The organism is Caballeronia sp. LZ029 (assembly GCF_031451275.1).
GTDB lineage: Bacteria > Pseudomonadota > Gammaproteobacteria > Burkholderiales > Burkholderiaceae > Caballeronia > Caballeronia jiangsuensis.
Window position 1 is genome coordinate 1,245,895 of sequence record NZ_JARUXO010000003.1, and the last position, 56,718, is coordinate 1,302,612.

At 60.1% G+C, this 56,718-nt stretch carries 54 protein-coding genes and 2 pseudogenes (1 of these 56 only partly in view); 30 read left to right on the forward strand and 26 right to left on the reverse strand.

Annotated elements, in window-relative coordinates:
* Positions 1 to 421: pseudogene (locus QCE73_RS24950) on the forward strand (hypothetical protein); the annotation flags it as partial.
* Between the two features lie 149 nt (positions 422 to 570).
* On the opposite strand, the gene QCE73_RS24955 reads toward QCE73_RS24950, so the two are convergent.
* The 3 genes from QCE73_RS24955 to QCE73_RS24965 form a co-directional block, all read right to left on the reverse strand.
* Positions 571 to 879, reverse strand: a complete 309-nt coding sequence (locus QCE73_RS24955) for a hypothetical protein (RefSeq protein WP_309884007.1) — start codon at positions 877 to 879, stop codon at positions 571 to 573.
* 174 nt (positions 880 to 1,053) lie between these two features.
* On the reverse strand, positions 1,054 to 2,262 hold the full coding sequence (locus QCE73_RS24960; RefSeq protein ID WP_309884008.1) for a hypothetical protein: 1,209 nt from the start codon (positions 2,260 to 2,262) through the stop codon (positions 1,054 to 1,056).
* Between the two features lie 106 nt (positions 2,263 to 2,368).
* The gene (locus tag QCE73_RS24965; RefSeq protein ID WP_309884009.1) at positions 2,369 to 2,809 is read right to left on the reverse strand and encodes an SET domain-containing protein-lysine N-methyltransferase; all 441 of its coding nucleotides are present in this window, start codon (positions 2,807 to 2,809) and stop codon (positions 2,369 to 2,371) included.
* Between the two features lie 126 nt (positions 2,810 to 2,935).
* Here QCE73_RS24965 and QCE73_RS24970 point away from each other — a divergent pair, with 126 nt between their 5' ends.
* Positions 2,936 to 3,112 (forward strand): hypothetical protein, encoded by a 177-nt coding sequence (locus QCE73_RS24970; RefSeq protein ID WP_232477954.1) that lies wholly within the window; start codon positions 2,936 to 2,938, stop codon positions 3,110 to 3,112.
* A 28-nt stretch (positions 3,113 to 3,140) separates the two neighbouring features.
* Here the strand turns inward: QCE73_RS24970 and QCE73_RS24975 are convergent, their stop codons facing one another.
* From QCE73_RS24975 to QCE73_RS24985, 3 genes are all read right to left on the reverse strand, one after another.
* Positions 3,141 to 3,419, reverse strand: a complete 279-nt coding sequence (locus tag QCE73_RS24975) for an HU family DNA-binding protein (protein ID WP_238217554.1) — start codon at positions 3,417 to 3,419, stop codon at positions 3,141 to 3,143.
* 72 nt (positions 3,420 to 3,491) lie between these two features.
* Positions 3,492 to 3,767, reverse strand: a complete 276-nt coding sequence (locus tag QCE73_RS24980) for a hypothetical protein (RefSeq protein ID WP_309884010.1) — start codon at positions 3,765 to 3,767, stop codon at positions 3,492 to 3,494.
* A gap of 86 nt (positions 3,768 to 3,853) precedes the next feature.
* Positions 3,854 to 4,870 (reverse strand): DNA-binding protein, encoded by a 1,017-nt coding sequence (locus QCE73_RS24985; RefSeq protein WP_238217558.1) that lies wholly within the window; start codon positions 4,868 to 4,870, stop codon positions 3,854 to 3,856.
* A gap of 131 nt (positions 4,871 to 5,001) precedes the next feature.
* On the opposite strand from QCE73_RS24985, the gene QCE73_RS24990 reads away from it, so the two are divergent.
* From QCE73_RS24990 to QCE73_RS25000, 3 genes are all read left to right on the forward strand, one after another.
* Positions 5,002 to 6,231 carry a tyrosine-type recombinase/integrase gene (locus QCE73_RS24990; protein ID WP_309884011.1) on the forward strand — a complete coding sequence of 410 codons (1,230 nt, stop codon included), beginning with the start codon at positions 5,002 to 5,004 and terminating at the stop codon, positions 6,229 to 6,231.
* 106 nt (positions 6,232 to 6,337) lie between these two features.
* Positions 6,338 to 6,607 (forward strand): DUF1488 family protein, encoded by a 270-nt coding sequence (locus QCE73_RS24995; protein WP_309884012.1) that lies wholly within the window; start codon positions 6,338 to 6,340, stop codon positions 6,605 to 6,607.
* Positions 6,608 to 6,917: 310 nt separating this feature from the next.
* Positions 6,918 to 7,160, forward strand: a complete 243-nt coding sequence (locus QCE73_RS25000; RefSeq protein ID WP_309884013.1) for a hypothetical protein — start codon at positions 6,918 to 6,920, stop codon at positions 7,158 to 7,160.
* Positions 7,161 to 7,387: 227 nt separating this feature from the next.
* Here QCE73_RS25000 and QCE73_RS25005 read toward each other — a convergent pair whose 3' ends face one another.
* Positions 7,388 to 9,067, reverse strand: coding sequence for a hypothetical protein (locus QCE73_RS25005; protein WP_309884014.1), 1,680 nt, complete (start codon positions 9,065 to 9,067; stop codon positions 7,388 to 7,390).
* Between the two features lie 741 nt (positions 9,068 to 9,808).
* On the opposite strand from QCE73_RS25005, the gene QCE73_RS25010 reads away from it, so the two are divergent.
* Positions 9,809 to 10,132 carry a DUF262 domain-containing protein gene (locus QCE73_RS25010; RefSeq protein WP_309884015.1) on the forward strand — a complete coding sequence of 108 codons (324 nt, stop codon included), beginning with the start codon at positions 9,809 to 9,811 and terminating at the stop codon, positions 10,130 to 10,132.
* 190 nt (positions 10,133 to 10,322) lie between these two features.
* Here the strand turns inward: QCE73_RS25010 and QCE73_RS25015 are convergent, their stop codons facing one another.
* On the reverse strand, positions 10,323 to 10,622 hold the full coding sequence (locus tag QCE73_RS25015) for a hypothetical protein (RefSeq protein WP_309884016.1): 300 nt from the start codon (positions 10,620 to 10,622) through the stop codon (positions 10,323 to 10,325).
* A 528-nt stretch (positions 10,623 to 11,150) separates the two neighbouring features.
* On the opposite strand from QCE73_RS25015, the gene QCE73_RS25020 reads away from it, so the two are divergent.
* Positions 11,151 to 11,504, forward strand: coding sequence for a hypothetical protein (locus tag QCE73_RS25020; RefSeq protein WP_309884017.1), 354 nt, complete (start codon positions 11,151 to 11,153; stop codon positions 11,502 to 11,504).
* A gap of 299 nt (positions 11,505 to 11,803) precedes the next feature.
* Here the strand turns inward: QCE73_RS25020 and QCE73_RS25025 are convergent, their stop codons facing one another.
* From QCE73_RS25025 to QCE73_RS25055, 7 genes are all read right to left on the reverse strand, one after another.
* Positions 11,804 to 13,066, reverse strand: a complete 1,263-nt coding sequence (locus tag QCE73_RS25025; protein ID WP_404989813.1) for a dienelactone hydrolase family protein — start codon at positions 13,064 to 13,066, stop codon at positions 11,804 to 11,806.
* 153 nt (positions 13,067 to 13,219) lie between these two features.
* Entirely contained in the window at positions 13,220 to 14,413 is a 1,194-nt protein-coding gene (locus QCE73_RS25030) for an FUSC family protein (protein WP_309884201.1), read from the reverse strand.
* A gap of 96 nt (positions 14,414 to 14,509) precedes the next feature.
* Positions 14,510 to 16,747 (reverse strand): phosphate acetyltransferase, encoded by a 2,238-nt coding sequence (gene pta, locus QCE73_RS25035; protein WP_309884019.1) that lies wholly within the window; start codon positions 16,745 to 16,747, stop codon positions 14,510 to 14,512.
* A 19-nt stretch (positions 16,748 to 16,766) separates the two neighbouring features.
* Positions 16,767 to 17,573 (reverse strand): pyruvate formate-lyase-activating protein, encoded by an 807-nt coding sequence (pflA, locus tag QCE73_RS25040; protein ID WP_309884020.1) that lies wholly within the window; start codon positions 17,571 to 17,573, stop codon positions 16,767 to 16,769.
* Positions 17,574 to 17,642: 69 nt separating this feature from the next.
* Complete coding sequence (gene pflB / locus QCE73_RS25045; protein WP_404989801.1) at positions 17,643 to 19,898, reverse strand: formate C-acetyltransferase; 2,256 nt, start codon at positions 19,896 to 19,898, stop codon at positions 17,643 to 17,645.
* 116 nt (positions 19,899 to 20,014) lie between these two features.
* Positions 20,015 to 21,271, reverse strand: a complete 1,257-nt coding sequence (locus QCE73_RS25050) for an acetate kinase (RefSeq protein ID WP_309884022.1) — start codon at positions 21,269 to 21,271, stop codon at positions 20,015 to 20,017.
* A 123-nt stretch (positions 21,272 to 21,394) separates the two neighbouring features.
* Positions 21,395 to 22,648 (reverse strand): OFA family MFS transporter, encoded by a 1,254-nt coding sequence (locus tag QCE73_RS25055; protein ID WP_309884023.1) that lies wholly within the window; start codon positions 22,646 to 22,648, stop codon positions 21,395 to 21,397.
* A gap of 506 nt (positions 22,649 to 23,154) precedes the next feature.
* On the opposite strand from QCE73_RS25055, the gene QCE73_RS25060 reads away from it, so the two are divergent.
* The 4 genes from QCE73_RS25060 (at position 23,155) to QCE73_RS25075 (ending at position 26,253) form a co-directional block, all read left to right on the forward strand.
* Entirely contained in the window at positions 23,155 to 23,445 is a 291-nt protein-coding gene (locus tag QCE73_RS25060) for a transporter suffix domain-containing protein (protein WP_309884024.1), read from the forward strand.
* Between the two features lie 183 nt (positions 23,446 to 23,628).
* Positions 23,629 to 24,909: a glycosyltransferase gene (locus tag QCE73_RS25065; RefSeq protein ID WP_309884025.1), complete on the forward strand. Its 1,281-nt coding sequence runs from the start codon at positions 23,629 to 23,631 to the stop codon at positions 24,907 to 24,909.
* A 29-nt stretch (positions 24,910 to 24,938) separates the two neighbouring features.
* Complete coding sequence (locus QCE73_RS25070) at positions 24,939 to 25,904, forward strand: hypothetical protein (protein WP_309884027.1); 966 nt, start codon at positions 24,939 to 24,941, stop codon at positions 25,902 to 25,904.
* Between the two features lie 61 nt (positions 25,905 to 25,965).
* Positions 25,966 to 26,253, forward strand: a complete 288-nt coding sequence (locus tag QCE73_RS25075; RefSeq protein ID WP_309884028.1) for a hypothetical protein — start codon at positions 25,966 to 25,968, stop codon at positions 26,251 to 26,253.
* 1,590 nt (positions 26,254 to 27,843) lie between these two features.
* On the opposite strand, the gene QCE73_RS25080 is transcribed toward QCE73_RS25075, so the two are convergent.
* Positions 27,844 to 28,833, reverse strand: coding sequence for a phosphate acetyltransferase (locus QCE73_RS25080; protein ID WP_309884029.1), 990 nt, complete (start codon positions 28,831 to 28,833; stop codon positions 27,844 to 27,846).
* 251 nt (positions 28,834 to 29,084) lie between these two features.
* Between QCE73_RS25080 and QCE73_RS25085 the strand changes: the two are divergent.
* Together QCE73_RS25085 and QCE73_RS25090 are read left to right on the forward strand one after the other, a co-directional pair.
* A pseudogene (locus QCE73_RS25085) lies at positions 29,085 to 29,234 on the forward strand (IS110 family transposase); the annotation flags it as partial.
* 281 nt (positions 29,235 to 29,515) lie between these two features.
* Positions 29,516 to 29,899 carry a hypothetical protein gene (locus QCE73_RS25090; RefSeq protein WP_309884030.1) on the forward strand — a complete coding sequence of 128 codons (384 nt, stop codon included), beginning with the start codon at positions 29,516 to 29,518 and terminating at the stop codon, positions 29,897 to 29,899.
* 375 nt (positions 29,900 to 30,274) lie between these two features.
* Here QCE73_RS25090 and QCE73_RS25095 read toward each other — a convergent pair whose 3' ends face one another.
* Entirely contained in the window at positions 30,275 to 30,772 is a 498-nt protein-coding gene (locus tag QCE73_RS25095) for a hypothetical protein (protein ID WP_309884031.1), read from the reverse strand.
* Positions 30,773 to 31,209: 437 nt separating this feature from the next.
* Here QCE73_RS25095 and QCE73_RS25100 point away from each other — a divergent pair, with 437 nt between their 5' ends.
* From QCE73_RS25100 to QCE73_RS25110, 3 genes are all read left to right on the forward strand, one after another.
* The gene (locus QCE73_RS25100) at positions 31,210 to 32,313 is read left to right on the forward strand and encodes an NAD(P)/FAD-dependent oxidoreductase (protein WP_404989814.1); all 1,104 of its coding nucleotides are present in this window, start codon (positions 31,210 to 31,212) and stop codon (positions 32,311 to 32,313) included.
* Positions 32,314 to 32,515: 202 nt separating this feature from the next.
* Positions 32,516 to 32,824 carry an SDR family NAD(P)-dependent oxidoreductase gene (locus tag QCE73_RS25105; RefSeq protein ID WP_309884032.1) on the forward strand — a complete coding sequence of 103 codons (309 nt, stop codon included), beginning with the start codon at positions 32,516 to 32,518 and terminating at the stop codon, positions 32,822 to 32,824.
* Positions 32,825 to 32,852: 28 nt separating this feature from the next.
* Complete coding sequence (locus QCE73_RS25110) at positions 32,853 to 33,224, forward strand: hypothetical protein (protein ID WP_309884033.1); 372 nt, start codon at positions 32,853 to 32,855, stop codon at positions 33,222 to 33,224.
* Between the two features lie 42 nt (positions 33,225 to 33,266).
* On the opposite strand, the gene QCE73_RS25115 is transcribed toward QCE73_RS25110, so the two are convergent.
* From QCE73_RS25115 to QCE73_RS25130, 4 genes are all read right to left on the reverse strand, one after another.
* Positions 33,267 to 34,079, reverse strand: coding sequence for an HNH endonuclease signature motif containing protein (locus QCE73_RS25115; RefSeq protein WP_309884034.1), 813 nt, complete (start codon positions 34,077 to 34,079; stop codon positions 33,267 to 33,269).
* A gap of 54 nt (positions 34,080 to 34,133) precedes the next feature.
* Positions 34,134 to 34,328, reverse strand: a complete 195-nt coding sequence (locus QCE73_RS25120) for a DUF3563 family protein (RefSeq protein WP_309884035.1) — start codon at positions 34,326 to 34,328, stop codon at positions 34,134 to 34,136.
* A gap of 343 nt (positions 34,329 to 34,671) precedes the next feature.
* Entirely contained in the window at positions 34,672 to 35,358 is a 687-nt protein-coding gene (locus QCE73_RS25125; RefSeq protein ID WP_309884036.1) for a DUF3313 domain-containing protein, read from the reverse strand.
* Positions 35,359 to 35,959: 601 nt separating this feature from the next.
* On the reverse strand, positions 35,960 to 36,493 hold the full coding sequence (locus tag QCE73_RS25130) for a hypothetical protein (RefSeq protein ID WP_309884037.1): 534 nt from the start codon (positions 36,491 to 36,493) through the stop codon (positions 35,960 to 35,962).
* A gap of 138 nt (positions 36,494 to 36,631) precedes the next feature.
* Between QCE73_RS25130 and QCE73_RS25135 the strand changes: the two genes are divergently transcribed.
* From QCE73_RS25135 to QCE73_RS25160, 6 genes are all read left to right on the forward strand, one after another.
* On the forward strand, positions 36,632 to 38,200 hold the full coding sequence (locus QCE73_RS25135) for an EAL domain-containing protein (RefSeq protein WP_309884038.1): 1,569 nt from the start codon (positions 36,632 to 36,634) through the stop codon (positions 38,198 to 38,200).
* Positions 38,201 to 38,848: 648 nt separating this feature from the next.
* A complete protein-coding gene (locus tag QCE73_RS25140) occupies positions 38,849 to 39,229 on the forward strand; it encodes a hypothetical protein (protein WP_309884039.1) in 381 nt (126 codons plus the stop codon).
* Positions 39,226 to 41,724 (forward strand): Hsp70 family protein, encoded by a 2,499-nt coding sequence (locus QCE73_RS25145; protein ID WP_309884040.1) that lies wholly within the window; start codon positions 39,226 to 39,228, stop codon positions 41,722 to 41,724. The genes QCE73_RS25140 and QCE73_RS25145 overlap by 4 nt, the downstream gene beginning before the upstream one ends.
* Before the next feature lie 2 nt (positions 41,725 to 41,726).
* Positions 41,727 to 43,145: an ATP-binding protein gene (locus QCE73_RS25150; protein WP_309884041.1), complete on the forward strand. Its 1,419-nt coding sequence runs from the start codon at positions 41,727 to 41,729 to the stop codon at positions 43,143 to 43,145.
* A 43-nt stretch (positions 43,146 to 43,188) separates the two neighbouring features.
* The gene (locus QCE73_RS25155; RefSeq protein WP_309884042.1) at positions 43,189 to 44,868 is read left to right on the forward strand and encodes a hypothetical protein; all 1,680 of its coding nucleotides are present in this window, start codon (positions 43,189 to 43,191) and stop codon (positions 44,866 to 44,868) included.
* A gap of 6 nt (positions 44,869 to 44,874) precedes the next feature.
* Complete coding sequence (locus QCE73_RS25160) at positions 44,875 to 46,290, forward strand: hypothetical protein (RefSeq protein WP_309884043.1); 1,416 nt, start codon at positions 44,875 to 44,877, stop codon at positions 46,288 to 46,290.
* Between the two features lie 406 nt (positions 46,291 to 46,696).
* On the opposite strand, the gene QCE73_RS25165 is transcribed toward QCE73_RS25160, so the two are convergent.
* Genes QCE73_RS25165 through QCE73_RS25175 form a run of 3 tightly spaced genes read right to left on the reverse strand, consistent with a single transcriptional unit; the run spans position 46,697 to position 49,708 of the window.
* Positions 46,697 to 48,010 (reverse strand): MFS transporter, encoded by a 1,314-nt coding sequence (locus QCE73_RS25165; RefSeq protein ID WP_309884044.1) that lies wholly within the window; start codon positions 48,008 to 48,010, stop codon positions 46,697 to 46,699.
* A gap of 59 nt (positions 48,011 to 48,069) precedes the next feature.
* Positions 48,070 to 48,849, reverse strand: coding sequence for a sugar phosphate isomerase/epimerase family protein (locus tag QCE73_RS25170; RefSeq protein WP_309884045.1), 780 nt, complete (start codon positions 48,847 to 48,849; stop codon positions 48,070 to 48,072).
* A gap of 25 nt (positions 48,850 to 48,874) precedes the next feature.
* Entirely contained in the window at positions 48,875 to 49,708 is an 834-nt protein-coding gene (locus QCE73_RS25175; RefSeq protein WP_035508970.1) for a shikimate dehydrogenase, read from the reverse strand.
* An 89-nt stretch (positions 49,709 to 49,797) separates the two neighbouring features.
* On the opposite strand from QCE73_RS25175, the gene QCE73_RS25180 reads away from it, so the two are divergent.
* Positions 49,798 to 50,715, forward strand: coding sequence for a LysR family transcriptional regulator (locus QCE73_RS25180; RefSeq protein ID WP_035508972.1), 918 nt, complete (start codon positions 49,798 to 49,800; stop codon positions 50,713 to 50,715).
* Between the two features lie 15 nt (positions 50,716 to 50,730).
* On the opposite strand, the gene QCE73_RS25185 is transcribed toward QCE73_RS25180, so the two are convergent.
* The gene (locus tag QCE73_RS25185) at positions 50,731 to 51,636 is read right to left on the reverse strand and encodes a LysR family transcriptional regulator (RefSeq protein ID WP_035508976.1); all 906 of its coding nucleotides are present in this window, start codon (positions 51,634 to 51,636) and stop codon (positions 50,731 to 50,733) included.
* 97 nt (positions 51,637 to 51,733) lie between these two features.
* Here QCE73_RS25185 and QCE73_RS25190 point away from each other — a divergent pair, with 97 nt between their 5' ends.
* Genes QCE73_RS25190 through QCE73_RS25220 form a run of 7 tightly spaced genes read left to right on the forward strand, consistent with a single transcriptional unit; the run spans position 51,734 to position 56,196 of the window.
* Positions 51,734 to 52,684: a ketopantoate reductase family protein gene (locus QCE73_RS25190; protein ID WP_035508978.1), complete on the forward strand. Its 951-nt coding sequence runs from the start codon at positions 51,734 to 51,736 to the stop codon at positions 52,682 to 52,684.
* Complete coding sequence (locus QCE73_RS25195) at positions 52,681 to 53,073, forward strand: VOC family protein (RefSeq protein WP_035508980.1); 393 nt, start codon at positions 52,681 to 52,683, stop codon at positions 53,071 to 53,073. Before QCE73_RS25190 ends, QCE73_RS25195 begins: the two co-directional genes overlap by 4 nt.
* 2 nt (positions 53,074 to 53,075) lie before the next feature.
* Positions 53,076 to 53,534 (forward strand): MaoC family dehydratase, encoded by a 459-nt coding sequence (locus QCE73_RS25200; protein ID WP_035508983.1) that lies wholly within the window; start codon positions 53,076 to 53,078, stop codon positions 53,532 to 53,534.
* Positions 53,534 to 54,745, forward strand: a complete 1,212-nt coding sequence (locus tag QCE73_RS25205; protein ID WP_035508986.1) for a CaiB/BaiF CoA-transferase family protein — start codon at positions 53,534 to 53,536, stop codon at positions 54,743 to 54,745. Before QCE73_RS25200 ends, QCE73_RS25205 begins: the two co-directional genes overlap by 1 nt.
* Positions 54,746 to 54,752: 7 nt before the next feature.
* Complete coding sequence (gene aroE, locus QCE73_RS25210; RefSeq protein ID WP_035509045.1) at positions 54,753 to 55,586, forward strand: shikimate dehydrogenase; 834 nt, start codon at positions 54,753 to 54,755, stop codon at positions 55,584 to 55,586.
* Between the two features lie 19 nt (positions 55,587 to 55,605).
* The gene (gene aroQ / locus QCE73_RS25215) at positions 55,606 to 56,049 is read left to right on the forward strand and encodes a type II 3-dehydroquinate dehydratase (protein WP_035508988.1); all 444 of its coding nucleotides are present in this window, start codon (positions 55,606 to 55,608) and stop codon (positions 56,047 to 56,049) included.
* Between the two features lie 12 nt (positions 56,050 to 56,061).
* Positions 56,062 to 56,196, forward strand: a complete 135-nt coding sequence (locus QCE73_RS25220; protein WP_309884046.1) for a hypothetical protein — start codon at positions 56,062 to 56,064, stop codon at positions 56,194 to 56,196.
* Positions 56,197 to 56,460: 264 nt separating this feature from the next.
* Here the strand turns inward: QCE73_RS25220 and QCE73_RS25225 are convergent, their stop codons facing one another.
* On the reverse strand, positions 56,461 to 56,718 hold the final stretch of the coding sequence (locus QCE73_RS25225; protein WP_309884047.1) for a reverse transcriptase domain-containing protein. 819 nt of this gene lie beyond the right edge of the window; only the last 258 of its 1,077 coding nucleotides appear in the window; its start codon lies off the right edge, out of view; its stop codon occupies positions 56,461 to 56,463.

Here is a 56,718-nt window from a genome sequence, read left to right on the forward strand (position 1 = left end):
GGACACACCGGTCGCAGCCACTCCGACGAGCGAAAACGATCGAGCTGTACCTAGCATCACGAGCGATCCGCACACCGAGCCATTGCCAACTGATGCGGCAGGCGACGGCGACCACGTTGCGAGCCCTCACCACGAGAACCTCAGCAGTGCAGTCGCAACGCGCCGCGACGGTCCCGTGCAACGCATCGAAAGCAACACGCCAGCAGCTTTTTCTGCACCGGTGCTGTCGCAGCCTGCGGTGGCAATATCACCGCCTACAGACACGGCACCCTCCTCCACTTTAGGGACCACCTTGGACGGCCTGGACGGGATTGCACCTATCGCAGAGGCGCTCCTGAAGACGCTCGCCGGCAAGGCCCGCACCGGTCGCCTGGATGAATTGAAGGCATTGGAGTTATTGCGCCAGGCCGTTCTGCTTTAGCGGCGACGTCACGGCCTGTGAGCACAGGGCTCCAGAGCGATCGAATTCGCGCTGCGCGCGGGGCTTCGTGCCTTCGTGCGCGAATGCCAACTTGCTTGGGTCGACGCATGAAGATCGCGTCTGTCACAGACCGCTTTCTGGCCGACTTTCTACGCCACGCGGCGTTCGTCGTTCGTGCCGACGTCCACCTGTCCTTGTGAGATGTTCTCGACGTCAAGCTCAAGCGCGGACAGTCGGGCAAGTTGGACAGGAAGCAACATGTAGCCAATGCGAAGCTCATGCAGGCGCACTTTCCAATACCAAACGCTTATCGGCAACGGAACGGATGTTGCACGTGCTGCGGTCACCACTTTTTGTATGTGAGCGAGTTCACGATCCGCTTCCTGTGAGGTCCGCTTCGGCACGCCGGGTGAAGCGGCGGGGACCTGATGATTTCGGCTTGCTACGATTGACTTCATACGCTGTGCATCTCCTGATCCGTTGAGACCAGCGTATCGAGGCTCACGAAAAGTCAAGGAAGCATGCGGGGGCGTGTCGGACCGTGTCGCTGGAGGGTAGGTCCTTGCCGGGCTCACGCAAAGGCGCAAGCGGCGCCGACGCGCTACGTCAGCAGCAACCTATTCTCTTCTTGTCTAGCGCCGCTCGGCCTCCATGCGCGTGTGCAACGCTCGCCCAACCAGCGAGTCCGCATCGCGAATCAGGCGTCGCACGCAATCGTCCACCGCTGCCTTCGAGACCTGACTCGCCCTCGCCGCTGCGACGAGGGCATCATAGGCATCGGTGACGTCAGTCATCGACACTTCATAGCCGTAGCCGGCCTCCATCCATTGCAGTGCACACAGCGCACACTCCATTGCGAATGGGGACTGCTTCGTCTCAAAATCTCGCGCGGCTCGTATGAGCGTTTTGGGATCGGTGGGACTCTGTCTGGACAGCGCGACCGCCTGAGCGAACAGCCCGGCGTCTTTGGCGGCGGCAAACCACTTGCCTTCCGACCCGGGCTCGCTTCGAACCAGGTCGGACAAGATAGTTTCCGGCGTTTTCTCGGGATATTTCTTGCTGATGGCTCGAAACGTTGCGAGGTAAGTGCCTGCACGATTGGCAGCAATCGCATAGCGCGCGTAGGCTTCCTCCGTCTTTCCGGACCCGAGCAGGATCGTCTCGCAGGCGCGCGTGATCGCGCTTTCGGGCGCATTCAGCCCTCGACTCGCTTCAGCAAGGCGAAGTGCGTCGCCCGGACGGCCTAGGCAGACCAGCGCGTCGACGGCCCAACGCCGATACCACCAGGAACTGAGCCGATCGCGGTGCACAAGCTCAATGATTTCCTCGAAGCGGCCGGCTGCGTAAAGCGCACTCAAGCACGGCACCACACCGACGAAGTAGTTGAACCCTTCAGCCTGCAGCACATGCGTGACGAGCGGCAACAGCCGATCCGCCCATTGAGATGCCAACTCGGGCGTGACGCACAGGCTTCCCCAATGTTCGCCGAGGCTCTCGATGTAGGGCATCTGATCGTCCTGCAACGCCTTGAAAAGCCTTTCCAGCCAGCGCTCCCGTGCTGCGGGCTCAACGTCGGCGGCTGCAATGATTGGGACGAGAGCCTCGATAGCACGATTGACCGCGCTGCCAAGTGCGCCCGATGAACTATCGACGTGCTCGAGTGCAGGCGAAAGTTTTTCAAGAAGAAGAATGGCCTCTTCCGCACCAAGCGCACCATCGGCGCGGGCGGCCGAACGGATCTCAGATACCGCTTCCTTCAGGCGTTGGATGGGCAGCGAGGATCGCCATCCGAATGCGTTGCGTCGGAAGCGTGACGCGAAGGTCCATCTTGATGAGGGCATGACAGTCACGTTCCGGCAGCATTTCAGTGCGTCAGTCGCGGTCGCGAGCAGGTCCGTAGTCGGGGTGCGATAGTCGGTGGTGCGTGGACACCATTCGGTCGGCGGTTCAGGACCCGGCCAGCATCGTCCCTCGACAGGCGTGGGAACCGCAGCGGCACGCATACAGGGTTTTGAGCGCAGCAGTTTTTCGCCCTTCCACAAAAAGTCGATAGTCGATAAACAACTCTTCGCCCGGCTTGATGTCGCTTAGCGCGTGTAAGAAAACCCGGCTGCCATCTTGCTCGGTGTCGCAGTTCGGCGCGCAACTGTGATTGACCCAGCGCGCCGAGTTGCCGCCCTGCGCGCCGTCGATCACGCGCCCGTCGTCGAGATCGAAGTAAAACGTGTGGCCGCCCTCGGCGGCCGAACGCGCATACTGGCGCTGCGCTTGTGCCCAAGACAGGCGCTTGCCCTTGTATTCCAGGATTGTCTCACCAGCCCCGATCTGGGTGAGCGCAAATACACCGCGTCCGTGGACCGGCGAAGAACGTACCACGATGCGGCGCATAACCTTTTCCGTCTCTGTTTGTGCCGTAACCGGCTAAACGTTGTGGTATCGCCGCGGCGAATTGGCATAATGCGATCGACGCACGAGCTTTGACGCCCTATGCCATCTTCGACCGGTCGCAGCCGCATGAAACGCAAACCGCCTCGCGGCACGCTAGTGCGCTACGAGGATCGCATTGTCGAGGTACTGGGCGAAGCGCGTGGCCAACGCATCATGATCCGATCGATCCACGCAGACGGCACCGAACGTCTCACTGCGGTCAAGCTGAACAATCTGCGGCCGTTGGACGACCAGCTCTTCTAAGCGGCGGCATGACTGACGACGCCCTGGTTCACGCTTGGTTGACGGCGTCTTTGAAACCCTTGCCTGCCGTAAATTTGACGGTCTTGGCTGCCGCGATCTGGATCGTCTCACCGGTCTGCGGATTTCGACCTGTTCGTGCGGCCCGCTCGCCGGTCCCGAACGATCCGAAGCCGATCAGCTGAACGGCGTCACCGGCAGCCACCGCTTTCGAAATCGTCTCAAACACGGCATTGATGGTCTCTTCTGCCGCGACCTTGCTCGTACCCGACTCCGACGCAACTGCGTCGATCAGTTCCTGCTTGTTCATTGAATCCCTTCCTCTCTTGTGAAATTGAACGCGATCTTTGCGATCGGTTTTGAAAACTCGCGTCCGCCGCCGCTACGAGGCTGCGTCGGTCGCATCCAGGTCGAACAGGTCCGAGGTGGTGCTGTGTGCGCTGAGCAGTTCGGGCAAGCCACCGTTTCGAACTTTGGCCAACGTGTCCTGCGACAGCCAGGTTTCTTCCATCGCATAGATGCCTTCCTCGATCATGCGCTGCAGGAAGAACGATTGCTTGCGCCCCGTTGCCTCTGCCAGCACACGCAAGCGCTGTTCGATGACGGGGTCGATGCGCACCGCCACGACCCGCAATTTGTTCTCTGCTGATCTTCTCATCTGTTCGCTCCTTTTGGGCCGTCGGTGCGACTGCAACGCCAACTGGCCGTGGACCGCGCTACGGCGCAGCGCCATCCGATCATTGTCTACGGGCGACCTTTCACTCTCGCCGTTTTGACTGCCGCTGCCTTTCGGGCGGCTCGCCTGGCGGGCGGACTAGCTTCGGCGGTGGGCACACGTCGCGTGGACGGCCGCGTCGTTGTGCGCAGCGACTTCAGCTGTTCTTGAAGTGACTTCTGTGCCGATTCGAGCGCGGCGAGCTTGCCCTGAAGCACCCCGGTTTGATGGCGAGCGTCGCCTTGTTGCTCCTGCAGCGCTTCGACGGTCCGACGATGCTCGGCCTCTCGCTTGTCTGCCCGCTTGGCCGCCTCGGCCCATTCTTTCTGAGCCTTTGCCGCGGCGCTGCGTTCCCGATCGATTTCCAACAGCGCCCGCTTTTCCGATGCGCGTAAGCGCTCCTCGGCACGATTGGCCGTCTCGCGAAGCTTCTCCAGATCACGCGAGAACGTGTCGCGCACTTTTTCCAGTTCTCGCTCGCGTGCGACGGCCGCCTCGCCGAGACGCTTGATCTGCGCCTCGAGCGCTTTGCGCGTGGCAGCCTCTTGTGCCTGCTGCCGCTCCAGCTCGCGAATCGCGACCTGCGCCGTTAGCAATGCCGCCGTGCGCTGCTCCAGCGCGGTTTCCGTCCGACCCAGTTCTTCCCGTGCGGCGACGACTTTCTGCTCGGCCTCGGCACGCTGCGCTTCGACGTCATCGCGTAGCGACGTCAGTTCGGCCTGCGCCGAAGCTGCCGCCCGCGCCCACAGAACGCCGATCAGCTCGCCCGCTGCTTCGCTCAGATCCTTCGGCAAGTCCGGATGCTCGATGCGCACCCGGCTTTTCTCGCGCAACTCCGCCCAGAACTCGCTCAACACGGAAGCCGGCGTGCTCATGGTGCCGCGGCGGACCAGGTTGTAGAGACGATTGGCGGTCGGCGCGACGCCAAAGCGGAAGAACAGCAGCGCGCACACCTCGCGATAGAGTTCGCGGGTCTTGGGGAATTCGACCTTGAGGCGCTCGATGTCCGCCGCGAGGCGGGTTTCGTCGGAGAGCACGTCGGACATGGATTAGAATAAGGAGAGATTGCTAAAATAATATAACGTATTTCACTATTTATCTAACTCCACTCGGCACGACATTTGACATTATGCTTATAATGTTGATAATTACATGATCAGCTGCCACCGAAACGAGCGTGACTTCAAAGCCTGCCGCGCCTACCCCTCCGCCATATCGACTGCAGCCGACGCCCCTCGAAACGCTCGTCATTCCCACCGCGCTCGATGGGTCTGCGGGGCTGAATCGGGCCGTGACCGGGCGCGCCCAGATTGCCGCCGATCACGACCTTGATGCGATCCGCGCATGGCTGTCACGCTTTGTCGACACGAAAACCACCTTCGAGAATTACCGCAAGGAAGCCGAACGGCTCCTACTCTGGTCCGTCGTCGAGCTGGGCAGACCCCTCTCCTCTCTGACCCATGAAGACTGCTTGCGCTATCAGCAGTTTCTCGTCGATCCGCAACCCGCCGCTACATGGGTGGCCGGGGGCGGGCGCAAGCACCCGCGCAGCGACGCGCGCTGGCGGCCGTTCTACGGCCCGCTGTCGCCCTCGAGCCAACACCAGGCAACCGTCATCCTGAACGTGATGTTTTCGTGGCTGGTGCAGGCCGGCTACCTGGCCGGCAATCCGCTATCGCTCTCACGTCAACGCACGCGCCACGCGGCGCCACGCATCACCCGTTATCTGGAACCGAGCGTGTGGCAGGAGGTCAAGGACTTCATTGCGACGATGCCCAAGCAAACGGACCGGGAAAAGGCCCACGCGTACCGCGTTCGATGGTTATTCACCCTGCTCTATCTCGGCGGGCTGCGCATTGCGGAGGTCGGCGCGAATACCATGGGCCAGTTCTTCGTGCGACACGATGCGGAGGGCGCGCTGCGCTGGTGGCTGACCGTGCACGGCAAAGGCGACAAACAACGGCTCGTGCCGGCCACCCGCGAGATGATGATGGAACTGTCCCGCTACCGGCAGCACCTCGGCTTGAGCGCCCTGCCTTCTTCCAATGAAGACACACCGCTCGTGTTGCCGATTGGCGCCACGGCGTCAAACGAACGCACCGGGACGTGCGCGCCGCTCACGCGCGCGGCGCTGCACGCCATCGTTAAGGACGTCTTTGCGGGCGCTGCGTCGCGCCTGCGTGAGCGAGATCACACGGCAAGCGCGCGGGCTGATCTACTCGAAAAAGCGTCCGCCCATTGGCTCAGGCACAGTGCCGGCTCGCACATGGCCGACCAAAAGATTGACCTGCGCATGGTGCGCGACAACCTCGGCCACGCTTCGCTGACGACGACCAGCATCTACTTGCACGTCGACGACGATCGGCGCCATCAAGAGACCGAAGAAAAGCACCGGGTAGACTGGTGACTGAATTGGACATCATCGGTGTCTTGCGCCCGTTCGAGCGACACGTCTCCCAAACCGGGCGACGTCATGCCAAAATCGCTTGACCGCGTAACACGATGAGATCGCAATGGAAGCACTTGACTTTGAAGCACAGATTTCGACAAACCGACGCGGCGTGACCTTCGTCCTAGCGGGAAAGAACGGCGCGGTCGAATGCATGATCGTGCGTGCCGCGGTGGAGGCCTTTTTCTGGCTGCCAACCGATGCGGATGATGCCAAGATGTTGAAGACCTTCCACGATGGCGTCCACCGTATTCACGCCGTTGCGCATCGCAAGCTACTCGCGCATCCCTCGACCCGCCTCGAATTAACAACGGCCGACTTCTCCCGCGGCTGAGCGAGAGTCCTATCTCGATCACGCTAGTGGCATGTGTTGCTGGCGCAGCTGTGGAGGTCGTTCGCGGGGCAGACGATTAGTTGCAAAATGGTGCGGTCGCTGACCGCCATCTCACGCCCGTTACTTTAACGGACATTCTTTGAATCAATAGGGAGCTTGCCGAGCGACGCTCTGGGCCTTATTTTCCGTGAGTTTGCATTGCCCCCGTCCCGTTGGGCGGACACCCTCTGTCGTGTCGCGGATCGATCGCGTCGCGAGGCCGGATTTTTCGCGGCGGGCCAAATTGCCTATATCTTTCGGGATTCAAAACATGAGCAACCAGGTTCTCAAAGTGACGGCGCATGCACCGGGCTCACCCGGACAATTCAGCGAACTCGCCGCACAAGTCAGAGAGGCAACGGGCGCCGCCTGCGTAGCTCTGATAGTCGTCGACACCGCCGGAAATGGTGGCTACAGCATCGCCGCCCCCCTCGAAGCTCAACTCAGCATTCCGCACACGCTCGAAGAGGTCGCTCTTCAGTTCCGCTCACAACTTGCGAGCTCCATCCAGTAACACGCGCTCCACGATCGCAGCCGAACAAAGTGCTGCTTACTCACATCGCCCAAGGGGCGAAATCGACCCACAGCCGTCGCTCAATGCATCAGCACTTCAGTGGCAGGTGTCGAATGCTCTGCAGACACTCTACTTTCGCCTGAAGTCGAAGCAGTGCCCTTCACCTATCGAAATTACGCGAGAGTGGCCCTCTTGTCCATGGGCGGGAGTCCATTTCAGAGTCCATACTATTTCGTCAAGCCAGATACAGCTGCAACCAAGAAAGTCCCAAGTATCCATCCCGCCAGCTTATGGAAGTAAAAATAGTATCGGGCCGCAGACTTTATGTCGATGTCGTAATGCATATCTCGAAGCTTAATGAGTGGGATAAAGGTATCAAAACTGTAGGCGAGCCCATATGGCATATTGCGTTGCTTCGCTTCGGGAGTATTACGGAACACCACCGCTCCAATAATCACAAAGGCGCAGGACCAAACCCCAGCCAACCATAACGAATAACCATATCCTATGGTCACTCGCATGATCCATAAAAACAAGCATTGCGAGACCTTACCCGACGCACAAGCATGCTTTCGCTGACCTTCTTTAGCCGCGATGCCTAGTTGCCTCGCTGCCCCCGATTGGCCGATGCTGGCGAGATACGTCTGCAGCCTGAAATAGGGTTCCGGATTCTGAGGATCTGGAAATCTCGAAGCGAATTCAATAAAAAATTCTTCGGCACCAAGCTCTGGAATCTGAAGGCCGGATCGTTCAGCTTTGGACGCTCCGCCTAGCTGCCGCTCTGAAAAAACAAAAGATTGATACTGGGTATTTTGAAAATCGATCTCTGACGGCCATATGCTTGTGTTGCGCGGGGCATAAATTCTATTGACGTCGCTATTTGCCAGGCTTAATGACGTCCCGCGCGCCCAACTCGTCGAACGCGCCGGGCCGGGTTTGTTGCTATCCCAGTCAAGGGTGCCTATGCCCAGATAAAATGTCCCCTTTATTGAGGAGTTTCTGACGCGCACAGCAGATAAAAAACCCGAACCTTCGAAGCTTAACATATCGTCCAAAATGGTATCATCAACGCGCAAGGTAGAATAAATTTTACTGTCTATAATTTCCAGCGAACGTGCATGCAATCGTTCGAAGTTTATCGACGGATCGCTGTAAATTTTCATTTTTTGCTCGCAATCACTCCCCCGAGGGTCTCCGTGTTTTATCGGAGAGCCACCCAATTCCGTATGATGAAAAATAAGTCGCTCCCTAATTATAGCCCCATTAGTGTCAATACTGCGAACACTACTCCAAACCACGGAGAAATTCTCGACATTCGCCCTTCTCAGCGACAATTCGCCGATCTGAGAATTGGACAAGTAAACACTTCCAGAAATTTTTGTGCGTTTGGCGATGACAGTCGGTAGAGAGCAGCCGTCATCAGATCGTAAGCCATGAATTTCAAGGCGTGGAACGTTTGAAATTCCTATAGCGCGAGTCTTCACGTTGTATATTTCGACCGTGTGACCTGATATATTAATAAAAGGTGTTGAAAAATTTCTTAGAATCAGATATATCGATTTCCCATCTTGGGGCGCTTCCAAATCAACCCCATCTGTCGTCCGAAAATTTTCCAGGAAAAGGTGGCCATGATTTTCGATGTTATCGCGGTACGGATGTTTGGTGAACAAGTCTTTGATGAAGCTCCCTGAAAGGGTTAACTGGAATTCCGTAGTTCCACCCACCGGAATGTATCCCGAGGTCTCACATATACTTCGCCAAAGAGCGCGTTCCTCACTGGCCCAGTACTTCTCGCTTTGCAAACAAATAGGAGAGCCGTCGTCAGGTTTCGTTTCCGCTAGGCCATTCGAGAGCGTGCCTAATAGGAGGAGCAGCGATATCATTGCCGTGGATATCAAAGAACTCATGAAGTGCTCCGTCTCGAGAACCTAGACACATCTATCGAGTATAAGGGTCGCATGGTCCCTAACCAAGAAGCAAATGTTGTCAGGTAGAGGCTTGCGACCGTCGCTACTATCCGCAACGGCCGATGAAGCAATGTTCGCTTTTTGGCAATCGAACTGCCGTTTGCTGGGGCGAAGGCACTGTCTGAAGTCCGAGCGACGGGACGGGTGGATGGCTCTTCTGGCCGACTACTGCCGGATGCGAAGCGCTGTAGCCAATCCACAACCGCCCTTCGAGCCAATGCAACGGCTATGGCCGGTTGCAAGCTGGAACGGCTATTCGTTGGGTCTCCCCGCTGGCAAGTAGTCGGCGGAGTGCCCGTAAGAGAATGATTTCGCGGACGTCGGCTCAGGCACCACTGTCGCGGACCAAACCGCATCAGAGGTGTCCGAGTCCGGTTACCAATAGCGGCATGCAACATTTGCGACTTACCGTTCCTTACTGAGCGATAATCATGTCCGCTAACCGCGATTCGGCCTAGAAGGCGTCAAGTCCGCACGTTTGGAGGCAGGCCAATCGATATCGCTACCGAATCGAGCCAAGAACTGCGGATAAGTTGGGCGGACGCAGGCAATTTGTTCGCCGGCGGCATCCCAAGGGCGCCGAGGCAGCGTCATTTTTCAGCCGCTTGCCAGTTCCGGCTCTACCAGAAAGTTAGCGCGAAACGAGATGTGCTGAATGACAAAAGCCCAAACCGAAATCTCATGGGACGACGAGACCAGTTTGAGGATGAGGCAACTGCTGAAAATGAAGACGACATCCGAGTTGCAGCGCAGGATTTCGAGCGGCTCCTGATCGCGCCCGGGGACTGGACCGTCAGCACGATATACGACCTGATAGGAAAACTACTTCAACTCGATCCGGCTTATCACCGGCGGAATGTCTGGCAGGTGAAGGCGAAATCCCAATTTATAGAATCACTACTCTTCGGGATTCCAATCCCCCAGATTTTAATAGCCTCAAAAGAGGGACAAAAAAACTCATTCTTGGTTCTTGACGGAAAACAGCGCCTTAGCACGATTAAATAATTTATTGATGGATGTTATTCGGATGGCAAAATCTTCAAGTTAGAAGGGCTCCGAATACTGACGGCCTCGAACATAAGACTTGGGCTGACCTTTAGGATGATGCTGACTGGGCCAATAGGCTACGCAAAGAGCCTCTCCGGACTACTGTGCTGAAGGGTTTGAAAAATGAGTCGGTTCTATACGAAATTTTCTACAGATTGAATTCTGGTCGCGTGAAGCTTTCTCCAACGGAACTCCGGATGTCGCTATTGCCCGGCGATTTTATGAAGTTTATCATATCGTGGACTGAATCAATTGGGCCGATCCACCATTTGCGTCGTAAGCGCCAGCCCGATGCGAGAATGTCCGATGTCGAGCTGCCATCCGGTATCTCGTCTTTAGAGATCAGCAAACGCAGTATGCCGGCGATTTGAAAATGTTTCTCGATGACTTTTGCAGAAATAGAAATTTGCAATTCACGGCTGACCCTAAACAGGAAACTGAGTATCAAGATCTTCTCTCTCTAATGGATGAGGCTATCAATGCAGGGTTAGCGGAATTCGGAGAGCAAAGTTTTTGCAGGAAATACTCAAACGGCACGTATGAGACCAGATTTAATCGCGCAGTCTTCGACGTGCTAGTCGGCGCATGATCGCATGTGGGTTGCCAGTAATCCTGGTACTATGAAGCAACTCTATGAGTGAGTGTGCGGGCAAAATCCAGAGTTTGTCAAATCGGTAGAGACCACGACAAAATCTCCGGAGCCACTCGTACTAGATTTAGCGCCTGGTACAACGTGGTGAGCAAGGAGTCTGGCGTTAAACTTCCAATCCCTGACGTTAAATGAAGTCTCCAACGCCATACTATCGTTTACTAATCAGCTCGCTAAAGAAGGCTAAGCTGATAACTGGTGGAGTAAATAAGCTTGGCTGCGATACCGATTTGCGACATTTGAAGCTTCAGGCCTGTATACTTCTTTGCCACGCTGCGCTTGAGCAATAAATCGAAGACGTGGCATTGTCAGCCGCACAAGCGGCTCGTGCCAACATATGTAGACTCCGGGATAATAACAAAAGCGCTGGTGACCCTTATATCGTCAAAGCTGATCGATGACTTGTCAGAAAAGAGCAAGTCAAAATTGACTACAGATTTATCGTCGAATGCTGGGGAGTTTTCGAAAGAAGCGTTCAATAGATATCGCACTGTTGTGAAATCCAACAACGGAATTGTGGACCGAGATCAAAAAAGATTTTTAGTGCCGATTGGATTTGATCCCGCAACCGTTGACGTGGTGCTGATGAACAATCTGCACGTTTTTCGGCGCGAGGCGTGGCGATGTTGCACACAAATTCAAGGTGCGGCGAGCAGACACCTTGACCGCTGTGAATACTGAGTTGGCGACTATCGTAGAAGGCATCATCGGCTACGACCAAGCGGTGTGCGAGGCTCTTAAATTACGAATGAAATAAGCACCGCGGTGACGTTCGCACTCAACGGGCCAGCCAGACGTGCAAATCGGCCTATAAACCTGTCACGGCACTGCCAAACTCATTGACCGCTTTCGCAGTGCTCGTGAAAGTCAAACGTCCAATGACGATTTCCAGTGAGCGTCGCTTCATGGCCGAACCCGGTCCAACGAATTACGAGCGAAGCAGCGACACCTCAGGGTGTACCGCTTATAACGAAAAGACCTCAGAAACCTTCATCCCGATTCGCCTTGCTTTCCACCATCCAGCCCGCAGTATTGTCCGCAATCCGTGTGAAATCCGGCCAGACAACGGAGTGATCTACCGCATAGAGCCTGCAAGTATCGACGCTCTGCTTCTGACAGTTCGCTACCGCGACTGACATGGGATCATCGCCGCCCTCTGCCCACGACCACGCGCCGGAGGCGGAAATGGCAAACGCGCGGCCGGGGTGCTGCTGTAGGAACGTTCGATACCCGTTGCGGCCCGATTCGTCGAGGAACGGCACGGCCTCGACCGACCCGATCGCGGCGTAGCCCGTCGCTTGCGGCCGCTGCAGCTCGTCAACGCGATACTGCACGCGCGTCGGCATCCCCACCCGCGCGAGGAACGCTTCGACCGACGGCCACCATACGCGCACGCCCTCGCGATCCCCAACCAGACGATGAGCATCATTCTTGTACGTGCCGAAGTCGACCATTTGTGCGCTCGCGCCGTTGGACGCGTAGGCCGCGTACAGCTTCGCCGTCAACGCGGCCGGCCAGACCGAGTCGTTCGCACCATACAGCCATAAAGACGGCACACGCGCCGTCTGCCCATATGTGCCGAATGCACGCGCAAGATTGTCCTGCCAGCCCGTGCAAGCGTCCTGCCGCAGACCGCCCGAGAAATTGATCAGCCCGCGTACACCGGGCGCGGCCGCGGTTCCATACGCCATCGTCGCCAGACCGCCGTGCGAGACACCGGCCACGACAATATGCCGGGCGTCGACATAGGATTGTTTCGACATGAAGTCGACCGTTGCGGCGACGTCGTCCGCCTGGCCAAACCCGTTGCGTGTCACATCGCAGCCAAAGCCTTCATACGTGCCGCCCGACCGAGAAAAACCGCGCCGGTTCGGTGCGACCACCACATAGCCGCGGCGGACAAATTCGCGCGCGAGTGGGACCGGCTCGCTGCGGACCTGCGCGCGCGGGTCACCTTTAAATTTTCCATGGTTGAACACGATCATCGGAAACGGTCCGGGACCGTCTGGCTTGTACATCACCGCTTCGAGCACGACTTTGCCCATTGCATCAACTGGGATGCCGATGATCGCGACATTCAGGCCTGTAGCGGGAAGGTCAACGGCGGACTCCAGGCGCGATTCGGGCGCGGCGACTCGCTGTGCGGCGTCCACCGTCGGCGAATGAGCCTGCACAAACGGTGCAATAAAACCAAAGCACGCAAGCACCATCCCCCAACTCGCCAGAACCTTCGCCAACCGCATCTGCCACCTTGCCATTCGCTGCTGTGATTTCGTGAGTAATTGTGGATAAGTCAAATTTTCGCGAATACGGACAGAACGCCGCAGTGGAGGAAGGCATCGCTTAAATGGTCACGGTGAGCGAAGCGACGCCCGATGCGACTGAGATGCATTGTGTTACGCGATCGACTTTCCCTTCGCGGGGTTACCGCCGTCGATATTCCAGTTCCGCGCGGAAGCTGCCAGCAGCGTGCTCATGAGTTCGACCTGGTCAGCGAAGCGCTGAGCGAGCCACCATGGTCCCTGGAGTTCGGCGCCTACTTTCGCGCGCGAACTCTGCACGTCGTCCGGTTCGACCGTCGAGATTCCCGCTGACGCCGGCTCTGCCGCCCGTAAGTGCGTCGTGCCGGCGAATCGCAATGCGCGAGCGCTCGTGAGCAGCGTTGGGCGCACCGCGCTCGCCCGATCCCCGCATTCATGTGCAAACGCATCTCGTTCCGCATGCGTTCCCGTCAGCAGCATTTCCAGCGCGCTCAGCATCGAACGATGCAGATGCTGGATCTCGTCGAGCCGCGCGACGGGCAGGTCGATTTCCTTTGCCACCGAGGGCATCAGGGCGCGCAACTGGACGAGCCGCTTGTTCATGCGGATGAAAGACGCTATCTGCTCGGCGCTGTCGAGCCGCACGCCCGTCATGATCCGCGCATGGTGCCGCGCGCATTCTCGCAGGTTGTCGGCCAGCAGATAGCGCCATGAATAGGTCGCATGCAGCGGCAGCGCGAACGAAAACGCCACCGCGATCACGATGCCAATCAGCACGTTCAGCGTCCGCCATAAGCCCGTATCGATCATGTTGTCGCCGTAGCCTGCGACGATGCACATCGTCATCGCCGTCAGGAGCGCGACGTAACCGGCCTTGCCGATGGCGAACCATGCGCAGGCGGCGGCGATGGCCGCCATCAGCACATACGTGAGCGGTAGCGAGCCGAACAGGTTCTGCTGCAGAATCAGCAAGAGCCCGAGCGCGGCACCGAACAGCGTGCCCGCCGCGCGCTCCGCCGCCTTCTTGCGGATGTTGCCGTGATGCTGCAACCCGCCAATCACCACCAGTAGTGTCACTGACGCCCATGCGCCGTGCGGCAAATCGAAGCCCGTCGTGACAAGAACCGTGACGAGCATCGCGAGACCCACGCGCAGGCTGTGGAAGAACTGCGCGTGGCGGTAGCGGAAGTACGGCGACGCGATCGCACGTGCGAGGCGGCCGATGGGTGTGCGGTGCGCCGCGCGACACGTGCTGCGCGCGATGGGCTTCGCCGGAGGTTGTCCAGTTCGCTTGCGGGCCGCATACGGCCGCGTCTCAGCGAGAGTCATCATCGTTCTCGGGTTGGAAAAGCACTCTATGAGGCGAACGACAGGCACGTTGTCCTGGCGCTCGCGGTGGATTGAATGTAGACCGCCTACTCTGGGCTACAACGGGGCACGCAGGCCAGCTTGCGCATGCCTTGCCGACGCTGCTGCGTCTGGCATCGGGTGCTCGACGACTTCCCGCCCCTGCGCGAGCGCACTGCTCGTCTCGCTCGCGACCGCATGCGTTGCAGCGGACGCTCGCGGCCCCGTGCGTCGCACTGGTGCTGCCTGGATGGCAGTGAGCGCAATCGTGTAGACGATGTCCTCGACAAGCGCGCCGCGCGAGAGGTCGTTGACCGGCTTGCGCAGTCCTTGAAGCATGGGCCCGATGGAGACCACATTCGCCGAGCGTTGCACAGCTTTGTACGTTGTGTTTCCGGTATTGAGATCAGGAAACACAATGACATTCGCACGACCGCGCAGCGGACTGTTCGGTGCCTTCTGCCGGGCCACGCTCTCAACGGTGGCGGCGTCATACTGGATCGGTCCATCTACCACCAGGTCCGGCCGCAACTGCTGCACGATTGCTGTCGCCTCTTTGACCTTCTCGACGTCAGCGCCCGAACCGGAGGTCCCTGTCGAGTACGAAATCATCGCCACGCGCGGGTCGATACCGAAGGCGCGCGCACTATCGGCCGACTGGATGGCGATCTCGGCGAGCGCTTGCGCATCCGGATCCGGGTTGATCGCGCAGTCGCCGTAGACCAGCACCTGGTCAGGCATCAACATGAAAAACACGCTCGATACGAGGCGCGAACCCGGCACCGTCCGGATCAGCTGCAACGCCGGTCGCACGGTGCTGGCAGTTGTATGGACGGCGCCTGACACCAGCCCGTCGACGTCGCCCACTTCGAGCATCATCGTGCCAAGCACAACGTTATCTTCCAGCTCCTGGCGCGCCGTGATCTCAGTGAGCCCCTTCGCCCGGCGAAGCTCCACCATGGGCGCGACATAGCGCTCCCGAACAAGGTCGGGGTCTACGATCTGGACACCGGGCGGCAGCTCGATTCCGTGACCGGCTGCGACGTCGCGGATCGTTTCGGGGACGCCGAGCAGCACGCACCGCGCGATACCGCGGGCGGCACACTCCGCGGCGGCCTGGATCGTACGCGGCTCGTCGCCTTCCGGCAGCACAATGGTTCGACCGATCCCTCGGGCCGCTTTGACGAGGCGCGTGCGGAAAACCGCGGGCGGCATCAGCGGCATGTCCGAAACCTCCAGACGCGCGACGAGCGGAGCCGCGACGATGCGCCCAGCAATGAAGTCCACGACCTGCTCCATGCGCTCGGTGTCGCCGCGGTCAACGTGGCTCGAGAGGTTCGCGAGACGCGAGGCGACCGCAAACGTGTCGCCCTCGGCGCCCACAATCGCCAGCTGGTCCAATGGGCGGCCCTTGAACAGGCGCGCGAACTCTGGTGGCAGCTTTCCGCCGTCGGTGAGCAGCATGCCCGCCAACCGCATGCCGCGATGCGCGGCGAGCGCCACCGCGGCGATCACGTCAGCCCTGTCGTCCGGGGTCACGACGAGCGTACCGGGGCGAAGCTGGCTCAGCAGCTTTTCTGGCGAATTGGCCGCGACGAGCACGTTCTCTACCCGGGCGGTCGCAGCCCCACCGACGTGCAGGACGCGTAATCCAAGACCACTGACAATGTCGATCACGCGCGGCGAGAGCAGGTGCTGCGCCGTCGGCACACTCGCGAGCACGGGCGTGCCATCCGCGAGCGTGTCGAGCGGCCCGCTGCCAGGCCCCGTTTCCGGTTGTCCGGCCGCATGGTTGACGAGCACTCCGGCGAGGGGCCGGCGCCCGCCATCGCCATACTGTTCAGCAGCTCCAGCCGCTATCGCCTCGAGGTCTTCGATGCCGCGCGCGCGCGCCGAAAAGACAGGAATAATCTCGGCGCTGAGGGTGCGCACGATTTCGATGTTCAGGCGCGTCGCGATCTGGAAATCGACGTCGGGAATCAGGCCTTCGACCACAAGAACCTGATTGCCGGCGCTGGCCGTGTCGACCATCGACACCACTTCTTCCATCAGGCCCGCGAGGTCCCCCGCACGAACTCGTTCGATTGCGCTCGTGTAGTCGATTGGCTCAGGCGTTCGCGTGCCGCACAGCGCGCGCGCAAAATGTCCTGAGAGGTCTCGTTCGCCCGGAATCGACTCGGGCTGTGCGACGGGTTTGGCAAATCCTGCTTGAACGCCGCCAAGCTGCAGTGCGCGTACGAGTCCGAGTGCCATGGAAGTGAGCCCGGCATCACGCGACACCGGAACGAGATAGAAAATACGACGCGAATTGCTCATGATATGTATGTTTTTCGTGTTACTCGGCGGGCAGGCCCCGCTCGCGCAGAATCCGGACAGCCTCACCAACCTGTTCTGGCGATGGAGGTTTGACGCTATCCAGCGCGTAGTCCAGGTTCAGGCTTTTCCATTTGTGCGCGCCGAGCTGATGGAACGGCAGGACGTCGACGCGCTTGACGATCGGCCCCAGTTCGAGAAGAAAGTCGCCGAGTCGCGCAAGGTGCTCGGGGTCGTCCGTGACTCCGGGAACCAGCACGTGCCGGATCCACACGGACTTGTTCAACCGCGCCAGCCGTCGCGCAAACGCGAGCGTCGGTGCGAGTTCCACGCCAGTCAGATCACGGTAGTGCGCTGGATCGATATGCTTGATATCAAGCAGCACCAGGTCTACCGCCTCGAGCCAATCGTCGCTCACCTTGGCGCCAAGATAGCCTTGCGTATCCAGCGCGGTATGCAAGCCAAACTCGTCGTGGATGCGTTTTAGCAACTCACCGACGAAGGCGCGTTGAGCGAGCGGCTCTCCACCGGAAACGGTCACGCCTCCGGTCAGGCGCAGGAATCGCACATACGGCCGGATCTCCTCGATGGCCTCATCGATCGTGACCGGGCGCCCAGCATCAAACCGCCACGTATCCGGGTTGTGGCAGTAGGCGCAGCGCAACGGACATCCGGAAAAAAAGTAGACGAAGCGCACGCCCGGGCCGTCCGCAGCAGCGCCCGTCTCGACCGAATGGAGCAGCCCTCGTGGGGCCCCATCCTTCGCCAGCACCTTGCGCGGTGCAGGCTCGCGGTGGATCGTGGTGGTGGTGTGGAGGCTCGGGTACATGGCTGATACTTTCCTTGTGTTCGGAGAGCCGGTACGGGTCGCCCAGACCGGCTCAGGGCTACAGCGGCTTTACATCGAGGCGTGGAACGTGCGCGAGAGCACGTCGAGTTGCTGCTCACGCGTGAGCTTCACGAAGTTCACGGCGTACCCGGAAACCCGAACAGTCAGTTGCGGGTACTTCTCGGGATGATCCATCGCATCGATGAGGGTCGCCTTGTTGAAGACGTTCACGTTGACGTGATGGCCGTTGGCGAGCGCAAACCCGTCGAGGCAGTTCGCCAGGTTGCGACGACGCTCGTCGGGCCGGCGACCAAGGGCGTCAGGTGTCGCCGACGCCGTCCATGAGATGCCGTCGAGTGCGGCCGCATAGGGCAGCTTCGCGACCGAGGCCCCCGCTGCGACAAAGCCCTTTGTGTCGCGACCATTCATCGGGTTCGCACCGGGTGCGAACGGCTCACCTGCGCGGCGGCCGTCCGGCGTATTGCCTGTCTTCTTGCCATACACCACGTTCGACGTGATCGTGAGCACCGACTGCGTGGGCACCGAATCACGGTAGAAGTACGTTTGCGCCTTGACCTTCTCCATGAACGTCTCGGTCAGCCAGACGGCGATCTGGTCGGCACGGTTGTCGTTGTTGCCATAGGCGGGATACTCACCTTCGATCACATAGTCGACCGCAAGCCCGGCTGCGTTGCGCACCACCCTAACCTTCGCATGGCGGATCGCGGACAGACTGTCGGCAGCAACTGAGAGGCCGGCAATCCCGCACGCCATCGTGCGCAGGATGTCGCGGTCATGCAGCGCCATCTCGATACGCTCGTACGCATACTTGTCGTGCATGTAGTGGATCGCGTTAAGTGCCTTGACATAGGTCTTCGCGAGCCAGTCCATCATGGGGTCGAGCTTCGCAATCACCTCGTTGTAGTCGAGCACATCGCCCTTGATCGGCTCGAAGCCCTCGGCCACCACCTTCCCGCTTACCTCGTCCACTCCGCCGTTGATGGCGTAGAGAAGCGTCTTGCCCAGGTTCGCGCGGGCGCCGAAGAACTGCATCTGCTTGCCGATGCGCATGGCTGACACACAGCACGCGATGCCATAGTCGTCGCCCCAGTGAGGACGCATCACGTCATCGTTTTCGTACTGGATTGCCGACGTCTGGATCGACACTTCAGCGCAATAGTCCTTGAAGCCTTGTGGCATTTTTTCCGACCACAGCACCGTGAGGTTGGGCTCAGGCGCGGGGCCCAGGTTGAAAAGCGTCTGGAGGACACGGAAGCTCGACCGGGTCACAAGCGTGCGACCGTCCTCGCCCATGCCACCGATTGCCTCGGTCACCCAGGTCGGGTCTCCCGAGAACAGCTGGTCGTAATCGGGCGTGCGCAGGAAGCGCACGATCCGGAGCTTGATCACCAGGTCGTCGAACAGTTCCTGGGCCAACTCCTCGGTCAGCAGTCCACGGTCCATGTCCCGTTGGATGTAGATGTCGAGGAAGGTCGAAATGCGACCAATCGACATCGCCGCCCCGTTTTGCTCCTTGACCGCGGCGAGATAGCCGAAGTAGAGCCATTGCACCGCTTCGCGGGCAGTGAGTGCCGCCCGCGAGATGTCGTAGCCGTAGCGTGCGGCCATCTCCTTCAGCTCATCGAGCGCGCGGAACTGTTCCGAGAGTTCTTCGCGCGTACGCATCGTCGATTCGTTGAAGACTGCGTTGTCGAGTTCGTGGAAGGCGCGCTGGCGGTCGCGTTTGAGCATGTCGATGCCATAGAGCGCCACGCGACGGTAGTCGCCAATGATCCGGCCGCGGCCATAGGCGTCAGGCAGGCCCGTGACCACACCGGACTTACGCGCGGCAAGCACGTCGGGCGAGTAGACGTCGAACGTTCCCTGGTTGTGGCTCTTGCGATAGAGCGTCCAGATCTCTTTCACTGTCGGATCGAGTTTGAAGCCATATGCTTCAAGACCGGCTTCGACCATGCGCAGCCCGCCATTGGGCATGATCGCGCGCTTGAGCGGCGCGTCGGTCTGTAGACCCACGATTATTTCGTTGTCTGCATCGATAAATCCCGGTGCGTGGGCTGTGATCGAGGAAGCGCGATCAGCCGAAACGTCGAGCACGCCTTTCTCGCGCTCGGCCTTGAGCAGGACCGCAAGTTTCTCCCACAGCGCCGTGGTGCGCGCGGTCGGACCGGCGAGAAACGAGTCGTCGCCTGCGTACGGCGTGTAGTTGCTCTGGATAAAACCACGTACATCCACACTTGCCTGCCAGGGACCCTCAACAAAATCTGCCCAGGGATCTGCCTTCCATTCATGAGAAACGACGTTCATCACATAACTCCATCTGGTTGACTGGCACGGCCAACGCCGCACCACTTTCATCAATACGTTCTGTCGGTTTCAGACAAGTTCCTGTCCTGCCTCCGACCTTTGTCTTCTGTCTTGGCTCAAGCCGCGCATGCTTCCGGTTGCCGTAGCCCCGCGAGTTGGATCGCATCGTCAGCGATCAGGCCTTCCTCGTCCGTGGCGATCACCCAAGCCTGAGTGCGCGAGCCACTGTCAATGCGCCCATTGGCTCCGCCCACCAAGCGCTGGTTCGCCGCTGGATTCAGCGCAAGGCCGAAAGCCCGAAGATGCTCAAGTGTCATCCCTCGTACCCGTGTCGAGTTCTCGCCGATGCCACCAGTGAAAATCACTGCGTCGAACCTGTGAAGTGAGGCGGCAAGCGCACCGATGTACCGGGCGAGCCGGTGCACGAAAACGTCGAGCGCGAGCCCGGCGCACACGTGATCTGCCTGCGCGGCCGTCTCGAGCGCTCTGCAGTCGCTGGAGATTCCGGACAGCCCCAGCAAGCCCGAGCCGCGGTTCAGGAGGCCTTCGACGCCGGCCAGGTCGAGCCCGGTCACGCGCCCAATGCGTGCCGCCGCGCCTACATCGACGTCACCCGCGCGGGTACCCATGACGAGCCCTTCGAGCGGCGTCAGACCCATCGATGTATCGCGGCACTTGCCGTTGACCACGGCACAGGCCGAGGCGCCGTTGCCCAAGTGGGCTATGACGACGCCGTGATCCTCGGGATCGAGCGCAAGCAGATCAACCGCGCGACTGGCAACGTAGCGAAACGAGGTTCCGTGAAAGCCGTAGCGCCGGATGCCGTGTTCCTCATAGAGGTACTTTGGGATCGCGTACATGTAGGCATGCGGCAGCATGGTCTGGTGAAACGCGGTGTCAAACACTGCGATCTGCGAGATAGCGGGGAAAAGTTCGGCGCAGGCGCGGATACCTAACAGATTTGCGGCGTTGTGCAGCGGCGCGAGAACTGAAACAGCTTCGATGTCCCTGATGACTTCCGGCGTGATGAGCACGGAGCGGGTAAAGCGCTCACCACCATGCACCACGCGGTGCCCGACTGCCGCGACATCCGCAAGCCAGCCGTTGCGTTGGATGTGCGAGAAGATTGCTTGAAGCGCATCCGTATGACTGCTTCCAGCCAAGTCCTCAATGCTCTTTGCGAGCCCTTTGCGGAGAATCAGGCGCGCGGGACCCGACGTGCACAGCGACTCCGCGACCCCGCTAAAGAGTGCCGGGCCACCGTCGGCCGGCAACAGCTTGAACTTCACGGATGACGATCCGCTGTTGACAACGAGTACCAGTGATTGTTGCGAACTCATGACTTCGATACCTACGAATTTTTCCAGAGTCACGAGGGTTTCGTAGAACGCCGCTCTGGTCGGCGTACTCCCTTACCTCTTCACATCGCACCGGCCGGGCGAGCTCTCGCCGAATTGCTGGAGAACCTCGTCTGATCGGCGCGGGCGGCTACTGGCTTAAGCTGCCTTGGTAGCCTTGGCGAGCACCGGGCGCTTTGCCGGGGCCCGGACCGGTGCCTTGCGGCGTTGGGGGGCCTTCTCGCGCGGCGGACGCAGCATGGTGATGATGACGAGCGAGATGACACAGAGCGCGACGATCCCGAAGAACGGCGCCTGCAGTCCGCCACCTATCACACCGATAAGTGCGCCGGCGAGCGCGCTCACGCCGAAGCCCTGATAGATCAACCCGTAGATCTGACTGACGTTCTTCACGCCGAAGAAGTCACCGACCAAGGCGGGATACACAGTCAGCGATCCGCCAAAGCTGAACGTGATAGCTCCCATCGCGAGCATGAACACACCCTTGGTAAGCGGAACAAAGAGCAGCGTCGACACACCAAGCAACATCAGCATCAGGCCGAAGGCGAGCACGGGCTTGCGGCCGATGCGGTCGGAACCCGGGCCCATGATCAGGCGACCCGCGATATTTGCCAGGGCCATGATCGAAACCACGCCCACGGCTTCCGGACGGGTCAGATGCACCAGTCGCAGGCCCACGTCCGTGGCAACGCTGATCGAGTAGAGGCCGCCCATGCAGGTCGTGAACAACACCGCAAAGATCAGGTAGGCCTGAGGCTTACGAAGCGCCGCACGAAGGGTGTAGCCGGTGATAGTCGACGAACCGGCCGCGGACTGCTGCTCGGGTGCGCTTGAGATCAGCGGAACAATCGCGATCAGGCCGACAGCGATAAGCACGCCCCAGTACATGAAGGCGCTGGACACCCCGAAATGTGCGATGAGTGCCACGTTGACATATTTGAAGACGAAACTGCCCAGCCCATACGCGCTGATCGACAGGCCCGAAATCAGCCCCTTACGCTCAGGCATCCAGCGGATCATGTTGGTGAGCGTCATCATGTAGCCCACACCGTTGGCAAACCCGACCATGACGCCCGCGGTCAGATATAACTGCACGAGGCTGTCGGCCTGAGAGGCGAGTGCCAGTCCTCCGCACAGGAGGAGCGCCGAGCCGAAAAGGGTTTTACGGATACCGAAGGTGCGTTCGAGCCAGCCGCAGCAGGAGGCGCCGAGCGCTAGACAGAATGTGGTGAAAGCGAAGGTGAGTGCGACTTTGGAGAGGGGCCAACCGTACTCGGTGACGAGTGGCTGATTGAAGAGGCTCCACGTGTAGATGGAACCGAGCACAAGCTGTGCGATTAGAGTGCCGCCCAGTACTACCCAGGCACGGCTGGAACTAGAGTTTTGATTCATGGTATTTGGCCGGGCTCCGTACATACCGGTTGCCCGTGATAGTTACACAGGAGTTGCAGAGCTTTGTTTCGAACAGTTGCATAGGCATCCTTATTGACGACAACATTTTTGACATTGAACGAAGACAACTCGTGCGAATGTGCGGGAGAAGGCGGCCGGACAGGAACGCCGCGCCTGACTTTGCGCGCACCGGCCGAGAATCCGGACCGGCATTTAGTTGACGCGTCCAGTATATTTGTCGCCGTAAGGCCTTTGTATGTGACGCCCCGCCGCACGCCTTGCGCACGAGGCGCGATCGAGAGAGAGGCTTGATCGGTCTCAAACGTCCGCTGGGATTGGGTCACGGACAGGCAGGTCAGCGCGAAAGCGCTGTTATGACAGGTGCGAACGACCGTTTTAAACGACTGCTGATTCCATCTGCGGCGGTCGGTCGCGTGCCTAGTCGCAAGCTCCCCGTAAACTTACGCCCGTAAATCGTATAAAGAAACGCGATCAAGGAGGTCGTGATGAAGTTGGCAGTCCCCAGAATTACAAGCAGCCAGGACGAAGCTTTACCTTCGAGCACCTGGCGCTTGCGGGCCGGAATCGGCGTCTTCGTTCTGGCCTATGCGGTGTGGGGCCTCGTTCCCCTCGCAGCCCTGGCGGGTTCGCCCGCCACCGACATCGCGGCGTTGACTGGCGGCATTGTGGTCGGCAACAAGATCATCCTTCTAGCCTGTGTCGCGGTGATGGGCAAACCAGGATTCGAGCAGCTAAGAGCCCGCCTGTTTCGCCGACTCAAGTTGAGCAGAAAGTAGTATCCCCAGTAAGCCCCTATCGATCCGACCGCCATTTCGACCTTGTGCGTCGCACGTGCGACGCCTCAGACATGCTTGTCCCATTACCGTATTGCGGTGGAAACACCCGCAGGACCAATCGTGAAAACTTCAGCACTCCCAATCACCACGAGTGAAAAATCAAGGTGGTATCTACCAGTACGGGTGAAATTCGCGCTGGCGCTTACTCTCGCGACGATGTGGAGTGGGCTCTCTTTCTATTTGGGTCAGCGCTGGCTGGCTGACATGAGTCACCTCTTCGGCACGGTTTGGGCGTACCTGATTCTTATTGGCATTGCGATTTTGCCCGGCTTCATGAATGCTTTCCTGCTCTCGAGTCTGCTGATGGACCGTCGGCCAGGTTTGCGTAAAGTGGATGGGCCGCTTCCCGGCATCAGCATGCTCGTCGCCGCGTACAACGAGGAAGCCAGTATCGCGCAAACGATAGAAAGCATCGCGCGCCAGGCCTACCCCGGCGAGTTGCAGGTGATTGTGATCAATGACGGTTCCTCGGACGGGACGGCTGCCGTGCTGAATCGATTGCACTATCCGTGGCTCGAAGTCATCCACCTTCCTCACAACATGGGCAAGGCGGGCGCGCTCAACGAGGGCTTGAAGCAAGTGCGTCACGCGCTCACCGTTACGGTGGACGGCGACTCCTACTTGTATCACCGAGCGCTCGAAAATCTCACGCGCCGTTACTTGAGCGACCCACCGGATACCAAAGCGGTTGCGGGCGCCGTGCTGGTGCGCAATTCGCGGACCAACTTGATCACGCAGATCCAGGAGTGGGACTACTTTCATGGCATCGCTGCTATCAAGCGGGCGCAGAGCCTCTATCAGGGAACGCTCGTCGCGCAGGGCGCGTTCTCCATCTACGACACTGAAGTGTTGCGTCACATCGGTGGCTGGCCTCACTCGGTCGGCGAGGACATCGTGCTCACATGGGCGATCCTGAAAGCGGGGTTTCGCGTTGGCTTTGCCGAAAACGCCTGCCTCTTCACCAACGCGCCAACCACGACGCGGCAGTTCATCCGTCAGCGTCAGCGGTGGTCACGCGGGCTGATCGAAGCGTTCAAGGAACATTGGCAGATGCTGTTCGAGTCGCGCATGACGACGGTCTTCATCTGGTGGAACCTGCTGTTCCCCTTCATGGATCTGGTCTACACGCTGGTTTTCGTCCCAGGCCTGGTACTAGCGCTGTTCGGCATCTACTGGATCGCGGGGCCGATGACGTTGCTCGTACTCCCAATGGCGTTGGTCATCAACGGCATCATGTTCCGCATCCAGTCCGGCATGTTCGCCGCGCAGAATCTGAAAGTGCGCCGAAATTGGCTTGGCTTCATCTGCTACAGCCTGCTCTACGGGTTGGTTTTGCAGCCCGCGTGCGTAGTTGGATATGCGCAGGAGTTCGTGATGCGCACCAAGCGTTGGGGCACGAAATGACCTCAAAACGGAAAAAGGAAGAATTCGTAATGGATATCCCTCGCCGGGCGGGCGGCATCAAGCTTCGGCACGTGCTCGCTATCGTCGGTGCACTCGCGCTCGGCGCGCTTGGGACCGCACGCGCCCAGTCTCATGACGCGCCGGGCAAGTATGGTGCACCCATTGGTGACGTTTTCTACAGCAATGACAGCGATCATTTCGAGGAAGAGCGTGCAAACCTTGGGTATCTGTTCCCCAACGGCTGGGGGGTGGGCACGAGCATCACGCACTACAGCGCGCCAGGATGGTCAGCCACCGGGCGCGGTGCATATGGTCAGTACTACCAGCACGATGCGAAGCAGACCGTGGATGGGCGGCTTGGCGTGATGGATACCGATGGTCACACGACAGTGACAGGGACATTGGACTACATGCGGCACCTCACCGCCGACACGGGATTAGGTGTGAGCGTGGGGCGGGACGTCGTCGACTCGGAGGCCGGAATCGAGAAAGGCCTGACTTACAACAGCCTGCTGCTCGTGTTCGATCACCAGTTTACGTCACGCGTCAGCGTCGGCGTCGCGGCTGGCGCGCTTTTGTTCTCGGACGACAACACGCGTCCCCTCTTACGCACACGATGGACCTACGAATTGGTGGAGAACAGCGGGCTTAACGCATACGTCAAAACGCGCACGTATTACGACACCAATCCCGACCAAGGCAATTACTTCTCTCCGCGCTGGTTGAATGAGGCGTCGGGCGGCGTCTCGTGGCGGACTGCAGTCGGAGACAAGGCCATTTTCTTCGTGAACGCTGACGCCGGGCGCCAGAACCTACCAGACGCGGCAAGCAACATCTGGAGTGTTCGTGGCGGCGCGCAGAACCATCGCAGCCGGACCGTGCAGTGGCAAGTCGCGGTGGAAACGACCAACAACCGCGCGTCCGGGTTCGCGATTGGCGGCTCGTCGTATCGTTACACAAGCGTCATGGGCCGCCTGCTGTTTCCGCTCAACTGAGTGTACGTCGCACGACGCGGCGAAGCCGGGCCAGCGGCGAGCACATCTACCGAGAGCAGTCATGCATCCGTCATTCGCAGAAATCCTGCTTATATCCGTCGCCGTTTTTGTTCGACTTCTACTTCCGTCCCTGATCTTGGGGTTCGTCGGTTACGCTTTGGCAAAAGACAAGGGGCGTCCGGTCGCTAAATGGACCATCATTTCGTTCATACCCATCGTCAACTGCATCGGCCTGATCTTTCTGATTGGCTGCACCAACTTGCGCCTTGAGCGCAAAATTGACGCATTGCTTGCTGGCCAAAATGCAGGCGCCGACCCGCGAATCGAACCGCGCTTCGACTGGAAATAGACCGGATTTTGCAGGAGTGACCTCGCGCGAGAGATACCTCCATCAACGACCGTAGCGCCCCGGGTCAGTACCGAAGAACCGAACTTCAGGTCGAGTGGCCCGCAAGCGCGAAAAAACCGCCGGACCCTGATGATCAGGGACGGCGGGCGTGAGACTTCCGTATTTCGACGAGTTTAGGCCAAAGTCACCACGCGGCCTTGCAGCTGTTCGGCCTCTTCGATTGCTTCGAGATAGTCACGAGGCTGCAGCTTGGTGAAAGATCTCTCATCCCGCTCTCGACCCAGAAACCAGAAGCTCCGCGTGTCCTTCGCGTCGCAGCACACTCCGGTCCATTCAGACCATGCCAGTCCCATTTGCCGGAAAACCTGTTAAGGCTGCCGGAGTCGACGTTCAAGTTGGCGAGCGCGACATCCTCAAAGCGAGCGGCAATTCAGTTTCGTGGGGCGTTAACGTCAGTTGTCTTTCAAGAGCCCGGTCCGCAGTGCAACTCGCCTGCCCCCGGCGCCCCGATGTACGGCTATGTGTTCGTCCTTCGGCAAGCGGCGCAGCATAGCAAAGTGCCGCTCGTCGCTCAGTTCGACTATATGCAGCCTCTTCCAGATTCGAAGGCACTCGTCAGCGAGGACTGCGTCCAATCAACTGATGCACCGCACGCCGCCAAGGCTGCGCAGACGTAGGCAGTCGTCTCACTGCTCGTCGCGCAGATCATCCAGGCGGATTGAGGAGGTCAACGCACCAGTGCCATCGCTCGAATCGCGTGCGCAATGAGCGGGTCCAGACTCGGCCACCGCCGCAGCTTTGGCCTCGCCCTTCCCCTGGGCCTTCCGCGCGGGGGCGAGTCGTCGAACGGGGTGCTTCTAAAGACGCGGACATGCGCACGGCCCACTGTTCGAACAACTCGGACGTCCCGTGAGGCGGCGAGGGTCCGCAGCGCGAGTCTGACTCGCCAGCGGCGCGCTTCAAGCGCTTCTGCCAGGCCTTTCACTGTCCATTCTTGGCCGTCAACCATGAGATCCACGATTCGCTCTTCCAGCGTGGCAACGTAATGCGCGTCCGACATCTTTCAACTCCGAGTTCTAGGCGACGGGCTTTGACAGGGGCGACGCGAACGCCTCCCGTTTGGCGCGCGCGCACGGGTCCAAGGGCGGTCGCGGCCGGCATCAAGTGATACCGACACAAGATAGAGAACGCAGTTTGACTTGCTCGTCAGCTTTCTCGCTTTCTTAAGCGGGCGGCCCACGCCTATGCGGGTGCCGGATCGCCTTCAGCTCAAAGCCTTCTGGGCGTCGTCCGAACGACCGTTCTGTGACTGGTCAACTATATTTGAAGTTGTAAGATTTTTGTATGTGACGCCCGGCCGCACGCCCCGCGCAACGAACCCCGGATCTGTTGCATACACGCCTGGGCCCTCCAACTGCTCTTCGCCGCGCCGGCGCTGCGAAACAAGGTCTCAGATAGCTACGGCTCGATGTCTGTTACGCGGCGCGCGGGGAAGCGCCCCGCATAGAGCGGCGCTTGGACGCGTCGTCCTTGGCGGGCCGGGGGCAGGATTGTGCGGAAGGGGCAACTACGGCGCGGCAGATGGAACGCTCACCCGAGAATTTTGGCGTTTTCGCGGCGCGCTCGTGCGACGAGCGCGGCAACCGCGCATGACGCGAGCCGGCTTAAAACCGAGTCCGCGCGACTTGTAAGAATGATTGGAACGCGCGCCCCCAGAACGATACCGGCGGAGTCCGCCCCAGCGAGAAATGACAGGCTCTTGGCCAGCATATTGCCCGCTTCGAGGTCCGGGACCACCAGCACGTTAGCGCGGCCAGCCACCGGTGAGTCAATCCGCTTGATCGTCGCGGCCTCGATGTCGATCGCATTGTCGAGCGCGAGCGGTCCATCCACCAGCGCGCCCGTGATTTGGTGCCGGTCCACCATCTTGCAGATCGCGGCGGCCTCGAGCGTCGAAGGTACCTTGGGATTGACCGTTTCCATGGCTGAGAGTATCGCTACCCGGACGTCGTCGACCATCAGCGCATGGGCGAGATCGATGGCGTTTTGGACGATATGGACCTTGTCCTCGAGTGTGGGCGCGATATTGATGGCCGCGTCAGTGATGATCATCGCCTGCTCGTGGCCGGGCACGTCCATCACGAAGCAGTGGCTGATTCGCCGCGCAGTGCGCATCCCCGCATCGCGTTTCACGACGGCCGCCATCAACTCGTCGGTGTGCAAGCTACCCTTCATCAGCGCTTCTGCCCGCCCCTCTCGCACGAGCCCTACCGCAATCTCCGCCGCGGCTTCGCTGAACGGCGCCTCGACCAACTCGCAGCCGTCAATGGAAATGGCCAGCTCCGCCGCGACAGTCTCGATGCGCGCGCGGGGTCCCACGAGGATCGGCGCAATGAGGCCCATCCCAGCGGCCTCGATCGCACCGCCAAGCGAGCTGGCGTCGCACGGATGCGCGACAGCTACCGGTAGCGGCGGCAAATCCTTGCAGGACTGAATCAACCGTTCGTACTTGGCATGTGCTGCCATAGTGGGCTCCTGGGACACTGGATCGTCGTAGTCCGCCGCGCTGCGAGCGCCCATAAACGTTAGCACACGGAAAATTATTGCCAAGCTGAGCTTTTCATGAACCAAAAGAACCCCTGCAAATATGCAGGGGGCCTTGGGAGAGACAACTGTCCAATCTACCGAGCGCTCTGCCCGGCCTCCACGCATGAGCGCGCAATAGCCTACAGATGTCCCCCTGGCGGATCAGTCGACACACGAATGGGGCGACATTCCACCCGATGATGCACATCAGACCGCGGCACAGCAGCAACCTGAGACGGGCCGCCAGGCTCGCACAATGCGACCGCCTTGAGGCGGCGTTACGCGAGGCTGTTGTCAACTGGCGCTGCTATCCAGCAGTACTGGAGCTGCCGGCAATGCGGGGCATCCAGTTCACCACCGCCGTAGGCATGCTCGCGGAACTCGGCGACCCGTCGTGATTCGAGCGCCCGCGCCAGCTGATGGCCTGACTGGGGTGACGACACCGGAAACCGAGTCTTCAATGGGCGCGGGTGACCGGCAATCCCGTCCTCGCTTGGATCGACATCGAACTGAGTTGGTCTCCTGAATTCACCAACGACGACGCGTGGCGTGAATAGAGCAGAGTGCGGTCTACACCTCGTTGTCGTTTTCTGGAACAGTTCGCGCGGAGAGGAACGGCCGGCACACCTCAGATCTCCGTGAAGAAGTTCATAGCAGATTAAAGGAGGACTTAGCCATGAATCGTCTCAACGGAGCTGTGGTGTTAATGTCGCTCGCGCTCGCAACCAATGCGTGGGCTCAGACTGATCAGGTCGCGGCTCAGCCCGCGCATAGCGACGAAATCGTTAGGATGCGAATGGAAATCTCCGCAGCAAACAAGAAATATAACCAGAAAGTCGCGGCGGCGAAGAAAGTTTACGACCACAAGAAGGCGGAAGCCGCCAAGGAGCGCGACGCTGCGATCGCAATGGCCCATAACGGTGCCAGTGCGCAAGAACTACTGCGTCGTAGGCATCTGCAATCGGATGACGGCCCTGCTACGGTGCTAAAGGTCCAGCGAGTCGCCGGGCTTTCGAACACGCGCGCTATATCCAATGTCTCTGATGCTGGACATTCATGAGTGCTTTGGCGTGCTCGTCATCGCATACACCAGGCCCGCGGTACCTCACGACGTGTGGGGGGTTCCCGTCGATCGAGCACGGTGGCTCATCCGGCGTCCTAACTCAGCCGCGCGGGGATGGGCGCACGTGGCGGCGAGGATGAGTGGAAACACCCAAAGGAAGAGCACGAGCAGAAGCAAAAGCGAAAGGACGAACATATCAGCCTCCAATGTGAGCGCCCCACCTTGGATGGTCCGGCGGGACTAGGCTCTAGTCGAAAGCTTATAGAAAGCACGGAAGCAGGCGTGTGGCGAGTCGACGCAGTTCGAGGCTCTACTTAAAAATCCAGGTCCACGCCGGTGCGCCGCTCCTCCAGACATTCCGCGAAGCCTACGCTACGACAAAGCCCGGTGTTCTTGCTGCCGAGCATGGGAATACTGGCGGTATTCATCGTTGTAAAGCGCGTTGCGAAGCTGCTCTGTCAAATCCTCAGTACTCTGGGCGCCGTAGGTGAAGAGACCTGCCCAGTCCAGTTCGTTGCACGCTCGAGCCGATCGCAGGCACTCTAGGAAATACCGACGGTCTTGCTCTTTAGCTGCAGACAAAGCAGTTCTACCGAAACGAGCTTCCGCAAACAAGAAAAGCCCGAAGGAACCAACGATGAGCGGGACACCCCAACCGTGCTGCTTGACCATCATCGCGACCGTACCCAGTGCAGCCACGATTGCCGCGATGCCACTCAGAATCATTGCCCGCAGCAACAACGATGCAGCTTTTCGCTGAAACTGATTTTGCGATTTGGTGTTGCGGATTCCCTCGAGTTGTTGGCTGAACAGCTGATAGTTGGTTACGTCGTTCTCACTTGCAGTGTAATACGCGTGCAACGACTTCAAATAAAAAATGAGCGTCTCGACTTGTGGAGGTCAAGCGTCGCTATCCCTGCAAGGGCTGGTTCAACAACAACATAGAGCTTAGTGTCATCTTTTAGGTCTACGACGTATTCGCTCACGTTCACTCCCCTCCCTCATTGGGCTTGGCTTCTGTCCGGCTCGGCGTTTGTCGCCTGTCACGCGCATTCTAACGGGCGGTCAAGCCCCACCAGCAGTTCCTGATCAACGAGGCATCTTGCAGCAATAGAGTCTGTTGGCGCCCGCCGACACGGCACTCGAACGGCCCCGTCCTCCGATTGCGACTCAGCGTCGCATACAAAATCCTTACAGCGCGACGTATAGTTGACATGTCCACTAATCTTGATGCGGTGGTGCTGGTTCGTCCGCCCTACCGCGTCACCCATGAGATGTCCGCTGATATTCGGAAGGCAAGCTTTGAAATGACCGCAACAGATATTCAGAAAGCCCGGGTGCAAATGGGCTGCGAAAGACGGGCACCCATCGAGACCGATGCGCTGGTCGTCGGCGCGGGCCCCGTTGGCCTGTTTCTCGTCTTTGAACTCGGGCTCCTGGAGATTCGCGCGCATGTCGTCGAGTCGCTGGCGCAGCCTGGTGGGCAGTGCATCGAACTGTACCCGGACAAGCCGATCTACGACATACCGGCCATACCGGTATGCAGCGCGCGACAGCTCGTTGGCAATCTGCTCAAGCAGATCGAACCGTTCGTGCCGACGTTCCACCTCCGCCAGGAAGTCCAGACCCTCGAGCGCTGCCCTGACGGACGCTATCTGGCTCGTACGAACACCGGTACGACATTTCTCGCGAAGACAGTTTTCATCGCCGCGGGGGCGGGATCCTTCCAGCCGCGCCGCCTGAAGCTGACAGGCATCGAGCAGCACGAAGGCCAGCAACTGTTTTATCGCGTACAGAACCCTGAACGGTTCCGCGACCGCGACATTGTGATTTGTGGCGGCGGAGACTCCGCGCTGGATTGGGCGCTTCATTTGACGGAAATCGCGAACAGCGTCGTGCTCGTTCATCGACGCGATGATTTTCGTGCAGCGCCCTCGTCGGTCGCGCAGATGCGAGCGGCCTGCGAGGAGCTACGCATGCAGATGCTGGTTGGGCAGGTCACCGGGTTCGAAGCTGATCAAGCGACGCTGCGAAAAATCAAGGTCACCGGGGGTGACGGTGTGACGCGAAGCATCGAACTCGACGATCTGCTCGTCTTCTTCGGGCTGTCGCCGCAGCCTGGCCCCTTGTCGAGCTGGGGCATCGAAATGCAGGGCCGACAGATCGTAGTCGATACCGGGAAATTCGAGACCAGCATGCCTGGGATGTTTGCGGTCGGGGATATCAACACCTACCCCGGCAAAAAGAAGTTGCTCCTCTCGGGATTCCACGAGGCGGCCCTCGCCGCGTACGGCGCTGCAGCTCACATCAATCCCAATGCACGGCAGCTTGTGGAATACACGACTACGAGCTCGCGATTGCACAAGGTGCTGAAAGTTGAAACGCCCTCCCCAAGCCTGCTTGCTGCATAACGAGGCGAAACGCGCTCGGGGACTAGTCTTGTAGAGAACTCACGATGATCGATATTATCCGGCCCGTGTGGTTTATCCCCGGTTGTGCAACTGGTTTTGGTCGCGCTGGCGCGGGCAGTTCTCGCGCGCGGCTGGCGCTGCGTGGTGACTGCATGCAAGAAAGAGTCGCTGATGGATCTCGCCAGCCCCGGGGGCGGACCGGTTGCTTTGCGTCGAACTGGACCTCACCCGGCCAGAGCAGATCACAGCCGCGGTCAATGCCACTCTCGCGCGGTTTGGCAGGATCGATGTCCTCGTGAACAACGCGGGCTACGGTTACATGAGCACGATTGAAGAAGGCGAAGAGGCGCAGATCCGTCAGCAGTTCGACGTCAACGTATTCGGCCTCTTCGCACTTACTCGCGCCGTGTTGCCCACCCTGCGGGCGCAGCGCAGCGGCCATGTGCTCAACCTCTCGTCGGTTGCAAGTCTGATGGGTTTTCCAGGCTCAGGCTATTTACGCAGCGGCTAACCATGCGGTTGAGGGCTGGTCCGATGGCTTGCTGGCAGAAGTTGGGCCGCTTGGCATCAACGTGACCTGCATCGAACCGGATCCGCTGCGCACCGATTGGACTGGACGTTCGCTTATGCAGACGTCAAACCGCATCGCCGACTACGCAGAGACGACCGGCAAACGCACGAAGAACACCCTCGCCATCAGCGGCAAGCACCCTGGCGATCAAGCTCGCGCAGTGGAAGCGACGATTCGGTTGGTCGAAAGTGAGAGTCCGCCGAGGCACCTGGTGCTTGGGCCCTTTGGCGTGGACATGGTGGCGAAGCGCTTGCGCGCCACGCTCGCCGATATCGGTGCCGGAGGTGAAGTAGGAATCGACGCCGATTTTCCAGCAGATCCGACCACCGCCCGCGGGTAGCGCGTGCCGTGCTCGTGTTGGTTGAGAGTCGGCTCCTAACCGTCAACGAACTTTATGCAATTCGAACTCAGCCAGATGGAGCTTGAGATAGTGAGCCTGTTGCGCGCTGGGGGGTTTTCTCAGTTTCGCTGGGATGCCGAGGATCGTGCGATCTGCCTCGGCAATGCGATCTGAGATCAGCATCTCGCCAGTCTCCGGAGCGAACGCAACAAGGTATTTATCGAAAAGTTTGTCGAGCGTAGCCGTAAGCGGCAAACCATTGCATGGATCTAGTCGCTCCTCATCGGTGCTGTCGCTCCACGGTTTGGCGTGGCTCGCGATGAGGGCCGGTTGGATCGTAAGGCCCGTCACCGCACATTTGCCGTCCCATAATTCCAACATCCGCTTGCGGTAAGTTCCTTGACCGAGCCGAGCTTGAATCAAGGCCTCGCGCTGCGTCCGCGACAAATCCGCCCGCCGCTCAATCGCGATGATGTCGGCTGACGTGTCATCGCCGTCCAAAGGTACGTTCGCGCCCGCAAACTCATACGCCGCTTTGCGAACCTGAGCGAAATCGCTGACGTACCAGTAAGGCTGCCGGCTCACGTGCGGGTGCGCGTAACCATGACGCTCTCGCCCTGTCAGTCGGGTCATGAACGGCTCCATTCTGTCGACCAGAGAGTTACCTCCGAGCCCTACCGAGTAGCCGTGGCGTGCGGGTTTGATGTAAAGCCTTTCCCCTTTGTTGAGGCCTATAAGGCTTATGTTTTGCTCTTTCTCAATTTGCTGGTGCGGCTCAATGCACGAACTGTCCAGCACAGCGTTTATTTCATCCGCGAGTGCCCACACCTGCTGTTTCACGCTGTTCGCTTCCAACCATCAACTCCGATTCGCGGATAGGACCCACAAGTCTACGCGGTCCGCATGCCATTATGGCCTCGACAAGCAATACAGATGACAAAGTGGGCCTCCCATCCACGCAACCTTACGTTGGTCGAGCGCCTTCATCCGGTATTCGAGATCGTAGATGTCGGTGGCTTCGGCGAGGTAAGCCTCGTCGCGTTCACGGTCGCGCTGGTCGGCGGAATTCGTCAGAAACAGAAAGATTCGGCTGAGCAAGTACATGTGGCGGTCACCTGAATGTGGGTTAAGGGTTAACCCTTAAACGCATTGTATAGTGATCTTGTGTGCCTATGATTTCGTGCGTCTGTGTGCCGCATCTGCTGTCGAGCATCGAGGTCGAAGGCTTGAGCAATGAACGCCCGAACGCGGCCCAGCCTGCTCCGACGGCGGCTCCCACGAGACGCTGTTGAAAAAGTCGCTGACCAACTCTTTCCCGTACGTGAGGTCAGTGGGGTGCCGGCGTGAACGTTCGGCGCGCGGTGAGGATTGACGCTGCTGGACATTTCGTCTCAGTCGCGCACTCGACGACGTGTGCTTAGAGGGCGGCACCAGGTGAAATGGCGCATTACTGTGCCGGCGTGCCTGACCTAAGTTGGACGATACGCTTGGCCGTCAGATCCGCCCAATAATCCATCACATGCTCTGCGTCGCCCCATCTACCGGCCCCCGCATTCTCGATGCTCATTCCGCTGGCACGGCCGTCCACCGCTTCGGCGATAACCTGTCCAGTTTGACCGTCCGTGACCTCGCCTTCGCCCTGTGCCGAACCGGCGAAGGCATAGGTGTTCGTCCCGAGGCTCTGCACCATATTGAGCAACCTAGCCAGCGGGATAATCACCGAGATCGTCCGCAATTTAGGCGTCCCGCTCGTAACGTTAGTGAGAGCGGCACAGACCACCAAAATGTGTGTGCCCTGCAGCTCGACGATCGGCATCACGCTCGACAGGCGAGTTTTTAGTTTAGTGTAGAAATAGCTCGTCAATATCTGCTGCTCCCGCGCGTCGATAGGTTTGGTGGCATCGTTGATGAACACCACAGGCTCGAGGAAGATGCCCGTGTAGGAATTCCAGTTTATATTTGGATTGACGTAGCGAAGCCGCGCCTCGCCCTCCTCGCCCGGATGCAGCAGGGAATAATTGGTCAGAAACCCTGTTTTCGACGCCTTTTCGACATCGGAAAGCGGTTGCTCATTTGTGACAGCGCAGGCGACTAATGTCATTGTCGCCAACAAAGGACATATGCTCTTCAACATCGTATCACCTCCGTTCTGCCCGCCTGCGCGAGCGGATATAGCGGTTACCTACCGCCGAACAAATGGAAGAGACACGTTCTGCGACGCTCGCGCTCGGACACGTCAATCATCAACGTAAGGTGCCCAAGCGCCTGTCTGAGTATCGGTATCTGGTTTGCGAATCAGCATGCGCCGTGGCAAGGGGCCGCAACCTCACGCTGCTGACGGTAGTATTGATAGCGGTTCAATCGAAAGCCATTGGCCTCTAGTCTTATTCCGGTACTTTATTTTTTCGCAACGTTTACGGCGCCACACCCCAGTCACCCAAATTCTAAAAACAAGTGGCTTGCGAAATCTGCTCCGCAGTTAAAGCTTCCTATAAATCGCGCTTTCCCGCGAAGGGTCGCCCAGTAACGGCAAGACGCCTCTTCTCGGCGACACCGCCGTTATTGCCGAGCATCAGACTCCCTTAAAGTGATGTTGCTATCGTTGAATATTTTTGTGCAGCCTTTTTTGAGTTTCGATTTAAGAGGCGATGGCCGGGCGATTCATCGCTCCAATAAAATCGAAAAAAAACCCGGCGCATGGTCCGGGTTTGAGATGTGCGAATCAATTCGCGGCCTTATTGGTCCTCGTCGGATGCGCCTTCGTGCAGGATGTAATGCTCGAAGAACCAGTCCTTCTTAACGGTATTGAGCGGCAGCTTAAACGCTGACGCGCCAGCATGCCCGCGGCCTCCGCAGCGCTCGGCCATCACAGAAACATCCGTACCCTTCGCCGCGCGCAAGCTCACGGCCAACATGCCCTTCTCGATGCGCCAGAGCAGCGCGAACGTGCCGTTCTTCTGGCAGATTTTGTCGCCCACCACCGAGCGCAACTCCGGATTGCCTGCGCCAATGTTCACCTTGTGGCCCGCGCACCCGCAGAACACTACAGGTTCGGCAGCGTCAGCCAGGTTTGCCACCATTGCATTGAGTTTGGAATCGATCTGCCGGCCATACTCGAGATAACGGTTCGGAAACGACGTGGCCAGCTCGTCCCAGACGTCGAAATCGCGCGCGCTGGAGGGAACGGAAACGTCGCGTTGCCGAGCTGATAGATCCGCCACTCGATGCACCGCAGCCTGAGTGAGCATGCGCCCGTCAATGCGTGCCACGCGACTCGCGTTTCTTCCGCTCGGTCTCCTTTGTTCATTGTTTTGGCTTTCGGAACGGGTCCGATGCTCGAATTGCCGTAGATTAGACGAGAGTTTTCGGGTTCCACAATTAGCGCTTGACTCAAACGAGACTACGAGATGATCAAAAGGATCTCAATCATTTCGGGCTCCGTCGCCTTGGGTTGTATTGTTACGATACTGCCAGTTTTTTCCAGCGTTTATATCGCGAACAAAGAAGCCGAACGTCGCGAACAGGAAGACTTGCAGGCATTTGCTGAGAAAGCGCTGATGCGTGCGGAACTCGTCTCGTACCAGGCATATGCAGCGATCGCCGACATGGAGGCGACGCCTGATGGTCCATGCTCATCCGCACACATCGCGCAGTTTGCGCGCGTGATTTACAACTACCGATACATACAAGACGCCGGCGCCTACGGATACGGAAAATATCTGTGCTCGCCCCTCCTGGGCGACGTGCAAGCGAAGCATTTGACGATGCCTCGCCCGAATTGGCAAAGCAACGACGGCTACGCGGTCTGGTTCAGGCAGAAAAGTCCACTCAGCGTCGCGCGCATGGATATTCAGGTTGGTCGGGATGGAAACTACGTCTCGATCGATCCGCAGTCCTATGTCGATCTTATTGATCCTGCCCAAAGGCCCATCGCTGCGATCAACGTCGACACAAATACCATTCTGGGACTGTCGGTCGGCGCGGACAAAGACGACATGCTCAGTGCATGGACGCAGGCCGGACACGTGAGCAGCAAACTCTGGTACTACGCCGTATCCCGTTCGGCGATCCGTCCTCTCGGTGTGGTCGTGAAGTCCCCCCGTCATAGCCTCATCGGAGACTGGACTGGCTTGTTAGCGATGTGGCTTTCGTTTGGCGTTGTTGTTGGCGGATTATTCGGCTGGCTTGCATTCAGAAGAATCTCAAATCTAGTCTCTTTTCCCGCGACCCTCGAATGGGCCATCGCGCGCAAAAAACTGGACGTTTGTTTCCAGCCAATCGTCAGGCTCACGAGCGGCGAATGTGTGGGCGTTGAAGCGCTGGTCCGTTGGAAGCTGAACGGGCGTAACGTCTCGCCAGAAATCTTCGTGGCCGTCGCCGAGCAAAACGGCCTCGCGCAGTCGTTGACCGACCTGGTATTGGACAAGACGGTTACTGAACTGTCACCGCTGCTGCGCGCGCGACCTTCATTCTACGTGTCCATTAACGTCAGTAGTGAAGACCTACGGACGCACCGATTCCTTGACATCGTCGCCAGCAGGTTGAAGGGAACGGGCATCCAAGCACGTCAAATCAGGATAGAGGCGACGGAACGCAGCTTCATGAATGCCGACGAGACGCGACAAACCATAGCGGCATTCAGAAATGCGGGCCATCCGGTGTACATCGACGACTTCGGTACTGGGTATTCCAGCCTGTCGTATCTGCAGACCTTCACGATCGACGTACTGAAAATCGACAAGTCGTTTATCGATACCATTGGGAAGGAGGCAGCGTCGAGCATTGTCGCTCCCCATATCATCCAGATGGCACATGAGCTTGGCGTGGAGATCGTGGCTGAGGGCATCGAGCGCGATGTCCAGCTCGAGTATCTGGCACAGAGAGGCGTCCAGTACGGGCAGGGTTGGCTGTTTGCGAAGGCCATGCGTGTGCGCGAACTTGTGGCCTGGCTAAGTCAAACACCCCGGCCTGGCTGAGGTGTTCGACTTAGCTCGTCCGGGGACGGGAAACCCCAGCGCAGAGAAAGACGCCACAGGGGCGTCTTGACGCAGGAGTTGCGATGTTATGTTTTAGTCGACCGTATCCACATCAGCGGATCGTCTTTGGAAGGATGGAATCCCTTCTTGGTGGAAATCAACAGGCACACCACCATTCCATGCTTCAGTCCCGTTTCAATCACCATCCTTCTTGCAGGACTCTGATTGTCAAATTTGCACCGCCGTATCCGCGACGTCGAGCGCCGAGCGTTCGTGACGTCCTCGCCCCCGAACTTCCGGACTCGAGCGAAAAGCTCGATGCCGAACGGGTCGATGTAGGCGACAGGATGGTGTCGCTGTACGACAATCTTGCCGCCCCTCCGAGAATGCTTTGTCCTTTTTTAACAGATCGCCCCGTTATACTGGCGCGGCTTTGAGCCTGAGATCGCCCGGCAACGTGGGCGGTTGTCTCCGAAAATGGTGCTCCTACGACAGTTTTCGACTCAAAAAGCCTGACGAGATGCCGATAGTCCTTTGAAAAAAGAGTAAGGCAGTTGTGGATTAACCCAAGGCACAGCGAACACTCTGCCTGGCACTTGGGCGGTCTGGAAATGCTGTTAAACAAAGATTATGTACTGAGAGGAAAGGATGATCGGGGTGCATGAAGCGATGAAGGAAAGCGCCGAACTGAAGGTGTTGATCGATGTATCGATTGAAGGTTGGCGGTTCGTCCGCGTGTTCAATCGCCTCGCGGAACGGCTCGAGTTGAACGAAGTGGCGCGATATACCAATCAGGCCCGCTACTTCCTCAGGAAGGTCGATGACGGGCTCAAACCTTTTGGCTTGCGCATCGTGAGCGTCGAAGGTCAGATCTACGATCCCGGCATGGCCATTTCCGCATTGAATCTCGCCGATTTCGGTCCAGAAGACACCCTGGTCGTGGAACAAATGCTCGAACCGATCATCATGGGGCCCGACGGCCTCGTGCGTGGGGGAACGGTCATGTTGATGAAGGCGGAGCAGGCATGAAACACTACGTGGGCATCGATCTGGGCACCACCAATAGCGCGATCTGTTCTTACGACGGCACGGACATCTGCCTCTACAAGAGTCCCGATCAGAACGATGTGACGCCATCGGCCATCTTCGTCGACAGGCGGAACAACAAGTACGTCGGCAAGCGCGCTTACGACAACACAGCTCGCAATCCGGAAAGCGGGGCGGTCCTGTTCAAGCGCTTCATGGGCACGAGCACGCCGATCCATCTGACCGCGGCCAATGTGACCATGACGCCCGAGGCTTGTTCAGCGGAGATCCTGCGCGTCCTGTACGGCTATTTGCCGGAAGGCATTCGCAACGATCCGGACACGGGAACCGTCATCACCGTTCCCGCCGCGTTCAATCAGATGCAGAAGGACGCCACCATGGCCGCCGCCGAACAGGCGGGTCTCGGCAAGGTGGCGCTCATGCAGGAGCCGGTGGCCGCGGTCATGACCGTAATGCGCCAGCGCAAGGGCGACGGCATGTTCCTCGTCTACGATCTGGGCGGCGGGACGCTGGATATCGCCATTGCCGAGAGCATCAACGGGCGCGTGAGTCTGCTTTCGCACGGCGGCATCGCAATGTGCGGCGGGCGAGATTTCGACCGGCTGCTTCTGGATAACGTCGCCAAGCCCTGGCTGCTCGAGAATTTCAACCTGCCCGAAAACTTCTCCTCCGATCCTCGTTATGCCACGTTGCGGCATATGGCGAGTTGGGCGATCGAGCGCGCCAAGATCGAACTGTCGTCGAACGAAGAGTCGATCATCTCGCTCGATGACAGCGAATTGCGTATGCGCGACGAATCTGGCACCGATATCTATCTCGATATTCCGCTGACTCGTACACGCTTCGATGATTTGATCGCCGACCGGATTGAGGAATCGATTCAGGCCGCCCGCGATGCGATGAGCAAGGCGAACGTCAGCCCGCATGACATCGGGCGCGTGGTGTTCGTGGGCGGCCCGACGCAGTACAAGCCGTTGCGCGACAAGGTGGCATTCGAACTCGGCATCGCCGCCTCCACCGATGTCCGCCCGATGACCGCCGTAGCGGAAGGCGCGGCAGTGTTCGCCGAATCCATCGACTGGTCGAGTGGGAACCGTGGCCGCAAGAGCGGGCGCGGCGCACTGGCGGCGGGCGGTGCGCTCGATTTGACGTTCAACTATCAGGCGCGTACGCCGGATGCGAAGGCCAAAATCGTCGCGAAGGTCGGCGGAAAAATCACCGAGGGCGCGGCGTTCCAGATCGACAGTCTCGATACGGGCTGGTCTTCGGGACGCGTGGCGCTGAAAAACGCCGCCACGATCGAAGTGCCGCTTGCCAAACCGGGTGAGAACCACTTTAAGGTCTTCGTGTTCGACGCCGCGGGCGGTCCGTTGACGCTGAACACCGACCGGATCGTGATCGCACGCACGGCGGCGCAGATCGATGCGATTCCCGCATCGCATTCGATTGGCGTCGAGGCGCGCGGGAAGATTGGTGGACGGGTCGGGCTCGAGTACTTGGTTCGCGAAGGCGATCAATTGCCCAAACGCGGCACCGTCGTTTTCAAGGCCGACGAGACATTGAGCGCGGGCGGTACGGGATCGATCAATTTCAAGCTGTGGGAAGGCGAGATCGAGGATCCCGTGGCGGATAACCGTTTCATCGGGAAGTTCTCGATCGAAGGCCGGGACTTCGATTCCGGCGTGGTCGTCAAGGGCGCGGAACTGATCTGCGAATACGAGATCAACGATTCGGGCGCTATCGTGCTCGAGGTTTCGGTTCCGTCGATTGGCGGCTCGTTCAACAGCGGCCGCAACTTCTATTCGCGCCTTGAAGCCCAGATCGACTTCACGAAGGCCGCACACAGGATCGAAGACGAGGCCGCCCGGCTCGACGCACGTTTGCGCGAGTTCTCGTCGCTGGTGGAAGACGACGTCCGTCTGTCGCGTGCGCGCGAACGCATCGCGCGAGCGGCGGAAGTTCGAGGCGGTTCCTGTGATCCGGAATCTGCCAAACAGGCCATGGACGATCTGCAGGAAGCCAAGCGTCTGATGGCGCAGGTCCGCAAAGAGAACGCCAAGGTCATCCGGCGCATGGAACTCGACAAGACCGTCAGTTTCTTCGATGCCCACGTGCGGCAGTTCGGCCGTCCGGCTGAGATCACCTCATTCGACAATCTGGCCAGGACGGCGCAGCGCGCGATCGAAAGCCACGGGGACGACTTCGAGTCGCATCTGAGCGAAATGCGCTCGAAGAACTTCGTGATTCTCTGGCGGCAGGACTGGTTCGTCATCGACCGGTTCAAATGGCTTTCCGAGGATGCCTCGCTGTTCCCGGATGCACAGGAGCATCTCGCACTGTGCCGTGCCGGACAACAGGCGATGCAGAACAACGAGATCGACAAGTTGCGCTCGGTCGTCAGCAATCTCGACGCAATCAGGATCTACTCTTCGGCCGAGGACGACATGATCGCCGCGTCGAACATTCTCGTAGGCTGACCGTGACGATCGAAAGCTGGTTGCCGGTGGGCTGCGAACTACCGGACGGCGCTTCGTGCGGCCGTCCGCTATACGGCGCCGAGGCGTGGCAGATCATCGCGACGCGCGGCGCCGGCCGTGCCTTGCTGGTGACGCAGGCGTTGCACGACAAATGGGCCGCCGCCGGGCTGACCCGACCGGGTGATCTGTTGCGCTTCCAGTTCGGCGCGCAGGCCTTCTATGAAATCTCGTGCGGCCTGAGCAGGCGGCTCGAATCCTTGTCTGACTTTGCTTCGCCATCGGGTAGGAGCGAGGCATTCGCGTTCGCGAGCGCGCTGCGCGAAACGCGTTCGATCGACGCCGCGAGTGCGTTGCAGGACGCGATTTATGTCGAGACGCTCGGCAGGTTGCTTCCCACCTACGACGCGCAAGCGTCCGTGACCGACGACGTGGTGCTCGGCGCCTGGCTGACCGGCGGCGTTCAGGTGTCGGCGCGGTCGATCGGCCGGCTGCAGCGCATGCTCACGTGGATCGATGCTGTCCGGCTGCGCGATGTGGTGCGCACGGCGGGCATCGAAATCGACGAAATGACGCAAAACGAGCAGCACGGCGCGGCGTCGGCAAGCACCGGCTCGCACGCGAACCTGTCAGCCGGCGACGCCACTGCTGCCGTCTTTCGCCTGTTCGGACGCACCGGGCTGGAGTCGTTTTTTCACGAGCACGTGATCGACATCGTGCAGAACCGGGCGCGGTATCAGGCGTTGGGCATCGAATTTCCTTCGCCCACGATCCTTCATGGACCGCCCGGCTGCGGCAAGACCTTCGCGGTCGAGCGGCTGATCAAGTATCTCGGCTGGCCCGCGTTTCGCATCGAAGCCTCGACGGTGGCGAGCCCCTACATCCACGAAACCAGCCGCAAGGTGTCGGAGATGTTCGAACTGGCGATCAAGAGCGCGCCGTCGGTCCTTGTGATCGATGAAATGGAAGCTTTTCTGGCCGATCGCGAGCATGGCGGCGGCGGAAGTCATCACCGGGTCGAGGAAGTCGCCGAGTTCCTGCGGCGCATTCCCGAAGCCACGCGCAACGAAGTCCTGATTATCGGCATGACGAACCGGATCGAGATGATCGACTCGGCCATCATGCGGCGCGGCCGTTTCGATCATGTGATTTCAGTGGACTTTCCGAACGAGCAGGAAGTCGGTGCGTTGCTGGGGCATCTGCTTGCCAGCCTGCCGAAGGATGCGAGTGTCGATGCCGACTCACTCGCGAAAGCACTCGTGGGGCGGCCGTTGTCCGATGTGGCGTTCGTCGTTCGCGAGGGTGCCCGGCTGTCGGCGCGCTCGGGCGCCGATGAACTCGCTCAGGACTATCTGCTGGCCGCGCTCCGGGCTACGCCGTCGCGCCAGGACGCGCCGGCGGCACGACGCATCGGCTTCGTTTGAGTAAGCGGATACTCGAGACACTGTCTCTCGAACAACCGTTGACATGCTGCATACAGTTGAAATGCAAATGAACAGTGAAATGACTGAGACGGCGCTGCAGAAGAATCCGTTCTGCCTGCTCGGACTCTCGACGCGAGACAACCGCCATCGAATCGTCGAGATGGCCGAGGAGCGTTCGCTCTATATAGACAGCGAAGCCTGTCAGAAGGCTCGCGCCGACCTCATCAATCCCCGATCGAGACTAAACGCTGAATTGGCATGGCTGCCCGGCGTGTCGCCGCGCGTGGCGGAGAGCATCAAGAACGCACTCGAAGCGAACACGATCACCGCCGACCTCTATGAACGCCTCGCTCCCTTGCCGAAAGCCAATGTCATGGCGGCCATGTGCGAACGCAAGACGGGCAGTGAGCCGGTTAGCGCGATTGCATCGTTTATCTGCACATTCGCCGATACCGTCGAGGCGGTCGACCTCGAAGACGTGCTGCGGGACATCAATGAAGACCGCCTGCTCGCAGGTTTCCCGGAAGTTCCGACAACCGATGCCGTCGAGCAGGATTGGACGCGTCGCCGCAAGGACTATCGTACGGCGCTGAAGAACATGCTCGACGGAATGAAGGCCGATACGCTCGTCGAAGCCGTCACGCAGGCGGTCGAACGTGCCACCGGCGACGATGAGCGACATGCCCCCCTATTGCTCGACGAACTGGTCGATGCATACGAAGTGGAAACCCAGCCGTTTCTCGAAGCCGAGGCAACGAATCTGCGTACGCTGATCGGCAAGGCGCTCGCCGATGCATCCGGTGGCCTGGCGGCTGTGACTCCGACGCTCGACCGGATCGAGCAGGTTGCGAGGAACTGGGTATCGGTTGCGAAGCCGATCCAGATTTCCGCCCGATCGCGTGGCATGTCGCATCAGTCAAGCACGGACGTGGCGACGCGGATGCGAAGTCTGGGCGTCGACCTGAACAATAAGCACGGCCTACTGGATTGCGCCGACCGCATGACATGTCTGCTCGGAAATCTGTTCGTCGATCTGCCCGAGTTTGGCGACACGCTCGCCGAGGACGCCAGGGCGATTAAAGGCCTGCGTCAGAGCGCCACGGACAAGCAACGTCAAGATGCCGAATGGGAGCGGGAGATCGCGTTCGAGGCGGACGTCGGCGTCATGTTCAAGGATCGGCTGGCCGTGGCTGCACAGGGCATTACCTGGAAGGGGCGGCAATTTCCGCTCGATTCGATCCGGCGCGTCCGCTGGGGTGGCGTGCGCCGTTCGGTCAACGGCGTGCCGACCGGGACCGATTATCACATCGCCTTGTCGATTGAGGGCGCAGACGAGCAGAACATCAACCTAAGAAAAGAATCGACGTACACAGGCTTCACCCAGGCGCTATGGCGCGCGGTCTGTGTCCGCCTGATGATCGATATGCTCAACCGACTGGAGAAAGGCGAGACGCTTCATTTCGGTAGTTTCTCGGTCGAGGACGGCGCGATCACGCTGCCGCAGCACAAGTTCTGGAGCAACAACGGGCCGCTGCGACTTCGCTGGAGCGAGGTACATGTATGGTCTGCCGATGGCCGGTTCGTGGTCGGCAAACGTGACGACAAGAAAGTGCACGGCTCGGCGTCGTATATCAAAGATTGGGACACGCACCTGATCGAGCATCTGATTCGCGGCGCCTTCAAAAAGGGCGCTGCGAAGCTGACCGATTATTTGAAGGGCTAACGGAACATGAGCCAATCCGAGACAAAAAAAGGATTTGCAGCGCTTAACTCGATGGTGTCGGACATCGAAGCGACGGTGGCCGCGCGGCCCGCTTCCAAAGTGGATGAGGCAACGGCTGCGACGGTCGAGACACCGACGGCGGCAGCCGTCGAACAGTCTTCATCGACGCCGGCGGAGCCGGACCGGGGTTCGGGGCTCTGGATGCTGGTCGTGCCGGTCGTTGCACTCATCTTGCTATCGATCTTCGTCGTCGGGACCGTTTCAAAGAGCGAATCGAATCCCGGCAGCACGCTCGAGTCGTCGGCTTCGACACCGGTCGCCTACACGTCAGTGCCCGTCGAGAACGTGTCAGCACCGGAGGTCCAGCCGAGCGAGGTTCCTTCGGAGAGCATGCCGCCGGTCGGTAGGGAGCTGGTCTTGTCGACGTCCCAGATTCGCTATTGCTTATCCGAAAAGTTGCGCATCCAGGTGTGGCGTACCCGGATCGAGTCGACTTCGGAGGCCTCGCTGCAACCGTTCAACGATGCGGTGAACGACTACAACTCGCGCTGTGCCGACTTCCGTTATCGCGGCAACATGCTCGAAACGATCCGCGCCGAAGTGGAAGCGAATCGCGCGGCGCTCACGCAGGAAGCGCTATCGCGCGCGGAGCGTTTCGAGGTCAGCGCCGCGCCGCCGTCCATTCCGGTTCCGCCCATTCTCCCTACGACGTCGACGCTCCCCGCGGCGCCGGTCGATTTCGCCAGCATCCCGGGCAATTCGTCCAACCTGAGCGATTCGACGAGCTTCCCGGTCGCAGCGCCAACACGGACGTTCACCACGAGCTTCGATTGCACCAAAGCCTCGTTGGATGCGGAGCACCTTATCTGCGGCGATGCAGAACTGGCCGCGTCGGATGTCGAACTCGCCAGCCTATTCACGCAAGCGCAGGCGGCGAGCACCGACAAGGATGGGTTCAAGCAGCACATGCGCGAACAATGGAACGATCGTCAACGAAACTGTCACGATCGCGATTGCCTGGTGCATTGGTACGAACGGCAGAAGACGTGGCTGACGGCGGTGGTGAGCGGCCAGGTTCTCTCCGACGCAAAACCCGCCGATGCAGCGATCCACTGGGCGCAGGCATTGGCACAGCAGCACGCCGACGCGGAAGCCGCGTACGATCTCGCGAAGCGGCGCCTCGACGCCGTCCACGCGTCGTGCCCCGATGCCATCCTCCTGCAACAAACACCGCAGAGATCGGGTCCGTACAAGCCGGTCGTGCTGTTTCTCAGCAAGCAGTGCGGATATATCGTGAGCTATTGGCCCGACAGCGGTGAAGAACAGATTTCGTTCGATCGGACCATGATCGAAAACTGGAGCGGATATTGTTCGACGCGCGTGGGACCTCAGACCACGTGCATAAAGGGGAACGGTGCATAATTTGCTCGGAAAGGTCATGGAAGCCCGTATCCCAACGACCATCGACATACCATCCAGGCGCCGAAAGCTATCCCCGTGTATCTGGACGTTTGGCAATCCCTTTATGAACTGCGACGACGACCGCGCAAAATCCCCGCTCGTTTAGCCGTCGCAACGGCCCCACCTCATCGTTGACGACCAGCGCGGGTGTAGCGTTCCGACCCAATTCAGCCGTCCAACCTCCGCAACTTTCGATGACGGCTTCCAAAGGTACTGCGGACGATTGACCAGGCGAGAATGCAGCACAGTCGCCCGTTATCGGAGTTGACTTGCTCAAGATAGCCTTGCCGGATGCGAAAACGCGACGACAAAAGCACCGGGCCATTCACATCATGTCCGATACTCGCCGCCGGGTCGCTCCATCGCTTCACGTGTGGAGCGCCTTAACACGTACCGGTTGTGAAGAACGCCGCGCGCCGATGAAAAGCAGCGCTGCCAATACGACGACACCGCTTAGCAGAATCAGTCCGGCAACGCTAGATCCGAAGCTCGCGTCGGCCCACGCCTTCAGGTTCGGGGAGACGAAGTTGCCGATGTTACCAATGGTGTTGACCATCGCGACGCCGGAGACAACCGCCATGCCGCCGAGGTAGTTCGTGAGCATCGACCAGAAGATGGGCTGGACAGCCCAGAGGCCCGCTACCGCGAGACACAAAGCGATCATGGATACGAGCGGTGACGCGCCCGCCGAGATGAACATCGAGATCGCAGCGACCAGCAGGCTCGCGCAGCCGTAGACCACGAGCCTGTTTCCGCGTGCCGCCCATCTCGGCACTGCAAAGGTCGCGATGAGCGCGCAGGTCCACGGAATGGCAACGACGAAGCCCACGAGCGCATTCGGTCCAGTACCGAGCAGCTTGCCCACGAAGGTCGGAAGGTAGAACACGACCACCGACACGCCCATCTGGATGAGAAAGAAGATCAGCCCGAAGTACAGCACGGTCCGATCGGAAAGTGCGGAACCAGCGCCGTGTGGGCCATGTGAAATCTTCGCCGATTGCTCCGCCTCGAGCAAAGCAAGCAGCTCGCGCTTTTCATCGGAATCGAACCAGCTGGCGTCAGCCGGCTTGTCGTCGAGATAGAAGTAGGCCCACACGCCAACCGCAGTCGCCGCCAGCCCTTCGAGCATGAACATCCACTGATAGCCGTGCAATCCGAGCATGCCGTCGAAGCGCAACAGATAACCCGATAGCGGCGAACCGAGCATGAACGCAAGCGGTGCGCCGAAGTAGAAGAGACCCATGACCTTCGCACGGGTCCGGTCCGGAAACCAGTAGGTCAGATAGAGGATCACGCCGGGAAAGAAGCCCGCCTCGCACGCACCCAGAATAAAGCGCAATGTGTAGAAGCTCGTCGAGCCCTGCACGAACATGGTAGCTGCCGACACGAGACCCCACGTCACCATGATCCGGCACATCCAGGCACGCGCGCCCACCTTGTGCATGGCGAGATTGCTCGGGATTTCGAGCAAGACATATGCAATGAAAAAGATGCTGGCGCCGAATGCGAACGCCGCATCGGAAATGCCGACTACATCATGCAAGGCCTGTTTCGCGAAACCCACATTGGCGCGGTCCAGGAACGCAAGTACGTACATCAGAAGCAAAAAGGGTATGAGCCGTTTGGTCGATTTTTGGACAGCGCGGTCGGCAGCCGTCGCGCCGTTGATGGCGACTTCCATGATTGTCTCCTCCAGTGAGGTCGGTCCGCGTGCCGCGAACCTTGTCGAATTGGCAAACCTTATGCGGCGTTCCACGCCGCGCGCAGGAATGCCGCGCTCTCGCGCATCGATGCCAGCGGTTCACCTTTGAAACCGCATTCGGCACTGAGCAGGCCCTGATAACCGCATGCTTTGAGATGCCCGAGGAACGTCGGGTAGTCGTAAGATCCCGTGCCCGGATTCAGCCGTCCCGTGTCGGCCAGATGAATATGCGCGAGCCATGCGCAGTGCTCGCGCACTGCATCGAGCGGCTCGGCTTCTTCGTCCATGTGATAGAAGTCCGCAAGGCCGCGCACTTCACTGCGGTTCAGCGCTTTTGCAAGCCGCGCGCCATCGGCGACGCTATTCACCAGATTCGACTCCTTGCGATTCAATGGCTCGATCACCAGCGTCGTGCCGCTGCCCCGCAATGCATCGGCGCACCATGCGAGCGTCGTCAGGAATTCATTTTCGGCCTGAGCCTGAGTCCAGCCTTCCGGGATGTTGCGCGTCCAGCCGCTGCCGAGCACGACGACGCGCGCTCGCGCCAGCGTCAGCAGTTCCACCACGCGATCGAAGTACGCGCGATTGCGGCGCTCGTTCTTCTCTGGACCGACGATGCGCGCATCGTGCGGAAAGAGATAGCTAAATGCAAGCGCGGGCAACGGCAAATCGACGATGCGCGCCTTGGCATCACGGAAGGCCGCGTCGTCTTCGAGGTTCATCGGCACGAGCTGCGCCTCGATGTAGTCGAGCCCGGCCTCTTTCATCAATGCGGCGTTCTGCAGCGGTCCGCACCAGCCGAATTTCGGTGTATTCATTTGGATTCCTTATATTATGACGAGTTCAGTAGCTAAGCTTCGCGACCGAGCGCAGCACTTCCGGCGTCGTTGTCGGAAAGCCGAAGAATTCGAGGTAAGCGGGGATCTGCTCGAAGAGCATGTCGGAGCCGACCTGGAAACGGCAACCGCGCGCCTGCACGGCCTTGAGAAACGCCGTCATTTCGGTCTTCATCACGACTTCGCCGACGAAGGTCTCGGGCGCGATGCGCGTCACGTCGACCGGTAACGGATCGCCGTCGTTCATGCCCATCGGGGTCGCGTTCACGACGAGGTCGTAGCCGGCCGGGTCGTTGCTGCCCGTCGTGACTTCAAGCGTCGGGTAATGGGTCGTGAGACGCGCCTTGAGTCCTTGCGCCGATTCGTCGCGCGCATCGAAGAGCCCGAGCCAAGCCACGCCCGCCGCGGCCAGTGATGCAGCGATTGCCGACCCCACTCCCCCGCAACCGACGACCAGCACGCGCGCGCCTTCGAGCTTGCATCCCTTGCGGCGCACGCCGCGCACGAAGCCCTCGCCATCGAACATGTCGCCGAGGAGCCGCCCGTCCTCCGTCCGCCGCACCGCGTTGCACGATCCGGCGATCTTCACCGTGGGCGTGGCATCGTCGAGCAAGCCGACCGTGGTCACCTTGTGCGGCATCGTGACGAGCGCGCCACGAATGTTTTCAAGCGTGAAGATCGACTGGAGGAAGGCCGGGTAATGCTCGGGCTTGCAGCCCATCGGCACGACGACGGCATTCACGCCGGCGTGTTCGAAGTACGGGTTGTAGATCATCGGCGACTTGAAGGCGTGCGTTGGATAGCCGATGTGGGCAATGAGCCCGGTATTGCCATTGATCATGCTCGTCTCCGTTTCAAAGCATGACCGGAGGTTACTATCGCCGATTCAAACTATTATTATTCGATCCGGCACTCCATAATCACCAGATCATGCTTAATGAACCGATGCTCGGCGATCTCCGTCTGTTCTGCGAAGTCGCGCGCCGGCTGAGTTTCGTGGCGGCCGCACACGAGTTCGGCAATTCGCAAACGCACGTCAGCAAGCGCATTGCCTTGCTGGAAAAGACGCTTGGCGTGAAGCTGCTGCACCGCACGACGCGCCGCGTGTCGCTCACGACCGATGGCGAAACGGTCAATCGATGGGCGCGCGCGATCCTGCAGGACGTCGATGCGATGCGCGACGACCTGTCCAGTCTGCGGGTAAATCCCAAGGGGTCGCTGCGCATCAGTTCGAGCCAGCGCCTCGGGCGCAGTCACATTGCGCCCATCGTGTCGTTGATGAAGAAGCGCTATCCCGAACTCGAAATCTGGCTGGAACTGGTCGATCGCCGCGTCAACCTCGTCGACGAGGGTTTCGATCTCGACATCCGGGTGGGCGCGATTCAGGAACCGGGCCTGATCGCGCATCACATTGCCGTCAGCCCGCGCGTGCTGTGCGCGGCGCCCGCCTACCTCGACGCGCACGGCCGACCGAAGAGCGTCGACGATCTCGCGCAGCACGACTGTCTCGTCTTTCGGGAGCGCGACGAGCCGTTCGGGGTGTGGCGTCTGCTCGGCCCGGGTGGCTGGAGCACGGTGAAAGTCACCGGGCCGCTTGCGTCGAATCACAGCGACGTGGTGCTGCGCTGGGCCCGCGATGGTCACGGCATCGTGATGGTCGGGCAGTCGTACGTGGCACAGGCGCTTGCGGAAGGCTTGCTCGAGCGCGTGCTGCCCGCGTGGGAGCAGCCAGCGGACGTCTGGGCGATGTCCGCGGCACGCGCCGCGCAGTCGGCCAAGGTGCGTGTCTGCATCGATTTTCTCAAGCAGGAACTCTCGCAGGGCGAGTTCGCGCTGTGGAAACCGTGACGCCGTAAATGGGGCTCAGCGGAGGCTGCTGAATAACTGCGCCACCATTTCACGCAACCAGCGATTGCCGACTTCGTGGTGATACCGGGCATGCCAGTGCTGCCGCACGGCAAAGCCTTCCACGGGAATCGGGCACGGATGGATCGACAGATCATTGACCTTCGCGAGCGTCTGCCCGATATGCCGTGGCAGCGTGGCGATCAGGTCCGTCGTCTGGATGATCGCTCCGAGACCGAGAAAGCCCGGCAACTCCAGCACGATGTCCCGCTGCACCTGCTCCCGCACGAGCGCCTGTTCCAGCAACTGGGCGCCTGTCCCCGCCGCGATCGCCACATGGCCTTCCGCGCGATATTGCTTCACGCCGAGCTTCGCACGCACACGCGGGTGATGCCGGTTCGTCAGACACACCCAATCCTGCGTATACAACTGCTGCTGGTAGATGCCGCCGCTGAGCCACGGCACATGGCCGATGGCAAGATCGGCCTCGCCCGATTCCAGCGCCCGTTCGGTGTTCCCGTCTATCCGCGCGGCCTCCAGGCGAACGCCCGGTGCCTGCGCGCGGATGTGCGCCAGCATGCGCGGCAGCAGCGTGATGTGACTCGCATCGGTCATGCAGATGCGAAACCGGCGCTTCGCGGTAGCGGGATCGAATGCGATTTCCCACGCAGCAAAGCGCCGCAACGATTCGAGAATCTCGCGGCACGGCCCGATCAGGGCATCGGCCTGCGGCGTCGGCGCCATGCCGCCGGGCGTGCGGATGAACAAGGGATCTTGCAGGAATTCACGCAGACGCCCGAGCCAGATGCTGATCGTCGGCTGGCTCTGCCCGAGTTGCTCAGCCACGCGCGTGACGTTGCGCGTGTCGTACAGCAGGTCGAAAAGCTGCAGCAGCTTGAGGTCGGGCAGTTCGGTCGGGATCATGATCGTTATTACGTGAGGCAATGACGTCATTGTAGTCATTGCATTGCCATGATGAGCTGCGACTTCTATCGTTGCGTCAACACATACGGAGACGCCAATGAAGATCGCAATTCTCGGAGCCGGGGCGCTGGGCTGCGCCATCGGTTCCACACTGACTCAGGGTGGTCACGAGACCTGGCTCATCGACCGCTCGCCGGCGCACGTCGAGGCGATGCGCCGCGACGGCCTGCAAGTCGACGATGCCGACGGTTCCCACCGCGTCAAGGTCCATGCGGCGACGCAGGCCACTCAAGTCGGCGCCGTCGATCTGGTGGTCGTGCTGGTCAAGTCCTTTCACACGGATTCGGCCATGCGCGGCGCGCTCGATCTGATCGGCCCCGACACGCTCGTGCTCTCGTTGCAGAATGGGCTCGGCCACGAAGACGTGCTCGCCGACATCGTCGGGCGGGAACGCGTGCTGGCGGGCAAGACCTATGTCGGAGGCGTGCTGCGGGGGCCGGGCCATATCCAGCGCGGCGTGAGCGGCAAACTCACGTATATCGGCGAACTCGATGGTCAGCTCACGCTCAGGGTGAAGGCCATCGCCGAAGCGTTCAATGCGTCGGGTCTGGCGACCGGGGTCAGCGACAACATCATCGGCACGATGTGGGACAAGCTGCTGATCAATGTCGCGACGGGCGCGCTGACCGGCGTCACGCGCCTCACGTACGGTCAACTCTACGAAGAGCCGGTGCTCAAGGCCACCGCGCTGGCCGCGGTTGCCGAAGCGATGCGTGTCGCGCAGGCCGCCGGCATCGATCTGTCCATGACCGATGCGGAACAGGCCTGGAACCTGGCGGCCGAAGGACTTTCGCCCGCGTTCAAAACGTCGATGCTGCAAAGCCTGGAGAAAGGATCGGTCACGGAGATCGACTTCATCAACGGCGCGGTCGTGCGCTGGGGTGAAAGGCTCGGCGTGCCGACACCGGTCAATTCGACCCTGGTTGCATGCATCAAGGGCGTCGAGCGCGCCATGACGGACCGGCAACGCGAAGGAGCGACAGCATGAGCGGCTCCAAGGCGTATCTGGAACACGTCGCGATCTGGGTGAAGGACATCCACTGGCACATTCGCTTTTTCGAAGAAGTACTCGGCATGACCATGCGCGAAGTAGACGGGACGCTCGAAGCGCCGCGTCAGTACTGGACGCTCGGCGGCCTGCAATTCATCCACGTCCCGCATCACGACGCGCCCGAAGGCCGGCTCGCGCATCTGGGTGTGATGTGCGAAGACCTCGAAGCCGCGCTCGCCGCAGCGCAGGCGTTCGATGTCACCGAGATGCCGCAGGGACGCAACTGGCTGCGCCTGCCCGACGGTCTCGCAGTCGAACTGATTCAGGCGAAACCCGCCGCATGCGTCACGCAGGCGCTGGCGATCAACCCACGCGCGGAGGCGTGAGCATGACGATCATCGAGAAATACTGGGACGACGCCCGCGAAGGCGACGAATGCCTGAGCCCGACCTATACGGTCACCAAGGAACGGATCCTGGCCTATGCCGACCTCACGGGCGACCACACGCCTGTACACGTCGATGAGGACTACGCCAACGCCAGTCATTTCGGTTCGATCGTCGCGCATGGCCTGTTCGGCTTGTCGATCGCGGACGGGCTCAAGACGCAGAGCGAGTACCGCTTCCTGCCGGGCATGTCGCTCGGCTGGACGTGGGACTTCCTGCTGCCGATCAAGGTTAACGACGTGCTGCATGTGAAGTTCCGCGTCGGCGCAATGCGCGCGAGCAAGAGCCGCCCGGACTGGGGCATTGTCGTGTTGCCATCCGAACTGATCAACCAGGACGGCCAGGTCGTCCAGCGCGGTGAGCATCGCCTGATGGTGCCGCGCCGTCCGGGAGCGTTCTGATGCAGGCCCGTCCACTCGAAGGAATGCGTGTCGTCGATTACAGCCACTTTCTCGCTGGCCCGTATGTGGGACGCTGTCTTGCGGCGCTCGGCGCGGAAGTCATCAAGGTCGAGCGTCCCGGCAGCGGCGACGCAGGGCGCCAGCACGCCACCGTGCTCGACGACCAGCAAAGCGCCTACTTCCTGCAGCTCAACATGGGCAAGCGCGGCGTGAGCGTCAATATGAAAGACCCGCGCGGCAAGGAATTCATGCAGCGTCTGTGCGACTCGGCGGACGTGTTCATCGAGAACTACCGGCCCGGCGCACTCGACAAACTCGGCCTCGGATACGAAGCGCTCTCGGCGCGCAATCCGCGCCTCGTCTATTGCTCGATCTCCGCGTATGGGCACACCGGGCCGGATGCGCATCGCGCGGGCTTCGGCCTGATCGCCGAAGCGAAGAGCGGCATCATGCAGATGATCGGTGAGCCCGGTTCGCCGCCGCCGCTGATGCGCATCTCGCTCGGCGACATGTATACGGGCATCCACGCGGTCGCCGCGATCAACGCCGCGCTGCTCGGTCGCGTGACGAGCGGCCGGGGCCAGCACATCGACATGGCGCTCTATGACACGCTGGTGTCGATGCACGAATATGCGGTGCAGTGCTACACGATGCAGGGCATTCTCCCCGAACAGACGGGCCACGACATGCCCACGTCGACGCTCTATGGCGTCTTCCGTGCGGCCGACGCGGATCTCGTCATCGCCGCGCAAGTGGACGACGCGTGGAAGCGCTTCGCCGCGCTCGTCGAAGCGCACGGTGGTCCGGAAGGCTTCGGCGCCGATGCGCGCTTCCACACCCTCAACGGGCGCAATGCCAATCGCGTGGAAATCCTCGCGGTCGTGAAGCCCTGGGTAGCGGGGCGGCCGGTCGCGAAGGTGCTCGAACTGCTCGACAGCGTCGATGTGCCTTGCGCCAAGGTGCAGCGCATCGACGAAGTACTCGCCGACCCGCAGATCGTCGCGCGCGGCATGGTGGTCGAGCAGCAGCATCCGCGCTTCGGGACGCTGCGCCTGCCGAACTTGCCGTTTCGCTTCTCCGACTGCGACACGACGATTCGGCGAGTCGGGCCCGACCTCGGTCAGCACAACGCGGAAGTGGCGCAGTCGCTGGGCTTCGGTGCTGCCGAGATCGACGCCATGCAGACCGAAGGCGTTCTGTTTTCAAAGTGAGGACATGATGACGGACCAGTATGCGGTGATCGGCAATCCGATCGGACACACCAAATCTCCTCTGATTCATGGGCTTTTTGCCGAGGAGACACAGCAGGACATGGCTTATACGGCCATCGAAGGGCCGCTGGAGCCCGACGAGGCCTTTGCCGGAACCGTGCGCGCCTTCGCTGCGGCGGGCGGCAAGGGCATGAACGTCACGGCGCCCTTCAAGCTGAAAGCCTTCGCCATGGCCGACGAACGCAGCGAGCGCGCGGAGCTCGCGGGCGCCGTCAACGCGATGAAGTTCGAGAACGGGCGGATCATCGCCGAGAATTTCGACGGCATCGGACTCGTGCGCGATATCGAAGTCAATCTCGGCCTGCCGATGGCCGGCAAGCGGGTTCTGATACTCGGCGCGGGCGGCGCCGTGCGGGGCGCGCTGCTGCCCTTCCTGTCCGCTCGGCCGGCCGAGTTGGTCCTCGCGAATCGCGACATCGTCAAAGGCCGCGCGCTCGCGGCGCAGGTCAGCGCACGCGGTCCGATTTCCGCTTGCGGCTATGGCGATCTCGAAGCCATGGGACGCTTCGATCTGGTGGTCAACGCGACCTCGGCCAGCCTCACGGGCGATCTGCCGCCCGTGCCGCCGAGCGTCTTCAGCCCTGAAGGCGCGGCCTACGAACTCGCTTACGGAAAGCGCCTGACACCCTTTCTGCGGCTCGCGCGCAATGCCGGCGTGCGCGACATCGCGGATGGCGTGGGGATGCTGGTGGAACAGGCGGCGGAAGCCTTCGACTGGTGGCGCGGCGTGCGCCCGGCGACGCGAGCGGTGATCGACCGCTTCACGGTGCCGCTCGATTGATTCTGCGAAGGAGAGACGAATGAAAAAGTTTCTGATGCTTCACGGTATTAACCACAACATGTTCGGCAAGCGCGATCCAGTGCAGTACGGAACGATCACGCTGGCTGAAATTGACGGGCGTTTGCAGGCTCTCGGCGCCGAACTCGGCGTACAGCTGGAATCGTTTCAGACAAACAGCGAAGGAGCCATGTGCGAGCGCATTCACCAAGCCTTCGAGGAGCGCTGTGACGCCGTCCTGATCAACGCCGGCGCGTGGACTCACTACAGCTATGGCATCCGCGATGCACTGGCGATTCTTACCTGCCCGATCGTGGAGTTGCATATGTCCAATATCCACGCACGAGAGTCTTTTCGCCACCACTCTGTGTTCGCGGAGGTGGTCGATGGCCAAATTTGTGGGTTCGGCGTGGAGAGCTACCTGCTGGCCTTGCGGGCGGCAGTCGCTCAGACCAAACAAAAGTAAAGGAAAATAGCGATGGCGGCTCGCGAGAGCGCAGCAGCCATCGAGGTGCTCGTCGCCGGTACTGGGCGTATGTCCGCAACTGGCCGGTTGCCGAAGATCGCAGTACGAGCGCCGCAGATCGCCGGCGGCGTCGACCCGAATTTCTGAAACCAGTAGAGTCGAGATGTGGCGAGGTAGCGGTAGGTTGAGTGCATCTGTTGCCGCCCCTTTCGTCTGGCGGTGCCCCAATAACCTCGCCGTAGCCCCGTTTCCACATCCCGCTGGTCGAACCCGACGTGCGCTACCAACGCATCCGGCTCTCGCACAAGACCTCACGCCTTCACACACGCCAGGCTGCGCCGCCGCGCGCGCTCAGCCGTACGAGCCGATATTGCCCGCAAAGGTGCGGGAGTGGATAGCACCGCCCCTGCGTCACCTGAGCTTATGTTTGTTGCATAACCACCGGCGCAACCACGTTGCGGCGTAGCTGTCGAGCGCGCGATAGGCTCGGCTTACGCTCCCTACCTTGAAGTCGTTCGCCCAGCCGCGCAGCGTGCGGTTCAACCAGCCCACCAGCTCCGTGGTTTCTTGCCATGCCATCTTGAGGGCGTCATTGCATGATTCTGTTCGACCATGCGCCGGATACTCTTCTTCGCCGATCGCATGCCCATAGGGGCTTGCCCCCGTTAT

Excerpts from the sequence above, each read along its gene's own strand:
- QCE73_RS24955 (WP_309884007.1), bottom strand. The coding sequence starts at position 879 with ATGAAGTCAATCGTAGCAAGCCGAAATCATCAGGTCCCCGCCGCTTCA.
- QCE73_RS24960 (WP_309884008.1), bottom strand. The coding sequence starts at position 2,262 with ATGCCCTCATCAAGATGGACCTTCGCGTCACGCTTCCGACGCAACGCA.
- QCE73_RS24965 (WP_309884009.1), bottom strand. The coding sequence starts at position 2,809 with ATGCGCCGCATCGTGGTACGTTCTTCGCCGGTCCACGGACGCGGTGTA.
- QCE73_RS24970 (WP_232477954.1), top strand. The coding sequence starts at position 2,936 with ATGAAACGCAAACCGCCTCGCGGCACGCTAGTGCGCTACGAGGATCGC.
- QCE73_RS24975 (WP_238217554.1), bottom strand. The coding sequence starts at position 3,419 with ATGAACAAGCAGGAACTGATCGACGCAGTTGCGTCGGAGTCGGGTACG.
- QCE73_RS24980 (WP_309884010.1), bottom strand. The coding sequence starts at position 3,767 with ATGAGAAGATCAGCAGAGAACAAATTGCGGGTCGTGGCGGTGCGCATC.
- QCE73_RS24985 (WP_238217558.1), bottom strand. The coding sequence starts at position 4,870 with ATGTCCGACGTGCTCTCCGACGAAACCCGCCTCGCGGCGGACATCGAG.
- QCE73_RS24995 (WP_309884012.1), top strand. The coding sequence starts at position 6,338 with ATGGAAGCACTTGACTTTGAAGCACAGATTTCGACAAACCGACGCGGC.
- QCE73_RS25000 (WP_309884013.1), top strand. The coding sequence starts at position 6,918 with ATGAGCAACCAGGTTCTCAAAGTGACGGCGCATGCACCGGGCTCACCC.
- QCE73_RS25005 (WP_309884014.1), bottom strand. The coding sequence starts at position 9,067 with ATGAGTTCTTTGATATCCACGGCAATGATATCGCTGCTCCTCCTATTA.
- QCE73_RS25010 (WP_309884015.1), top strand. The coding sequence starts at position 9,809 with ATGGGACGACGAGACCAGTTTGAGGATGAGGCAACTGCTGAAAATGAA.
- QCE73_RS25025 (WP_404989813.1), bottom strand. The coding sequence starts at position 13,066 with ATGCGGTTGGCGAAGGTTCTGGCGAGTTGGGGGATGGTGCTTGCGTGC.
- QCE73_RS25030 (WP_309884201.1), bottom strand. The coding sequence starts at position 14,413 with ATGACTCTCGCTGAGACGCGGCCGTATGCGGCCCGCAAGCGAACTGGA.
- pta (WP_309884019.1), bottom strand. The coding sequence starts at position 16,747 with ATGAGCAATTCGCGTCGTATTTTCTATCTCGTTCCGGTGTCGCGTGAT.
- pflA (WP_309884020.1), bottom strand. The coding sequence starts at position 17,573 with ATGTACCCGAGCCTCCACACCACCACCACGATCCACCGCGAGCCTGCA.
- pflB (WP_404989801.1), bottom strand. The coding sequence starts at position 19,898 with ATGAACGTCGTTTCTCATGAATGGAAGGCAGATCCCTGGGCAGATTTT.
- QCE73_RS25055 (WP_309884023.1), bottom strand. The coding sequence starts at position 22,648 with ATGAATCAAAACTCTAGTTCCAGCCGTGCCTGGGTAGTACTGGGCGGC.
- QCE73_RS25060 (WP_309884024.1), top strand. The coding sequence starts at position 23,155 with ATGAAGTTGGCAGTCCCCAGAATTACAAGCAGCCAGGACGAAGCTTTA.
- QCE73_RS25070 (WP_309884027.1), top strand. The coding sequence starts at position 24,939 with ATGGATATCCCTCGCCGGGCGGGCGGCATCAAGCTTCGGCACGTGCTC.
- QCE73_RS25075 (WP_309884028.1), top strand. The coding sequence starts at position 25,966 with ATGCATCCGTCATTCGCAGAAATCCTGCTTATATCCGTCGCCGTTTTT.
- QCE73_RS25080 (WP_309884029.1), bottom strand. The coding sequence starts at position 28,833 with ATGGGCGCTCGCAGCGCGGCGGACTACGACGATCCAGTGTCCCAGGAG.
- QCE73_RS25090 (WP_309884030.1), top strand. The coding sequence starts at position 29,516 with ATGAATCGTCTCAACGGAGCTGTGGTGTTAATGTCGCTCGCGCTCGCA.
- QCE73_RS25100 (WP_404989814.1), top strand. The coding sequence starts at position 31,210 with ATGACCGCAACAGATATTCAGAAAGCCCGGGTGCAAATGGGCTGCGAA.
- QCE73_RS25120 (WP_309884035.1), bottom strand. The coding sequence starts at position 34,328 with ATGTACTTGCTCAGCCGAATCTTTCTGTTTCTGACGAATTCCGCCGAC.
- QCE73_RS25125 (WP_309884036.1), bottom strand. The coding sequence starts at position 35,358 with ATGTTGAAGAGCATATGTCCTTTGTTGGCGACAATGACATTAGTCGCC.
- QCE73_RS25135 (WP_309884038.1), top strand. The coding sequence starts at position 36,632 with ATGATCAAAAGGATCTCAATCATTTCGGGCTCCGTCGCCTTGGGTTGT.
- QCE73_RS25140 (WP_309884039.1), top strand. The coding sequence starts at position 38,849 with ATGATCGGGGTGCATGAAGCGATGAAGGAAAGCGCCGAACTGAAGGTG.
- QCE73_RS25145 (WP_309884040.1), top strand. The coding sequence starts at position 39,226 with ATGAAACACTACGTGGGCATCGATCTGGGCACCACCAATAGCGCGATC.
- QCE73_RS25155 (WP_309884042.1), top strand. The coding sequence starts at position 43,189 with ATGCTGCATACAGTTGAAATGCAAATGAACAGTGAAATGACTGAGACG.
- QCE73_RS25160 (WP_309884043.1), top strand. The coding sequence starts at position 44,875 with ATGAGCCAATCCGAGACAAAAAAAGGATTTGCAGCGCTTAACTCGATG.
- QCE73_RS25165 (WP_309884044.1), bottom strand. The coding sequence starts at position 48,010 with ATGGAAGTCGCCATCAACGGCGCGACGGCTGCCGACCGCGCTGTCCAA.
- QCE73_RS25170 (WP_309884045.1), bottom strand. The coding sequence starts at position 48,849 with ATGAATACACCGAAATTCGGCTGGTGCGGACCGCTGCAGAACGCCGCA.
- QCE73_RS25175 (WP_035508970.1), bottom strand. The coding sequence starts at position 49,708 with ATGATCAATGGCAATACCGGGCTCATTGCCCACATCGGCTATCCAACG.
- QCE73_RS25180 (WP_035508972.1), top strand. The coding sequence starts at position 49,798 with ATGCTTAATGAACCGATGCTCGGCGATCTCCGTCTGTTCTGCGAAGTC.
- QCE73_RS25185 (WP_035508976.1), bottom strand. The coding sequence starts at position 51,636 with ATGATCCCGACCGAACTGCCCGACCTCAAGCTGCTGCAGCTTTTCGAC.
- QCE73_RS25190 (WP_035508978.1), top strand. The coding sequence starts at position 51,734 with ATGAAGATCGCAATTCTCGGAGCCGGGGCGCTGGGCTGCGCCATCGGT.
- QCE73_RS25195 (WP_035508980.1), top strand. The coding sequence starts at position 52,681 with ATGAGCGGCTCCAAGGCGTATCTGGAACACGTCGCGATCTGGGTGAAG.
- QCE73_RS25200 (WP_035508983.1), top strand. The coding sequence starts at position 53,076 with ATGACGATCATCGAGAAATACTGGGACGACGCCCGCGAAGGCGACGAA.
- QCE73_RS25205 (WP_035508986.1), top strand. The coding sequence starts at position 53,534 with ATGCAGGCCCGTCCACTCGAAGGAATGCGTGTCGTCGATTACAGCCAC.
- aroE (WP_035509045.1), top strand. The coding sequence starts at position 54,753 with ATGACGGACCAGTATGCGGTGATCGGCAATCCGATCGGACACACCAAA.
- aroQ (WP_035508988.1), top strand. The coding sequence starts at position 55,606 with ATGAAAAAGTTTCTGATGCTTCACGGTATTAACCACAACATGTTCGGC.
- QCE73_RS25220 (WP_309884046.1), top strand. The coding sequence starts at position 56,062 with ATGGCGGCTCGCGAGAGCGCAGCAGCCATCGAGGTGCTCGTCGCCGGT.